This is a genomic window from Jiangella rhizosphaerae, from assembly GCF_003579925.1.
Classification (GTDB): domain Bacteria; phylum Actinomycetota; class Actinomycetes; order Jiangellales; family Jiangellaceae; genus Jiangella; species Jiangella rhizosphaerae.
Genome location: NZ_QUAL01000003.1, coordinates 1 through 48,488, shown reverse-complemented (window position 1 = coordinate 48,488; position 48,488 = coordinate 1). Strand labels below are relative to the sequence as shown.

Sequence of the window (48,488 nt, the reverse complement as noted above, 5' to 3'; positions counted from 1 at the left end):
CGACGGCCGGCCACGCCGCTGCCCACGCCGCCGAGCCACGCCGCCGCCCGCCGGCGCGGCCACGCGGTCGCGCTCGGCCACCAGCCCGCTCACAGGATCTCCTCTCTGCGGCGCAGGATCCTGATGACGGGGAACGCGAGCAGCGCGACCATCAGGAACAGCACCAGGCTCATCGTCGTGGCCTGGGCGAACAGGCCCTGGCCGAAGGTGCGGTAGATGAAGATGTTGAGGATCTCGGTGGTGCGGGCCGGGCCGCCCTCCGTCGTCGCCTGGACGATGTCGAAGCCGTTCATCGAGCCGAGCAGCGCCGTGGCGACGCTGAACGTCACCGCGGGCGCCAGCAGCGGGAAGCGGATGGTCCAGAACGCCTTCCACGCCGGCGCGCCGTCCATGCGGGCGGCCTCGAGGACGTCCTCCGGCATCGTCTTCAGCCCGGCCAGGTAGATGAGCATCGACAGCCCCATCCACTTCCACGCGTGGATCAGCGCGACGACGACGATCGTCCAGGTGGTGTCGCCCAGCCAGGGCGTCGTGACGTCGCGGCCGGCGAAGAACCCCAGCACGTCGTTGAGCGCCCCGTCCGGCTTCAGCAGCGCCTGGAAGACGTAGCCGACCGCCAGCGCGGACATCAGCACCGGGATGAAGAACGCCGCCCGGGCGAACCGGTTCAGCGCGGTGTCGCGCTCGAGCAGCACGGCCAGCGCGAGCCCGAAGACGTTCTGGAAGATCGCCACCAGCACCGCGTACACGAGCGTGATCCGCAGCGACGAGAACAGCGTGCCGTTCTCGGCGAGCGCGGTGAAGTTCGCGAACCCGACGGCGTTGATCTCGCTCTTGAAGCTGGACCAGTCCGTGAACGCGTAGACGAAGTTGAAGACCGTCGGGACGACGAAGAACACGGCCAGGACGACCAGCGCGGGGAGCAGGAACCAGCCCGGGTGGGTGGTCCGCTCCCGCCGCCGGTCAGCCGTGGGAGCGGAGGCGTGCGCCATCGGCGGTCATCCTCCGACCCCGGCCGCCTGGGCCAGCTGCTCGAACTGGTCCTGGGTGGCCGCCGCCACCTGCTCCGGCGTCATCGTCCCTGCGAGCATGTCGGCGAGGTTGAGGTAGAGGTCGGGGTTGGCGACGGCGAGCGCCTGCATCGAGCCGACGGCGTCGGCCAGCGACGCGTGCACGTCCAGCAGCGCCTGCGGGACGCCGTCGGGGCTGGGCACGTCCGGCTTCAGCGAGACGGTCTGCCGGTCCTCGACGAAGTCGGCGTAGCCGGGCCCCATCCAGTACGCGAGCAGCTGTCGCGCCGCCGCCTCGCGCTCGGCGTCCCCGGTGCGGAACGCGACCAGCGCGTTGCTCTGGTCCGGGATGAAGGTGCCGACGTTGCCCGACGGCGAGATCGGGAAGAACCCGATGGTCTCGTCGAGCGTGGCGGTGTCGGCCTTGGCCTGGAGCTGGCCGAAGAACGAGTTGACCTGCATGACCATCGCGGCCTCGCCGGCCAGCAGCGCGTCGCCCTGGTCCTCGAACGTGGCCGTGACGATGTCGTCGTTGAACAGGCCCTCCTGCACCAGGCTCTGGTAGGTGGTGATGGCGTCGAGCACGACGGGGCTCTCGAACGTCTCCTCACCGGCGTTGACGCGGTCCCAGAACCCGTCGGCGGCGGCGTCGGCCAGCTGCACCTGCACCCACCACTGGGTGGCCCAGCGGTCGCCGCCCATCTCGTAGAACGGGGTGACGCCCGCCGCGTCGAGCTGCCGGGCGATCTCGATCATCTCGGCGAAGTCCGACGGCGGCTCGGTGATGCCGTTGGCGGCGAAGACCTGCTTGTTGTAGTAGACGCCTTCGACGGCCGGGCTGGTGATCAGCGCGGCGTAGCGGGTGCCGTCGAGGATGCCGGTCATGTCCTGGAGCTCCGGCGCGAGCTCCTCGATCCACGGTGCGCCGTCCAGCGGCTGCAGGTTGGTGCGCGCGTTGATGGCGGTGAGCATCGACGCCGTCGGCTGCCAGAACGCCAGGTCCGGCATGTCCCCGGTGGCGACCCGGGTCTGGATGCCCTGCTCGTACGGGTCCGGGATCGTGACGACCTCGACCGACGCGCCGGTCTCCTCCTCGAACGCGGCCACCACCTGCTCCGGAACGGTGGTGCTGTTCTGCGCCGCCCAGATGGTCAGCTCGACGCCGTCGAGGTCACCGGCCGGATCCGGCCACGCGGCGTCGCCGCCGGCCGTCTCGCCGCCCCCGCCGTCCTCTCCCGACGGTCCGGACGCGGGGTCGCTGCAGGCCGTGGCGGTCAGGGTCACGGCGATCAGCGCCGCCACGAAGGTCAGGGATCTCTTCATCGAGCCTCTCCTCGTCCTCGGTTCGTACGGATCGGTCGGGTGTCACGCAGGCGGAACACACGAGCTGACGGAGCCGGCTCGCCCTGCAGGCGGAGGACGCCGGCGTCCGCGTCCCACGCCTGCCGCCAGGCCGGCAGCCGGCGCGGATAGAGCACGTCGATCTCGGGGGTGGTGCCCCGCAGGTGCGGCAGCGGGAGGTCGGTGACGGCGCCCGCACCCGGCCGCCGCCACACGGCCAGGAGGCTGTCCCCGCCGGCGCGCAGGCCGAGCGCGATCCAGCCGTCGGTCCAGCCGGGCAGGCCGAGCGGCCAGAACGGCACCGCCGCGGCCACGCCCGTCCGCATCTCCCGGTACGCGTCGACGCCGTCGCGGACCAGCGCGAACTGGTCCGCCGTCATCCGGTTCAGGTGGCCGGAGAGATAGAGGCGCCCGAGCAGCCCGGTCGTCATGGTGAACGCGATCTCCTCGTCGGACATCTCCGGCTGCGGATACGCCCAGTTCGCCGACTGTTCGGGCAGCACCGCCATCGGCGCCGCCGCGGCGATCGGCGGATAGCGCAGCGGGTTCTGCTGGTCGCTGGTCGACTGCAGCTGCAGCCGCGCGAGCAGCGCGTAGTCGATGCGCATGCCACCGGAGCCGCAGTTCTCCAGAACCAGGCCCGGGTGACGGTCCAGCACGCCCTCGAGCCAGCGCAGGTGGGCGCGGTTGTGCGCCAGCAGCCCGGCGCCGGGGGCGTCGGCCTTGGCGTCGGTGCCGGCGCCGGGGTTGATGTTGTAGTCGAGCTTGAAGTAGCCGATCCCGAACTCCTCGACCAGCCGGTCGACCGTGGCGTCCAGGTGGGCCACCGCGGCGGGGTGGCGCAGGTCGAGGTGGTACCGGCCGTTCTCGGCCTGGCGGCGCCCGTCGCGCTGGAAGAACGCGTCCGGCGGCAGGCTGTCGGCCAGTGGGCTGCGCACCCCGACGACCTCGGGCTCCAGCCACAGGCCGGGCCGCATGCCGGCAGCGCGGATCGCGTCGACCACCTCGCCCAGACCGTTCGGGAAGCGGGTCGCCGACGGCTCCCACGCGCCGACGCTGTCCCACCACGTGCCGTCCTCGTCGTACCAGCCGGCGTCGATGCAGAAGTACTCCGCGCCGGCGCGCGCCGCGGCGTCGACCAACGGGAGCAGCCGCTCGGTGGTGGGGTCGCCGTCGAGGGTGTTCATGTAGTCGTTGAAGACGACGGGCAGCGTCCGGCGGTCCGGGTGCGGCCGGACGATCGCCCGCCGGTACGCCGTCAGCGCCGCCACCGCCGCCTCCGGTCCGCCGTCGCCGACGGCCAGCGCGGCCGGGACGCTGCCGAACTCCTGACCCGGCTCCAGCGTGTGCCGCCACTGGTGGTCGGCGTCGCCGGGTCCGTGCAGGGCGAGGTAGACGCCGTCGAGCCGCTCCCCCACCTCCCATCGCCAGGCGCCGTTGTGCTCGATCTGGAACGCCCAGGCCCGTCCGCTCGCGGTGTCGAGCAGCGCGCCGGCCGGCAGGTACTCCCCGGACGACCACGATCCGTGGCTCGCGACCACCAGCGCGCCCCGCGGGTTCTGGCCGTGCGCGGTGAGGTCCACGTCGGGCAGGCGGCGCTCCCGCAGCGGCCGCCGCTGCCACCGTCCCTCCGCCAGCCAGTCGTTCTCCGCCCAGAGGACGTCGATGCCGTCGGCGCCGCCCCGGCCCGGACGGAACGCGCCGGTGGCCAGTGAGCTGACCGCGTGCAGGGTCACCGGCTCGGCCCCGGTGACCCGGACCGTCGTCGTCGCCTGGATCGCCGCCACCCCGAGCGGTGAGCGCAGCACCGCGGTGACCAGCAGCCCGGCGCGGTCGTCGACCTGGTCGACCTCGAGCGTCGTCCAGCCGCCCGCCCGGTGTTCGCGGTGCCCGGCATAGCGCAGCCGCGCGCCGACCGTGCTCTCGATCTGCCGCGGGCCCGACCACGTGCCGCCCTCCCCCGCGACCAGCAGCTCGACGAGCGGCTGGGTGGGTCCCGGCGCGGCCGGCTCCATCGCGGCCGGCTCCGGCGCGGCCGACTCGAGCGCGGCCGGCTCGATCCGGGTGAGCCGCACCGGCCCGCCGGGTTCGGCGGCCAGGACCACGGTCAGGGCGTCGTGTCCCCACACGACGCTCACGGGCTGCGACGTCATCGGCATCGGCCTTCCTCGGTGCTGTTAACGCTCACAGGAGCAGGCGTTCCGCCGATGATAACGTTTTCAGAATCGCAGTCAAGAGGTCCACGGCCGACCAGCGCGGCGGTGGATCAGCCGGCGACCGGCGGAGGTCCGCTGCTCTCGCGCACCACGAGCCGGGCCGCCGACGACGACGTCTTGGCGGTGTGGCCCGTGCCGAGCAGCTCGCCGAGCAGGGCGAACGAGCGCCGGCCGAGATCGGCGAAGTCCTGCTCGACCGTGGTGAGCGCCGGCGTCCAGAACCGGCCCATGGGGTGGCCGTCGAAGCCCACCACGCTGATGTCGGCGGGCACCCGGCGACCGGCCTCGTGCAGGCCGCGCATCAGGCCCATGGCCAACTCGTCGTTGCCGCACAACACGGCGGTGACGTCGTCGCGTCCGCCCAGCTCGCGGCCGATCTCGTAGGCGCGCTCCGGCTCCCAGCCCGCGTCCAGCACCGGCGGCACGTCGACGCCGGCCCGGGTCAGCGCCCGCTTCCAGCCGGTGGCCCGGCCGGCCCGGCGCCCCGACGTCGGGACCGCGACGTAGTGCACCGTCCGGTGACCGAGCCCGAGCAGGTACTCGGTCGCCGCCGTGGCGCCGGCGGTGTCGTCGAGGACCGCGTGCGGCACGCCGTCGCCGCGCCCGCCTGAGGCCGCCACCACCGGCAGAGCTTCGGGCAGGCGGTGCAGCGCGGCCGCGCCCGGCGGGTCGAACTTCAGCACGACGACGCCGGCGACGGGATGGCTCAGGGCGAGGTCGACGGCCGCCTGGACCGCCCCGGGCTCGTCGGTCTCGATGACCGTGATCATCACGATGAAGCCGGCCAGCCGGGCGGCTTCCTCGATGCCCTGCAGCGTGGTGGCGTAGCCGTAGCGGGTGGTGTTGCTGGCCAGCACCGCGATGACCGACTGCCGGCCCGTCACCAACGCCCGAGCGGCGCCGTTCGGGCGATACCCCAGCTCACGGATGGCCGCCAGGACGCGGTCGGTCCGCTCCTGGCTGACCGGGACGGAGCCGGTGATCACCCGCGACACCGTCGGCACCGACACGCCCGCGAGTCGCGCGACGTCCGTGATGGACGGTGCACGCGTCGACCTGGACATATGGCCAGAGCGTACCCTCAGCGCGCGTCCTTCGGATCGAGCGGACCACCCCGGGGTGTGCCGTCACACCCTTCGGCGGAACTCGAGGGTCGGCGGCGGCCCCGGTGGCCACCGTGCGCCTGGAGCTCGACCGCTCGGAGTATCGACCGCGCCGCATCCGTGCACGCCGTGCCGCCGGCTCAGCCCGTCCCCGCAGGCAGGTTCGGTGGGGCGAGCGGCCCAGCTCGCCGCGTCCGCGCGTTCTGCGGCGTGAGAACGCCCGTGAGCCGGGGACTAGGCAGATCGACATCGGTGCTATATCGTTCCATCACCATCGATGGAACGATATAGCACTGAGAGGAGCACCGATGTCGTTGCACTCCACGCCGGCCGCCGCCCGTACACGTGTCGAGACGCTGAGCCGGCGCGGGTTCTTGGCCGCTGCCGGGGCCGGCGCGCTCGCGCTGGCCGTAGGCGCTTCGCCCCGCGCCGCCGGAGCCGCCGAGACCTCGTATCCCGTCCGGTTCCTGTGGGACTTCCCGATGACCGGCTATGCGACGTACCCGCATCACAACGGATTTCTCGACCAGGGTCGTCATCTGGTGATCCGCAAGCGGATCACCGGTAGCACCGACACCACGAACCACCTGCATCTGTGCCACCTGGAGTCAGGCGAGACCATCCCGCTGCCGGCCGGGCCCCATGGCCGCCGCATCATCGGCGGCTACTGGGACGTCCACTACGCCTCCGGTCTGCTGATCCAGGCCGAATCACAGAACCAGGCCCAGATCGACGGGGTGGCGCCCCGCGTGTGGGCGCTGGACGTGCAGGAGTTCCTGACCACCGGCAGTGCGACATGGGAAGTCGTCTGGCAGATCCCGGCGGCACTCGGCGGGATCAAATACGCCGACGACTCGGCGTCGATCAACCGGTACGCGACGAAGCTGGCCCTGAGCGTGCTGTGTGGTCCGGCCGACGATCCCGGCATCCCCGGCGACCAGCACTCCAAGGTGGTCGAGATCGACCTCGCGACGGGTGCGTGGGACGTTCGCGCCGACCAGCAGAAGACCCTCAACCACGTGCACTTCTCGCCGCACGACCCGGAGTGGATCATCTTTACCCGCGAGGGCGACAGCACCCTGCACAAGGAGCGGGTCTGGGGCTACCACCCGGTTCACCAGCCGACCGGCGCCAACATCGTGCCGCAGATCCTCTCTGACGGCACCGTGCTCCGCCTCTCGCACGAGCGCGCCGCCTGGGACTCGAACTCGGTCGTCGTCATCAACTACGAGGGCGGCCACAGCCTGTGGCGGGGCTTCTTCGACGGGCGCGAGCCAGAACTACTCGCCACGGGGAACTTCGTCCACTGCGACATCTCGCGTGACGGCCGGTACGTGGTGGTCGACGACGGTGGGCGACCGGCGGGCAAGCTCCAGCTGGTCGACCTGGCGAAGGACAATGCATTGACCGTACTGGTCGATCCGGCGTACCAGGGCTCCGCACATCCGCGGCACGCGCATCCGATCTTCTCACCGGATGGCCGGTACGTGCTGTGGAACGAGTCGGACCCGGCCAGTCCCTACACCGGGGGCTTGACCATCGGCGTGCTCGACCTGCGGCCCGACGGTTACCGCGACGCCACGATCATCTTCGGGACGACGGACTCCGGCGTGCCGAACCGATCGACGTCCGACGGAACGACCTTCCTCGACGCGGTCGACCCCGGGCAGCCGTTCGCCAGCCGATCCGCGTTCCTGCGCAAGGTCACCACCGTGTGTCGTGAGTGGCACTCCAGCGGCCTGCTCGAACCGAGCGAGCGGTCGGCGGTCCTGCGAGCCGCGACGACCTCGCGTCTCGGCCACCGCTGACCGATCGTGCAGGGCCATGGGCGGCCTGGATCGCGCCGCCCATGGCTCGCGTTCACCGGCCGTTGACGGCCCGGGTCGACGCCCGCACGATCAGCCGCGGCGCGGGATCGGTGATCATCAGAGGTTCGACCTTCTCGCCTTGCCGGAGCCGCTCGAACATCCGGATGCCCTCGAGGCCGAGCTTGTGCATCGGCATGGCGACCGTCGTGATCGCGGGCCGCTCGACATCGGCGAACGGCACGTCGTGGAAGGCGACCAAGGACAGATCGTCGGGCACCCGCACGCCGAGGTCGCCTGCCGCCGCGACCACGCCGCGAGCGGTGACGATGTTGTTGACGAAGATCGCCGACGGCAGGCTGTCGCGAGACAGGAATTCGGCGGCCAGACGGTACCCGGCCTCCGGGTCCTGCACACAGAACATGATCCAGTCCTCCCGGACCTCGAGTCCTGCGTCCGTCATCGCCTGCCGGAACCCGGCGAGACGCCGCTTCGTTCCGCTGAACTCCGCGACGCCGCCCAGGAATGCGATGTCGCGGTGGCCGAGCTCGATGAGGTGACGGACGCCCACGGCCGCGCCCTCGGTCTCGTCGAGGGCGACCCAGTGGAATCCGGGCAGGTCGACGTGGTCGAGGACGAGCAGCGGCGCCTGGCGCCGGCTGAGCTCGGTGATGATCCGCTGGTCGAGGGTGGCCGAGTGGCGGACGATCGTGCCGTCGACCTGGCCCTGCCCGAGGATGCGCTCGACCAGCTGCGAGCCCGACACCAGCTGCGCGGCATCGCCGAGGAGCACGGCGTAACCGAACTCCTCGGCGCCGGCGTAGATGCCCCGCAAGAGCGGCTCGAAGATCGGTCTGCTGATCTCCGGAATGATCACCGCGAGGAGGTTCGTCCGCGACAGCCGCAGGCTGCGCGCGGCGTGGTTGGGGACGTAATTGGCCTTCCTGATCTCGGCGAGGACCCGCTCGCGCGTCTTCTCGCTCATTCGCACATGCTTGTTGTCGTTGAGGACGGCGGAGACGAGCGATACCGAGACCCCTGCCCGCTCCGCCAGGTCCTTCAACGTCACCATGGCTGCCACACTAACGCCGCCAGGCGGCAACCGGGATGTGCCCACTCGATACGGCTCATGACCTGGTCGCCGCGTAGACCTCGGCGAGCTCGAGGGCGATCTCCTCGCCGCCGTTGAGCTGGTAGTCGTCGACTGCCGTCCGCCAGGCGCCGGCGTCCTGACGGCCCTGGAGTATCTCGTTCGTCAGGTCGGTCATGGTGATGTCGAGGCTTCCGCCGTTCGCCACCAGGGACTCCACGTAGAGCCCGTCGGCGGGGTTCCGCTTGGCATCGGAGTTCAGGTACGTCTGGAACGCGTGCTGGACGCTCACGGCGTCCGGGAATCCGGGCGCCTCGACTTCGAACGGCGCGTTCATCAGCAGACCGAGGTTGAGCCACTCGACGTTACCGGTCTCGGTCCGGGCCGGCTCCCCGTTCTCGATCGTGAAGTGGTCGCCTTCCTTGCCATACCAGGACGCCAGCTTCTCGACCGAGCCGATGGGCGCGGCGAGGTAGTTCGCGACGGCGAGGACGGTCTCGATCCGGTCCTGCGCTCCGTTGCCGATGCCGCATTGTTCGAGGACATCGGCGCCCCGCCATGGCGCGCCGTCGTAGCCGTCGGCGAAATCGAATACTCTGGTGCCGTCGATCTTGAACGTACCGGCCACGTCGGGGAAGCTCGACGCGACGTTCTGATAGTAGGCGGCCCAGGCGGACATGCCGTCGGCGGCGAACACCGATTCGCCACTCATGAAGCGCTCCTTGTGACCGGCGCCGGTGAAGGCGTCGGGGTGCACCACGCCGGCGTCCATCAGCTTCCGGCCGGCCTCGAAGAAGTCTGCCTGCCGTTCATCGGCCCAGTAGCTGACGAAGTCCTCGCCGTCGTGGGTCCACCGGTTGTCGATGCCCAGGCATTGGCGGAGGAACTCCATCGGGAAGTTCGCGAACGCCCAGCGGTTGTGCGCGGGATCGCTGATCTCCCTGGCGACGTCGAGGAACTCGTCGAAGTCGGAGAACTCGGTGGGCAGTCCGGCGGCCTCGAGCAGATCGGTTCGCTGGAACAGCACGTTCGACGTTCGCAGCCCACGCCACAGCGGAATCGTGCGGATGCGGCCGTTGTAGACGCTGAACCGCCACGCTTCGGTGGGGATGTTGGCGAGGTTGGGGTATGCCGCGATGGCGTCGCCGGCGAGATGGTCGGTCAGGTCGACGGCCTCGGCCTCGAGCAGTTCCGGCAGCCGCGGAGCCCGGTAGAGGGTGAACAGGTCCGGCAGCTCGCCGCTGGCCACGGTCGTGGAGAACACGTTGGCGTAGTCGGCGCCTGGCACCAGCTGGACGTCGAGGTCGGAACCCAGTTGGCTGTTGAGGTACTGCCAGAAGGAGTTCTCGTTCATGGCCGGGCGCGCGGGTGCCCAGTTCGGGGTCATCGCGGTCACCGGGCGGCCGTCTCCCGGCGGCTCCGGAACCGTGCGGACGAGATTGCGCACCTCGGGGTAGCGGAGGAAGCCCGGGTTCACCCCGTCCGGGGTGCCGGGCAGGTCGGGCGCCGGCCCGTTGAATGGGCGGTGGACCGGCAAGTCGAAATCGGTGCTGCCTGCGCCGCCGGAGGTTGGCCGGGTGCTGCCGGGCGTGCCGGTCGAGCAGGCGGCGAGGACGCCGATGCCGAGGGTCAGCCCGGCGCCACCGAGGAGCAACGAGCGCCGGCTGATGGAACGAGCTGTGGACATGACTCTCCTTTGAGACGACGTGATGTGGTTCAGCCCTTGACGGCTCCGGTGAGCACGCCTTTCGCGAAGTGCTTCTGCAGGAACGGGTAGACGAGCACGATCGGGACGACGGAGATGACCAGCACGGCCATCTGGATCGAGCCTTGCGCCGGGATGACCTCGACGTTCAGGTCCGCCTGGGCGAGCGGCGTGTCGTTGACGACGTATGTCCGCAGGATGAGCTGGAGCGGCCACAGGCTGGAGTCGCGCAGGTACAACAAGGCGGTGAAGAAGGAGTTCCAGTACCCGACGGCGTAGAACAGCCCGATGACGGCGAGGATCGCCTTCGACAGCGGCAGGACGATACGCCGGAAGATCTGCCACTCCCCAGCTCCGTCGATGGTGGCGGCGTCGGTCAGCTCGGCGGGGATGGCCATGAAGAACGCCCGCATCACGATGACGTTGAAGCCGCTGACCATCGTGGGGACGATCATGGCCCAGACGGTGTCCAGCAGTCCGAAGTCCTTCACCGCCAGGTACGTCGGGATCATGCCCGGGTGGAACAGCAGGGTGAGCAGCACGAGGATGAGCGCGATCGACCGTCCCGGCATGCCTGGCCGCGCCAATGCGTAGGCGAGCAGTGCGGTCGCCGTGAGGGCGAGCGCCGTGCCGACCACGGTGACGAACACGCTGACCTGCAGGGCTCTGGTGACGACGCCGCCGGCGAAGATCGTGTCGTACGCGGAGAAGTCGACGCTGTCCGGCCAGAACACGAACCCCCCGGCCTGCGTCACCTGGTCGCTCGGGGCCACGGAGGTGGACACGATGCCGACGAACGGCAGGATGATCGCGAGGCAGACGAGCGTGAGCACCACGCCCTTGACCGCACGCATCAGCGGGTGCGGAGGAACCTGGCCGTTGCGGATGCCCGTTCCTCGCCGCGGGCCGGGCTTCCGGTGCCCGCGGCCGATGGTGATCGAGTTCATCTGCGGTACACCCCAGCCTCTCCGAGCCAGTGGGCGATCTTGTTGGCACCCAGAACGAGGACGACGCCGATGAGGCCCTTGACGAGACCGACGGCGGTGGCTTCGCCCCAGTTGCCGCCGACCACGCCCTGGTTGTAGACGTAGGTGTCGAGGACTTCCGAGGCGCGTAGCCCGACGGCCGGCTGCTGCAGGATGAGCTGCTCGAATCCCACCGTCAGGGAGCTTCCGAGCTGCAGAATGAAGAGCAGGACGATGATGCCTCGCAGCCCGGGCAGGGTGACGTGCCACATCTGCCGCCAGCGGCCGGCGCCGTCGACCGCCGAGGCCTCGTAGAGCTCGGTGTCGATCTGAGAGAGCGCGGCCAGGAACAGGATCGCCGCCCAGCCGGTGTCCTTCCACATGACCTGCGCGGTGATCAACGCGATGAACGCGTCGGCGTTGCCGATGATGTTCAGCCCGTCGTACCCGTGCTGCCGGAGGAAGGCACTGATCGACCCCGCGCCCCCGAAGACCGTCTGGAAGATGGCGACGATGATCACCCAGGAGAGGAAGTGCGGCAGGTAGGTGATCGACTGGACGATCCGCTTGAGCCGTTCCGAGAGCAATGAGTTCAGCAGAAGGGCCAGCACGATCGGCAGCGGGAAGACGAACACGGTTTGCACGGCCGTGATCACGAGCGTGTTCGAGACCGCGTTCCAGAACCGCGCGTCGCCGTCGACGATGACGCCGAAGTTGTCCCACCCCACCCACGGCGAGTCCCAGATCCCGACGAACGGCAGGTAGTCCTTGAACGCGATGACGTTGCCGACCAGGGGGTAGTAGTGGAACGCGAGGACGACCGCGAGGCCCGGCATCGCGAACACGGCGAGCGTCCAGTTCCGGCGGCGGCGCCGGCGAGTGGGCGCGCCGGCCGCGGTGGCGAGCCGCGTTCGCTCCGGCGCTACCGCCGCCACGACACGGCTCCGTCCTCCGCCGCCTTCGTGACCACGGTGGCCGCCTCACTCAGGAGCGCACGCGCGCGTTCGTTGCCCGCACGAGTGACGGCGCGCATGCCGGCGGGGTCGTCGATCACGCGCTCGACCCAGCCGACGACAGCCGCGGCGCCATCGGTGACCTCCACCTGTGCGTGCGGGAGGCCGAGGTCGGCGTACATTCGCCCCTTGACCGTGTCGCACGGTTCCCGCACGTACAGCCCCGGTGTCCCGTACGACGAGGCGATGATCGGCGAGTGGCACTCGTGGCCGAACACGGCAGCGGCCCTCGCATAGACGCCCGCCGCCTCCTCGAGTGGCCAGAATCTCGGCAGGTGGTGCACGAAGGGCTGGACGTCGTCCGGATATCCGGATGCGAGGTAGCGCAACCCCAGCTCGACCTCATGGACCATCTCCGGCACGATCAGCACCGGGCATCCTGTACGCCGGACCCAGGCCACGATGCCCTCGCGCAGCGGTGCCATGTCCGCCTCGGTGTAGAGGGCGTTGACCGCGTCGCGGCGCCAATGCTCCTGACCGGGCGCGAACCCGCGCAGCCGGTAGTACGGCGTCCATCGGACGGCCGGGATCACGCACGCGAACCGCCCCTCGGCCAGGCCGAACTCGGCCATGGTGGCGGCCGCGGCCTCGTGGTCGACGACATCGCAGGCGAATGTCGCGTCGGGCCCGAGCTCCAACACGTCTGACCGGACGCCCTGAGCGCGGAGGTACGCCAGCGACAACGAGTCGCGGCAGTACACGAACGCGGCGTGATCGAGAAGGTCGCGCAGGCCGGCGTCGAGATAGACAGGCGGCAACTGGCCGATCATCAGCTCCAGCTCAGGCAGAGTCGCCTGCTGCGGCGGGTCGAACGGGTCGAACGTGACGCCGAGGAAGCCATACGGCTTGCCGGTGACTGTGCGCCAGGCGCGAACGTCGCCGGCGCGAAGAGGGCTGGGACCGGACCCGTGGACGAGCAGGTCCGCGGCGTCGAACTCGGCCTGCAGCGCCGCGGAGTCGGGGCACCCGCCGGCGTCGATTCCGCCTTCGACGATGGTCACCTCCGGCAGGTGGGCGGCGAGCATCGCACGCTCTCGTTCGTCGAGCCAGACCGGCCAGAGGACGATCTCGGCATCCGGCGCGGCTCTTTGGATGGCCTGGATCCCGCCCGGCGCGTGTGCGACGTCGCCGATGTTCGCCGTCTGCCAGGACGCACGAAGCAGGATGCGAGGCGTCATGTGACCAGTGCCTTTCGGTGATGGAACGTTTGAGTGATGGAACGTTATACCAGACAACGTGAGACGACAAGGGCTGCCGGCGTGGCCCGCGTCAGCGCGGGCGGGCACCGACGCCTACGAGGCACCGCCCGGCGAAGGCCGCCAGATCGGCGGCGTCGAAGTGCGACGGGTCGCCGTGGCCGCCTGACACGTGCAGGGTCGAGATCTCCCGCGGAGTGATCGACGCCAGCCGATCGGCCATCGGCGCGGCGTGGGCTTCGGGCCGGATGAGGGAGTCACCCGGGGACGACACGAACCGGTAGCGCACGGCGGCGGAGAACTCGCCGGCATCGGCGTGCATCGGATCCCACGGGCGCGGATCGTCGCCGGCATAGGCGATGTCGATCTCGGCCCGGTGATCCGAATCGTTGTCCCAGCGGTCACTCAAGCTGCAACACGGCTGCACCAGGTATGCCCCGGTCACGGGGCGATCCCCGAACCGGATCCAGTTCAGCGCCGCGAGCGCGCCCATGCTGCCGCCGATGAGGAGTACCACCGGCGCCGTCGTGAATCGACCGGCGGTGGCGAGGAGCTCCGACAGCCCGGCGGCGCTCCGGGGCCCGCCCCAGTGGTTGCCGTACAGCTGGCCACCGGCAACGACCCAGCCGTCCTCGTTGAGCTCAGTCAGCCACGCAGTGTCGGCGCGGTCGTCCACCGTGCCGTTGCGGCCGTGCAGGAATATCGCCAGCGGCGCGTCGCGCGGCGTTCGCCGGCGCGCCTGGAACCGCACGAGCTGTCCGCTGGGCGCGGCGAACCGGTGCACCTCGATGGAACGGTCCATCGATGACCTCCAAGGATGCCCGCCGAGCTCGGCCGGCAGACGTTTGCGCTTGATGGAACCTTCCATCAAATGCTAGCGTCCCCCGCGCGTCGCAGATCGAGGGACCAGGAGGCTGCAGTGGCATGTCGTCGCGACCGCGGCTCGGGCGGCTCACGTCCGATCAGCCGCATGGGACTGGAGCTGTCGCTCAAGCCGTTCCCCAGCTGGAAGCAGCACGATCTGGACGAGACGTGCGCCACCGTCTTCCGGCAGTGGGAGCCGTTGATCGACGCCGCCGACTCCGTCGCCGTCCTGTTGTGGGTGGCCGACGGCAGCGAGATCCTCGAGTGGGACGGTGACCCCGGGAGGGCGATCGACTGGGCCAGCACGGTGGGCTTCAACAACACCGAGGCGAGGCCCTACGGGCACAACGTCACCGAGGACCGCGCGGCGGTCCCCTATCGGGCCGACGTCCCGGCACTGACGTATGCCGACGTCAGGCGCGTGGTCCGCACCGTCAAGGCAGTGGGCGCCCGCCTCACCGGCCGCCCGCTGACCGTCGGCGCCACCTTCGATGCCGGCCCCGAGTTCGCTCGTTCCGACTTCAAGTACCGCCGTCACCCGGAGATCCTCGGCCGGGCGAGCGACGACGGGCTCGCTCCGATGATCCAGATGGTGAACGCGGCGTCCGTCCTCGAACCGGACACACGCGGCTACGCCGGGTTCCCGCGCGGTATCGCCGCCGGGACGTCCTTCGGCACCTTTCTCGGGAGGCAGAGCAGCGCCTATCTCGAGGCCATGGGGTTCGACTACCTGTGGCTGTCCAACGGTTTCGGATTCAGTGCCTTCCCATGGACCCCGCTCGGAGCCGTCTTCGACGGACACCGGTTCCGCTCCGAACGTGCGGCCGCCGTTCGCGACGACATGCTCGGCTTCTGGCGTGACCTCACGACCGAATGCCGCCATCCGATCGAGGTCCGCGGCACGAACTTCACTGTCGGGATCGACATCGGCGGCGACGCGGTCCCGGCCGACGAGATCTACCGGATCGGGAGGTTCCGTAACCCACCGCCCAACTCGCCGTGGGGACCGCTGAACGACGACTTCGGGATCGAGATGTCGGGTTACCTCTCACGCATAGCCGAGGTCCCGACCAGTGGATTCATGTTCCGGTACTACGTCAACGACCCGTGGTTTTGGCAAAACCCCTGGCGCGACTTCTATCGGCGCGAGCCATTCGACATCCATCTGCCGCTGAGCGTGGCACGCATCGATGCCAACGGCCAGGTGAGCACGGCGGGCGACGTTCAGTTCCTCACGGTGGACACGGAGTCCGGGGAGCTCGACCCGCGCACCGGGCGGGAGGTGGCCACCCATGTCCTGGAGGCACTGGAGACACCGCCGGACGCCGCCGGGCCGTTCGTCTGGCTCTACCCCTTCACGGAGTACCACCACGATCTTCGCACGGACCCCCGCACAGTCGCGGAGCCGTTCTCCGAGGATTGGTACGTCACCGCGGCGATCAACGCCGGCCTGCCGCTGAACACAGTCGTGTCGACGTCGAATCTTGCGGCCGCCCTGCGCCATGGTGCGCTCAACGACCGCGTGCTCGTTGCGCCGACCCGTGCCCTCACCGACGAGTGCTGGGACGCCCTGGTCGCGGCTGAGGTCAGCGTCCTGGCCTATGGCCCGCTGAGGCGCGCAGGGACACGATTCGCCGCGATGCTCGGGCTCACGGAAGCCGAGGGCGTCGATGGTGATCTCAGTCTGACCACGGAACTGCCGGCCGATCACATCGACAGCGGGGGTGCCCCCGTGTCACTGCACCATGCGGCCGTAGTGTCCGGCGGACCCGTCACGACCATACTCACCGGCCGCCCGCCGGGCACCGACGTCCTGGCCTCGGTGTCCGACGGCACGACCTCGCGCGTGTACGCGGCTGCGGCGACCCTGCGCGGCACGGCCCGGGTCGCGTGGATACGCGGATCTGCGCCGTTCACAGAGGCTGCGGTCGACCACAACGGCCTCCCCAGTCCGGTCCCGCTCGACCCCGCCAATTACGTCGACCCCGGAGCACTGATACGCAGCCTGACCTCAGTCTTCGGCTACCGATTGGGCTTCTGGCGCCGCACCGCGCGGTCGCGGACCGCTGTGCAGTCGTGGCACCGGCACGCCGGCGCCTACTGGCTCAGCGGCTACTTGGCCGACACGACGACCCGCGTCCGGCTGCGCCTGCCCATGGGCGCGCCGCTGCTCACCCACCACGACGCCTGGTATGAGTCCGGCATCGCGGAGTACCAGTTCGGCCGGTCGTACCACGGCGAGGCCCGGGTTTTCGTCGACCAGGAGGCGGCAGGTGTGCTGTCATGCCGCGAGGCCGCCCCGTTCCCGTACGGGATGCGGCGGGCTCTGCAGGTGACCGGGCTGGTCGAGGCGAGGCTCGGCGTCGTGCTGCCGCGCAGTGTCGACGCCCGGTTCTCCGTCGGTGGCCGAACGGTTCAGCCCCGCGTCGACGACCGAGGCTGGCACCTACTCGAGCGGGTCACTGGGACGCTCTCGGTGGCGTGGGCGTGAGCCGGCCGCGTGTCGCCCTCGCGGGCGTCCACGGGTACGGCGCTCTCCACCTGAGGCGCCTGCTGGCCGCCCGGGACCGCGTCGACCTCGTCGCCGTCGCCGACCCCGTCCCGCCCGGCGCGGGCCTGCCACCGGGGACGGCGGTGCACGCCGACCTGGCGAGCCTGCTCGACGCCACGCCAGACATCGACGTGGTCGTGGTCGCCACCCCGATTCACACCCACGCCGCGCTGGCCGAACGGGCGCTGCTGGCCGGCGCCGACCTGCTGCTGGAGAAGCCGCCGTTCGCCCGGCTGGCCGACTTCCACCGGATTCGCGAACTCGCCCGTGCGGAGAGACGGGCCGTGCAGGTCGGCTTCCAGAGCTTGGGATCGCACGCCCTGGCGGAGTTCGACCGCGACGCGTTCGGTCTCGGCCCGGTTACGGCTGTCGGCGCGGTCGGGCTGTGGCGGCGCGACCGGTCCTATTGGCGGCGGTCGGAGTGGGCCGGCCGGCGGCGGCTGGCCGGCGTGGATGTGGTCGACGGTGTCGTGACGAACCCGCTGGCGCACGCCGTCGTGACGGCGTTGCGCATCGCCGGGGCACGCGGCGTCGACGATATCGGCACGATCGATCTCGACCAGTATCGTGCTAACGACATCGAGGCCGACGACACGTCCGTGGTACGCATCCGCACCGCGGGCGGGGCCGTGGTCACCTGCGCCCTCACGCTGTGCGCCCCCGAGCAGCGCCCACCCGTGGTGACGGTGTCAGGTCCCGGCGGCGACGCCGAGTTCGACTACACCAGCGACCGCGTCGTGACCTCGCGCGGCACGCGACTCTGCGGCCGAACCGACTTGCTCGGCAACCTGCTCGACCACCGCGAGCACGGCACCGCGCTGGTCGCCCCGCTGGAGGCCACCGGCGCGTTCATGGCCGTGATGGAGGCGGTGCGCACGGCGCCACCGCCGATCGCCGTCGACGCGGCGCGGACCAACGACGGCGTGCCCGTGCCGCCCGGCATCGTCGGCCTCGCCACCGTGGCAGCCAGGCGGCACGCGACCTTCCGGGAACTGGGCGCGCCATGGGCCGCTCCACGCGCCGACAGCCGGCTGGCCACCCTCCGGATCGCCGGACAGCACGTGGCCCACCTCCTCGACGGCATGGGAGCCGCCCCGGCATCCAGCCCGAGACCGTTCCTCGACCGTGTCCGCACCCTGGGCGGCGTGCTGCTGAGCACCGCTCATCCCGCTGACCACGACTGGCACGTCGGGGTGAGCGTGGGCATAACGGACGTCGACGGTGCGAACTTCTGGGGCGGCCGCACCTACCGGCGTCCTGCCGGCTACGTGTGGCAGAACAACCACGGCCGCGTGTTCACCGCCGGCATCGAGATCGGACCGGGCCGGCTGGCGCAGCGGCTCGAATGGCGTGCGTCGGAATCGGTGCTGCTGTATGAGAGCCGCCTCCTGTCCTGGTGTCCCGTCGAGGCATTGGGATGGCAGCTGACATTCGAGTTCACTCTGACGCCGGCGGCGCCTTCGGCCAGGCTCGCTTCGCCCGGCGCGAGCGGCAGACCCGGCGCGGGCTATGGCGGGTTCTTCTGGCGCTTCCCGGCCTGCGACGACGTCCTCATCCGGAACCGGGACGGTGCGACGGGCGAGGACGCGGTCCACGGGCGACGATCGGACTGGCTGTTGTGGTCGGGCCGATTCGCCGGCCGGCCGGCCACGGTGGTCTTTCGTGCACGTGACGCCCACGGCGATCCGTGGTTCGTGCGCCATCGCGATTATCCGGCCGTCGGCGCCGCCTTGGCCTGGGACCGGCCCCGTGTCGTCCGTCGGGCCGCCCCGTTGACGAGATCGTTCCAGCTCCTGATCGCCGACGGCCGGCTGAGCTCCGATGACGTCGAGGCCTGGGCCGCCTCGGCCGGATCCCGCAGTGACGACGAGCAATACCACGAGGAGGCATTGAGCCGATGAGGCAGACAGCGACGGAACGGACCACGGCCGACGACTACCGTGAATACGGGCTCGCCTTTCCGGCCGACTTCGTGTTCGGGTCCGCCACCGCGGCGTATCAGATCGAAGGCGCCGTCCGCGAAGACGGGCGAGGCCCGTCGATCTGGGACACGTTCTCGCACACACCGGGCGCAGTCGTCAACGGCGATACCGGCGACGTCGCGGCCGACCACTACCACCGAGTCGAGCAGGACCTGGACCTCATGACCAGCTTGGGTCTCCAGGCGTACCGCTTCTCCATCGCCTGGCCGCGGGTGCTGCCCACCGGCACCGGACGGGTCAACGGGGCGAGCCTCGCCTTCTACGACCGCCTGGTCGACGGCCTGCTCGAGCGCGGCATCCGGCCGATCGCCACCTTGTACCACTGGGACCTTCCACAGGCGCTGGAAGACGACGGCGGCTGGGCACGGCGCGACACCGCCTACGCGTTCGAGGAATACGCCGGACACGTGGGAAGCCGCCTCGGAGACCGGATCGACACGTGGACGACCCTCAACGAGCCCTGGTGCTCGGCGTTCCTCGGCTATGCCGCCGGAGCCCACGCACCCGGGCGCCGAGAGCCCGCGGCAGCACTGGCCGCGACACATCACCTGAACCTCGCCCACGGCCTGGCCGCTCGAGCGCTCCGCGATGTCGCCGGCGCCCGCACTCGCGTCTCCGTCACCCTCAACCTCCAGGTCGTCCGCGGCGACGCCGAAGCGGTCCGGCGCATCGACGGACTGGCGAACCGGATCTTCCTCGAACCGATGCTCCACGGCCGGTATCCCTCCGACGTCATGGCAGACACCGCCGGCGTGACCGACTGGGCCTTCGTCCGGGACGGCGACGAAGCACTGATCAACCAGCCGCTGGACGTGCTGGGGATCAACTACTACTCCACCAGCCGGGTTCGGCTGCGCACCGGCACCGGCCTCGGCCATCGAGCCTGGGACGGCGCGGCGGACGACACGACCGACGACGACGCCTCCCCTTGGGTGAGCGCCGACGAGGTCGAGTTCGTGCCGCAGCCGGGGCCGTACACCGCCATGGGGTGGGCCATCGACCCGTCCGGGCTCGAGGAGCTGCTCGTGTCGGTCGCGCACCGCTATCCGGGGCTGCCACTGATGATCACCGAGAACGGTGCGGCGTACGACGACGTCCTCACCGTCGACGCGGCCGGCCGATCCAGGGTCGCCGACGCCGAACGCATCGACTACCTGCGCCGGCATCTCGTAGCGGTGCACCGTGCGATGGCTCGCGGCGTCGATGTCCGTGGCTATCAGGTGTGGTCTCTCCTCGACAACTTCGAGTGGGCCCGGGGATACGCGAAACGATTCGGGATCGTCCACGTCGACTACCAGACGCTCGAGCGCACGCCGAAGGACTCCGCCGCGTGGTACCGCGAGCTCATCGCCAATCGCCGCATCCCAGGAGAAGGGTATCCGACATGACGACCGCGAACACGGTCCCTGCGACCATGCGAGCGCTGGTACTCGAGGACTACGGGCAGCTGACCGTGCAGCGGCGTCCGGCGCCGCGGCCCGGGCCGGGTGAGGCGTTGGTGGCGATCGCGGCCACCGGCATCTGCGGATCGGACCTGCACGGATACACCGGCGAGAACCAGCGCCGGCACCCCGGCCAAGTGATGGGACACGAGACGGTCGGCCATGTCGTCGAGTACGGCGGCCCGGTGCCCGACGGTGCGCCGACCCCGGGCAGCGCCGTCACGGTCAACCCGCTGCTGGCGTGCCGGGAGTGCCAGGCGTGCGCCGCCGGCGATGCCCACCTCTGCCCGCGGCGCCGCGTCATCGGTGTCGACCCCACCATCAGCAGCGCGTTCGCCGACTTCATGGTGGCGCCGGCGGACAACCTCGTGCCATGGTCCACGCAGGCGGCCGTGGAGCACGGCGCGCTGGTCGAGCCGCTGGCGGTGGGGATGCACGCCGCCAACCGCGGCGGGGTGCGCGCGGGCGATGTCGTCCTCGTCATCGGTGCCGGGCCGATCGGTCAGGCCGCCGTCCTCGCCGCCCACCGGCTCGGCGCGGACACCGTGCTGGTCAGTGAGCCGCAGGACGCCCGCCGGAAGCTCGCGGCGGATCTGGGCGCCCAGCCGCTCGATCCACGGTCGGACGACGTGGTCGCCGCGGCGCGCGATCTCACCGCGGGTGCCGGCGTTCCGGTCGTGATCGACGCCGTGGGGACCGGGCGCTCGGTCACTGGCGCCATCGACGCGTGCGCCCGGGGCGGCCGGTGTGTGCTCGTCGGGATGGGCTCGCCGCACCTCGAGGTCGCGGCATACGGGCTGTCCACCGAGGAGCGCGCGCTCGTTGGCGCCTTCTGCTACACCCACGGAGAGTTCGCGGAGACGGCAGCGTGGGCGGGCGCCCACGACGACCTCCTGGCCCGGCTCGTCTCGCGCGTCGCCCCGGTGGACGAGGCGGCCGACCAGTTCCGCGGTCTGGCCGCCGGCGACGACGACGCCTCCAAGATCATCATCGCGTTCGCCCCGCACGGGACATCGCCGACGACGGACGGCTGAGCAGTCCCGGCCGCCGGCCCCCCGAGTCGTCGAACGCTTCGAGGAGCATCATGTCCCGTCATCAGACACGCATCGGACCCTTCCTCGCCGTGTACTTCCTCTTGCGGATGCACATCATCCCGGGCTTCGCCAGCGGGGTGAGGGGCTGATGGGACTCCATCCCGGGCCGCTGGTCACCGCCGTCGAGACGCGCGTGGCGCCCTTCTCGTCGCCGGCCTGGCTGGACCGGCAGCGCATCTCCACGCCGCTGGGCTGGTTCCCTGAGCACGCCGAGCAGCGGTCGACGTGGCGCGGCCCCGGCGCGGATCTCGTGTGGGTCCTGATCCGCACCGACGACCCCGCCCTGTACGGCATCGGACAGACCCGCGGCGGCATGGTGGCCGAGGCGCTCATAGCCCGCCACCTCGCCGGCCTGCTCGTCGGGACTCCGGCCCTCGAGCCGTCCCGCACAGTCGCCATCCTGCGCCGTGCTGCGGCACCGTACGCCGCGGGCGGTACCACCGAGATGGCAGTGGGAGCCTGTGAGCTCGCGCTGTGGGATCTCGCCGCCCGCGCGGCCGGCCTCCCGCTGTTCCGCTTGCTCGGCGGCCGCGACGGCCCGCTGCCGTACTACGTGACCTGTGCCGACCCCGCTGCCGCCGCCGGACTGGAACCGGAGTTGCTCGACGGCGCTCACACGGTCAAGGTGCCGATGGCCTACGGCCCGGCCGACGGCGCTGCGGGGTTCGGCCGCAACGTCGAGCGCGTGGCCGAGGTCCGGTCCGCACTGCCCGCCGGCGTCGGTGTGTCGGTCGACTGCTTCATGTCCTGGGACGTGCCGTATGCCACCCGGTTCGCGGCCGCGGCCGCGCCGCACGGGCTGGACTGGATCGAGGAGCCGCTCGCGCCCGACGACGTCGCCGGCCACGCCGAGCTGCGGGCCCGGTGCGGGCCCGTGCGCATCGCGGGCGGCGAGCACACCTTCGGCCTGCGTGCCGGCGCCGCCCTCATCACCGCGCGCGCCGTCGACGTCCTGCAGTGCGACGTCACCTGGTGCGGCGGGCTCACGGTCGCGCGCACCCTCGCCGAGTTGGCCGCCGAGCACGGAGTCGTCTTCGCTCCGCACGCCTCCGGCACCCAGCCGTGGGCCCTGCACCTGCTCGCCGCGGCGCCGCCAGGCGCCCTGGCCGAGGTCATGGCGGGTGTCGCCCGACAGCCCACGGTGCCCCGGCCGTCATCCGATCCCGGCGTGGGTGTCGACCCCGCGGCGATCGGCTTCGCCATGGGAACGTCGTGAGCCCGGCGCCGGTTCGGGTCGGTGTCGTCGGCGCCGGTTGGTGGGCGACGTCGCACCACCTGCCCGCCCTGGCCGGGCATCCGGGCGCCCGGCTCACCGGCGTCGTCGATCGGGACCCGGACCGCGCCGCCGAGGCCGCGGCCGCATTCGGCACGACGTCGTACCCGGACCTCGCGGTGCTGCTCGCCGATGTCGACGCCGTGGTCGTCGCGACGCCCCACGACACCCATCATTCAGTGGTCATGGCCTGCCTCGCCCGCGGTCTCCACGTGCTGGTGGAGAAGCCACTGGCGCTGTCATTCGCCGACGCCGCCGCCATGGCGCGGGCCGCCGACGACGCCGGCGTGCACCTCGTCGTCGGGTACACGCACCAGTTCGAGGACGTGGCCGCGTTCGTCCGCGACGCCGTCCGGCACCGCATCGGCCCGCTGCTGCAGGTGACCGTCGAGTACTCGTCCCGGGCCGCACGGTTGTACAGCGGCGGAACCTACGGCGCCGAGCACGGCGGCGGTCAGGCCCGCACGCAGCTCACCCACGCCCTCGGCATGCTCTGCTGGGTGACGGGCGAGGAGATCACCACCGTCGCCGCCTTCACCGAGGGCCACGGCCACGGGGTCGACGTCGACGACGCCGCGATCCTGCGCCTGTCCGGCGGCGCGACAGCGACGGCCTGCTCCAGCGGACGCACACCCGACGGCGTCCCAGTGCGCCAGCACATCCGCTACCTGGGCGCCGACGGCGCGATCGACCACGACCTGTTCCGGGGCGAGGCCGTCCTCTTCCGGGCCGACGGCACGCGCGTCGCACGCGAGCACAGCCAGCACGAGCCGCCATACCGGGCCGGCGAACCGGCCCGCCGCTTCGTCGACCTCATCGCCGGCCAGGGCGAGAACCCCGCACCACCCGGCCCGGCCGTCGCCGCGGTAGCCGCCGTCGAAGCCATCCTCGAATCCGCGCGCCGCGGTGCTTACGTCAGGCCATCGCAGATGCGCTGCGACCACACACGGTGACAGCCGGCGACGACCGACCCATCCGCAACGAGCGCCTTCGTCGTCTGATCGCCAGATCGCCTCTCGTCGCATCGTCCATAACGCCCTGGAAATGGAACGCCACCGCCGCGCATCCACGTGCTGATGGCGACGGCCGGATCAGTAGCGCAGCGCCTTGCCGCCGTCGACGAGGATCTCCTCCCCCGTGACGAAGGGCAGGTCGAGCGCGACGGTCGCGATGGCCTCGCCGATGTCCGCGGCATCGGCGAGCCGCCCCAGGGGTACCTGGCCGGCCTCGGCCTCGAAGTTCCTCCGGGCGTTCTCGGCGCCGATGAGCCGCTCGTGCCAACCCGAGATCACGGTTCCGGGTGCGACGGCGTTGACACGTACGGTGGGAGCGAGGGCGACGGCCAGTGCTCGGGTCAGCTGCGCCAGCGCCGCCTTGCTCACGCTGTACGGCAACGAGCTGCCGACGACGCGGGTCGCCGAGATCGAGGTGACGTTGACGATCGAGCCGCCACGCTCTTTGAGCGACTCCGCGAACGCCTGGCAGACCCAGAACGCGCCCAGCAGATTGACGCCGAGCAACTCGTCCCAGAGCTCCGGCGTCACCGCGTCGAGGTCGGCGAAGTCGATCTTCGTGGTCGTGCCCGCGCTGTTCACCAGCACATCGAGGCCGCCGCTGGTCTCCAACAGGTGCGCCGCGGCGCGGTCGACGGCGTCCCGGTCGGACACCTCGACGTGAAGCGGGTACCCGGCGGCACCCAGGGCGCGCAGCTCGATGGCGAGATCCTCGGCCGCTTGGCGCGATCGTGAGTACCCGATATGGATCTCCGCGATGCCGCGCCGCGCGAGCTCCAGGCACGTCGCGCGGCCGATCCCCGTGGCGCCGCCGGTGACGAGGGCGACCCGGGCGCCGGCGCTCACGCGACGCCTTCGGTCAGCGCGTCGGCGGCGCGGCGGTCGTCATCGGACATCGGCAGCAGCACGGGGGCCCGACGTGCCTGCGCCAGGTAGACGCCCTTGACCACCTCGAGCGCCGCGAGTCCGTCCTGACCGGTGACGGCCGGGGATCGGCGCTCACGCACGGCGTCCAGGAACTCGGCGATCTGGCGACCATGGAACTCGGGCACGCTGGGGCGTCCGCCTTCCTCCTCACGCCAACCCTTCACGTGCTGTTCCTCTCCGTCGAACGTCCACAGGCCGGTGACGGCCTGCGCGAGCTCGGGATTCTCCTCGACGCCCACGCTGTGGCCTGTCGTGCCGTGTACCGCCAGCCGGAAGCCGGGCGCGCGGTAGCCGACCGTGGGGCTGGGCCGGGAGGCGAACCCGTTCTCGAACGTCGTCATCGCCTGGACCGTCGCGATCGCGCCGCTCTCGTAGGTGACGACCGCGCCCGCGACGTCCTCGACGTCGATGTAGTCGGTGTGCTTCAGCGTCGCCCAGCGTCCGTAGACCGACGTCGGGGTGCCGAGCATCCAGTTCATCATGTCGATGTAGTGGACGGCCATGGTGAGCAGCACACCGCCGCCCTCTCCGGCCCACGAGCCTCGCCAGTCGTCCTGCTCGTAGTAGCCGCGGTCGCGCCCGAGGTGCGCCAGGCACTCGGCCGCGACGACACGACCGAGGCGTCCTTCGGCGATCGCGCGATGCATGCGCTCCACGGCCGGGACGAACCGGCGCTGGAAGACCGTCCCGAGTGCCACCCCGGCCTCGTCGGCCGCCACGACGAGTTCATGGGCCTCGGTGAGCGATGTCGTCAGCGGCTTCTCGACCAGCGCGGCGACGCCGGCGCCGATGGCCCGCATCGCGGGCTCGAAGTGCTGCTTGTGCGGGGTGGCGATGAGGACGGCGTCCAGGTCGGCCTCGGCGAGCATGCGCTCGGCGGAGTCGTACGCCGTCGCGTCGGGAAACCGCCGGGCCAGTTCCTCCGCTCGCGCCAAGGTCCGGGAGCACAGTCCGGCCACCTGGACGCCGGGCAGGGCTGCGGCGGCCTCGGCGTGAAAGGTGCCGAACCTGCCGAGGCCGATGACCCCGACACGCACGTCGTCGCTCATGAGCGCCCTCCGCGTGGATCCCGGACGATCCCGGCCCGCTGTGCGGCGGCCGCCAAGGTCCGGTACGACGACTCGGCCGCCTTCACCTCGTCGAAGTCCGGCAGCGCCTGACGGCGGACGCTGATCTCGACCGAGACCGTTCCGCGGTAGCCGCCCCGGTGGAGCAGCCCCAGGAAGGCGGGGTAGTCGAACTCACCCTCCCCCGGGATGAGGAAGTCGAACCCGTCGTCGGTGTGCCGGTGGTCCTTGACCTCGACCACGACGGCGTGCGGCAGCAGTGACGCCACGACGTCGGCCACGTCGAAGTGGCGCACCGCGAAGTGGGAGATGTCGAGGTTGAGCCCGAGCGCCGGCGAACCGACGTCGGACAGAACCGCGATCGCCTGCTCCGGCGTCGATACGACGGCGCCCGCATGGGGTTCGAGCGCCACGGTGCAGCCGGCGGCGACGGCCTGTTCGACGAGGTCTCCGAAGCGGTCGACGATGAGCGGCCGGTCCGCCTCCCAGGTGTTCTGGGCGATGATCGGCGGCGGGTTGCCGCCCAACAACGGCGCCTTGGGCTTGTGCGCGCCCAGGCTGACCGGCAGCGCCCCGCCCCCGCCGAGGACGGCGGCCACCTCGAACGAGCGGATGAGCCGGCGGCGGCTGCCGGCCCACGTGTCCTCATCGCAGACCAGCGGTGCGTTCGCGGTGACACTGGAGATCTCGAGGCCGGCGGCGTCAGCGGCCGCCCGCCAGCGTCCGGCGTCGTCGTCGGTGGCGGTGAGCGCGTCGGTGGGCCACCCTTCGCAGACCGTGACCTCCACGCTGTCGTACCCGATGCGCGACAGAATCCGCACGACCTGGTCGAACGGCAGGTTCGGCGTCGACCAGGTGTTGTAGCCGAGCTTCATGGCGTCCCCTCGGGGCAGAGAAGCTGCTTGACGCCCGCGCTCGTCCGCACCGCGTCGAACGCCGCCTGCCAGTCGCGCAGGGGGTACCTGCGGCTGACCAGCGGCTCGAGGTCGACGAGCTGCTGGTCGAGTAGCCGCATCGCGCGATCCCAGGAGTCGGCCGTGCTGGCGAATCCGCCGGTGATGACGAGCTCGTGGAAGGAGACCAGGGCGAGGTCGACGGGAACCGCGTCGCCCCGCTGGCCGATCTGGACGTACCGGCCGCCTCTGCGGACACGCTCGATCCCCAAGGCCATACCGGCGGCCGAGCCGGAGCACTCCAGGACGACGTCGACGTCGTCAGGCGCGTCCGCCGGGTCGGCGGCGATCGTGAACCCCAGCGCCCTGGAGACCTCCAGTCGTTCGGCGTCGGCCGGTGTCCCGAGCACGGTCGGCTCGCCGCCGGAGACCCGGGCGACCTGCGCCGCGAGCAGCCCGATCGCTCCCGGCCCGATGACGAGGACACGATCGCCCGCCCGCACGGCCGGCGTCGGATGGAACAGCGACCGGCACACGCACGCCAGCGGCTCGCTGAGCGCACCCGCCGCCGACGACACGTGCGCCGGCAGCCGGCGGGCGTTGCGGGCGGGCACGACGACCTGCTCCGCGAACCCGCCATCGGCGCCGGAACCGATCGACACGCGCGAGCGGCAGCGGTTCGGCGCACCGCTGCGGCAGTCGCGGCACTCGCCGCAGGTCGAGAAGAAGGTCTCGAGAGCGACTCGCTCACCGATCCGGGCCGGGTCGACTCCGGCACCGACGGCGGCGATCTCGCCGCTGACCTCGTGCCCCAGCGTGACCGGGGGCCGCGAACCGTAGCTGCCGTCGAGGATGTGCAGGTCGGTCCCGCACAGTCCCGCCGCGGCGACGTCGACCACGACCTGACCGGGCTCCGCCGTGGGTCGCGGGACGTCCTGCAGCTCGATGTCGCCGGGGCCGGGCCCGGTCTTGCGCAACGCTTGCATCACCCGACTCGTGCTCCCATGTATCGCAGCGTGCACGACCTGTACGTCGACGCGATCTGCTCGATCGCCTGCTCACGCGCAAGCCTGCCATCCAGCCAGGACGCGACGGGCTCGCCCCAGATGCTCCTCCCGATCGCGAACCCGCCGAAGCCGGGGGTGGCGGCCGCGACGTCGAGCCAATGGCCGACGACGTCGTTGGGTGCGCCGGCTCCCAGGACCACGCACGTGGCCCGTGGATTCGCCACGACGGCCTGCGCGGCGACCCGTGCCGCCTCGTCGTGCGAGGAGATGCCCTCGACCTTCCACAGGTCCACCCGCACGCCCGCGTTCTGCAGCTCGGCCATCGATCCACACAGCTCTTCGACGTCGACGGAGGGAATCTCCCCCGCGCCGCCGTCGCTCTGACCGACGATCAGCTCGAGCATGAAGTCGATCGACTGCTCGGCCAGGAACTCGGAGAGCTCGCGCAGCCTCGTGAGCTGTGTCTGCTTGGTCTCGGGAGAGTCTGTCGTGCGGTAGTGCACGAGTGCCTTGGCACAGGCGGGCCGGAACTCCAGCAGATGCCGCCGAAAGTCGCCGCCGTACTCGAAGGTGAACACCGACTCGAAGGCCCGTTCCACCGGCATCGAGACCGGAATACCGAGCGCGGCCGCGCGCCGCGCGATGGGTGCGCCGAACTCCTCGTCGATCAGGATGCCCGGGCGAGTCCCGGCGAGCCCGGCCTTCACGGCGGTTTCGAACGCCTCGAAGATCAGCTCCTTCGACCGGCCGATCTCCTCGCGCGTCATCCCCGTGGGGCGCACTGAGGCGAACGCACGTTCTCGGTGATCGAACGCCAGCACTGCCATGGGCGATCCGTCGGCGACCGCCTCGCTCTCATCCGCCACGTTCATGAGGTGATGCTATCAGATTGTTAATATGTTTCTATGTCTGAACAGTTGGCCGACGAGTTCGACGTCGTCACGGTCGGGAGGGCGGTCGTCGATCTCTACCCGGCGGAGGACGGCCGGGCGCCGAGGAACGTGGAGTCCTACCGCCAGTACCTCGGCGGATCGCCGACGAACGTCGCGGTCGCGGCGGCTCGTGCCGGCCTGCGCAGCGCGGTGGTGACCCGCACCGGCGACGACCTCTTTCACGGCTTCGTGGTCGACCAGCTCGAGACCTTCGGCGTCGACACCCGGTGGGTCCGGGCCGTTCCCGGCCGCCGGACCACGCTGGCGGTGTGCGATCTCGAGAACCCCCACAGCCCCGGACTGACCTTCTACCGCGACACGCCGCCGCCGGAGGACGCCCTCGACGTCGCCGAGCTCGTGGCCGCCGCGGCCGCGTCGCGCGTCCTGTGGATCACAGCCTCCGGGTTCGCGACACCCCAGTCGGCCGCCGCGCAGTCCGCTGCGATCGCAACGGCACACCAGGTCTTCCTGGACCTCGACTACCGGCCGGACTTCTGGCCGAGCGAGCACGCCCTGCACGATCGCCTGCTGCCGGTGTTGTCCCAGGTCGATGCCGTGATCGGGAACCTGCGCGAGGTGGCGATCGCGCTCGGCGAGACAGGGACGCCGGAGGACCTCGCACGCCGGCTGCTGAGCAGGGGTGCGCGACTGGCCGTTGTCAAACAGGGTGCGGCCGGGGCGCTCGCCGCCACCCGCGAACTCCTCGTCGAGCAGCCCGCGTTCCCGGTGCGGCCGGTCAACGGACTGGGAGCCGGTGACGCGTTCGGCGGACTGCTCGTCAAGGGCGCCGTGGCAGGTTGGCCGCTCAGCGAGACGATGCGTCATGCCGCGGCGGCGGGAGCGATCGTGACCTCGAGGCGAGCATGCTCGGCCGCCATGCCCACGATGGCCGAGGTGGCCGAGCTTCTCCAGTCCCACCAGCAGTGCCGGTGACCCGGCCTGCCGAGCCCGGCTACCGGCGCGCCGAGGCGAGCTCCTTGTCTCAGCATGTGGCTCGCCGCTATTGTCACATTGAGTTGACATGTTGAACGTCAGGACAGGGTGAAGATGCCAGCAGGAGAAGCGGTTGTCCCAGTGGCACTCGACCGCGCCTCGCCCATTCCGCTGTACTTCCAGCTCGCCGAACAGTTGGCGGCGGCGATCGCAGGTGGCCAGGCGCAGCCTGGCGACCCGTTCGAGAACGAGGTCGCCATGAGTGAACGACTGGGCTTGTCTCGCCCGACGGTTCGGCGTGCGATCCACCACCTCGTCGACCAAGGTCTGCTCGTGCGCAGGCAAGGGCGCGGCACGTTCGTCACCAGTCGTCGAGTACACCGGCGCGTGAGCAAGGGAAGCTTGTACGAGGACCTGTCGATTCAGGGCCGCAGTCCCAGCACCAAGGTGCTCACTCGGGCGAACGAGCGCTACCCGAAGGCGGCGGCAGCTCTCGACCTCGATCCGGACGCGGAGTTGCTGGCCCTGCGACGGCTGCGGTTCGCCGATGGCGAGCCACTGGCCATCATGCAGAACTGGCTTCCGCCGCGCTTCAACTCGATCACGCGCGAACAACTCGAGCAACGCGGCCTCTACTCGATGCTGCGCGATCACGGCGTCGGCTCCGTGGTCGCCCACCAGTCCATCTCGGCACGACTGCCGACGGCGGAGGAAAGCGAGTTGCTCGAGATCTCCGGCCGGCTCCCCGTCATCGCCTTGAGCCGCACGGCGTTCGAGCCGGGCGGCGCGCCGGTCGAGCATGCCGAGCACGTCTACCGGTCCGACGGCTACGCGATCGATCTCGTCCTCGAGGAGAACTGACCCGTCACTCGGTAATATGTATTGACATATTAAGCTGTTGCCAACTAGCCTCTGAGGCCGACCGGTTCGCGCGGCATCGCGCGGAGGTTGATCGAGAACTCAGGAGAGGTGCGGCAGCATGGAACGGATTCCCGTCGCGATCGTCGGCTGCGGCGGCATGGGGACGCGGCACCTGTTCGGCTTGTCCGAACTCGAGCGGGCCGGCCTGAATCCGTTCGACCTCGTTGCCGTCTGCGACGTCGACCCCGCTCGCGCCGACCACCTGGCCGATGAGGCGCAGGCGCGGCTCGGGCGCCGCCCCGCCCCGTGCGCCGACCTCGACGCGACGCAGCGCCTCGGCGCGGTGGCGGTGGACATCACCACCGTGCCCCGGTTCCATCACAGCCTCGCCGCCGACGCGATCGCCCTCGGCCTCGATGTGATGGTGGAGAAGCCGGTCGGGCTCACGGTCGCGGCCGCCCGGCAGCTGAAGGACGCCATCGCCGGATCGGATCGGATCCTCAGCGTGGCCGAGAACTTCCGCCGGGACCCGACGAATCGACTCGTCAAGGCCCTCATCGAGGGCGGCGTCCTCGGCGAGCCGCGCTACTTCCACCAGAGCTCAGGTGGCGGCGGCAACCTGATGGCGATCTCGATGTGGCGTCACCTGAAGGACGAGAGCGGCATCCTCTTCGACGCGGGCACGCACTACACGGACATGATGGAGTACTACCTCGGCCCCGTCGTCAGCGTCTACGCGCAGATGCGGCTGTTCGAGAAGGTCCGCTACAACCCGGCGGCGTCCGGCGGCGCCCCGGCCTCGAACCCCGGAGGCGTGTACGGCGAGTCCCAGGCAGCGATGCCCGCCGAGTTCGAGGCGACGGCCGACGACGCGCTGTTCGCCATGGTCAACTTCGCCTCGGGCGCCGTCGGGCAGTACGCCGAGAACCGCGCCGAGCACGGCCGTGAGAGCTGGGCCCGCAGCGTCCACGGCTCGGCGGGCGCGGTGGAGATTCCCAAGGACCGCAGCGGCCGGCCGCTCGTGCTGACCCTGGACCGCACCAGGACCTATACGGGCGCGGAGATCCTCCCGCTCGTGCCGCGGTTCCGGCTCGACGACGTGACCGCCGCGCTGTTCGGCGGCCCGCGGGCGACCGCGTACGGCCTCGACTTCGAGACCGTCGACCGACTCCTGCTGGCCGTGGAGTATGCCGAGTTCGGGAACGCCATCGCGACCCGCACCCCGCCGGAGGTCGGCCTCGAGGAGGGCCTCCGGGCGATCGCGGTCTGCTACGCCATGATGGAATCCGGCGCCGCCGGGGGCCGGATCGTCACGGTCGACGACGTCCTCGACGGCTCCGTCGGCGACTACCAGGCCGGCATCGACGACGCGATCGGCGTCGGGGTGTAGCCCGTGGAGCGCTTCACCCGCATCGCCGACGGCGTGTTCCTGCTCAAGGTCCCCTTCACCGGCGTGTGGACCGGCGTCACGCTGGTGCTCAGCGACGATCCGCCGGTCCTCGTCGACAGCGGCGGATCCGCCGAGACGGTGGACTCGACGATCGTGCCGGCACTGGCCGAACTGGGGATCAGGCTCTCGGACGTCGGCCGCGTCCTCGCCACCCACATCCACGGTGACCACGTCGGCGGCATCGCGCGTATGCGCGAGATCGCACCGTCGCTCGAGGTGGGCGTGTTCTCCGAGTCGGCCGCACGCATGCGCGACCCGCTCGCGTACAGCCGTGAGATCCGCGCGAAGTTCCCCGAGCACAGCCCGGCGCCGCCGCCCGTGCTCGACGGCGTCGTGCCCGACCTCCTGTTCGACGACGGTGACATGGTCGGCCCGCTGCGGGTGATCCACACCCCGGGCCACGACACCGATGCGTGCTGCTTCTTCGACGTTCGGTCCGGCACGCTGATCACGGGCGACTCGCTGCAGCTCAACGGGACGACCTCCCAGGGCTGCGCGTTGTTGTTCGACCCGGCCCGGTACCTGGACTCGCTGCACCGCCTGCTGGCGCTGCCGGTGCGGAACATCGTCTGCGGGCATCCCTACCTGCCATGGGGTGAGACCGCCGTCGGCGAGGAGGCGGCCCGCCGCTTCCTCGCCAGCTGCATCGGCTGTTACGAGCACGATCGCGGGTTCGTGGCCGGGATGGCGGCGGCCGGCGTCACCGACCCGCACACGGTGGCGCGGGCACTGGTCGGCAGTGTCGGCGGTGTCGAGCCGGAGAAGTTGTTCCTACCGATGCACACGGTGGCCGCCTATCAGGAGGCCTCCGAGGGAGGGCACACATGAAGGCCGCACTGATCACCGGGGCCTCGCGCGGGATCGGCGCCGGCTGCGCGCTGGCGTTCGCCCGCGAGGGTTACCACGTCGGCGTCAACCACAGGTCCTCGGCAACGGACGCGGAGCAGATCGCGCAGCAGTGCCGGGAGCTCGGCGTCGAGGCGGAGACCTTCGCCGCCGACGTCGCCGATGCGGACGAGGCCCACGCGATGGTCGAACGCTTCGTCGAACGCTTCGGGCGCGTCGACGTACTCGTCAACAACGCCGGTGGAGCGCTGCGGATGCCGCCCGGTGGCTTCATCGACATGCCGACCGAGTACTGGGACAGCCAGATCGCGCTCAACCTGAGCGCGGCGTCCTACTGCGCGCGTGCCGCGGCGAAGTCGATGGTCGCTCAGCAGGTGCATGGCGCCATCATCAACATCTCGTCGATCCACGGCGACGTCACCTGGGTCCGCCGCAAGGCGCTGCCGTACTCGGCCGCCAAGGCGGGCCTGAACATGATGACCAAGTCGCTCGGGGTGGAGCTGATCAAGTACGGGATCAACGTCAACTGCATCGCCCCGGGCCTGATCCACACCAAGGCCCTCGACCGCTACTCCGAGCGCGACCTCAACGGCTTCAACCGCAAGATCCCCTTCGGGGGCGGCGGGACGCCCGCCGACATCGCGGAGCTCGCCGTGTTCCTGGCCGACAAGTCCAAGAGTCGCTTCATCGTCGGTCAGACGATCACCGTCGACGGCGGCCAGTCCATCGACGGTGCGATCGACTCCATGCTGGACGACCCCTTCTGACGCGTCCCGTCACGCACGTGTCGATCGGCCGCCCGTGGTCCTGTCCGTGGTGCCGTCCCCCGCTGCTCGATCGTCTTGGCCGCGCACGCGCGCGGCTTGGTTGTGAGGTGCGTCCTGGGTGTGAGGCGCGTTTTCGGGTCCGAAATGGGTGTTCGGCGCGCGTGAGACCCAGGACGTGGGCGCGACTTCGATACGCACGGTCGTCTTCGATGTCGCGAGTCGTGTTCTGCGCGCCGTCGGGGCCGCAGAGGGCGGCCAGCGTCACGACCGGCGGCGCACGCCACACCACGCCGACCGAGCCCACAGGCGCGTCACACGAGCCCGACTCGTGGAACACCTCAGCGTAGGCCCCGCGAGCCTGCGGTCGACGACCTCGGTGTTGGCCGACGCCGAGATTGCCGACGCTGCGGCCTGGATGGGTGAGGGATCCGCGTCGTCCTGGCTACCCGGATCCCTCACCCATCAGCGGCCTGCAGCTCGTCGTCATCGGCACCGGCGGTCGACGACGACAAGACCGGTGCGCCCGGCCTGGCTGCCACCACACGACTGGGTTCGTCGGCACGCTGAGGCGGCCACGGCCGCGCGCGTGGCCGTCGGCACGATGCCGGCTCCATCGCGAACGCCAGCGACCTTCCCACCGGCCCGACCAACGTCGGCTGACAACCTCGGTGCCGCAGATCTTCCGGTCGGCGCGTCGCCGGACATGCCCGACAGCCTGCAGGGCGGCCCAAAGGTGGATGATCATGAGGAATGCTCGACAGTCGGTGACTCACTCCCCGCGTACGACCGTCATCGCCACCGACTTGGTCACGGTCTCGCCGGGGTGGATGGTCAGCTCGGTGCCGGTGAGCCGGCGCGCCCGGTGCACCCCGCTGGGATAGCCCGAGGCCGGTTCCAGCGCCAGCGAGTGCGCGGTCCCGTACCAGGGGTAGTCCTGTCGTCCGCCGGACTCGTACCAGTACCAGGCGAAGGGGAAGTCCTGCCTGTTCCAGGCCAGCTCCACCCCGAGCCCGAGCTCAGGGTTGTGGATGCGCGCGCGCACCTGCTCGTCCTCGAACGAGCCGAGGAACGCCAGCCGCGCCCCACCGCTTCCGGCGGCGTCGAGCCGGGAGAGATCGATCGACGAGCCGTCGACCTCGGTGTGCTCGGGCCAGCGTGGCGGTGCGGCGGTGGCCGGGACGTCGTCGGGCAGGTCCGGGTGCACTACGCAGCCGGTGATCGCGACCGTGGTCGCCGGCCCGATCAGCGGTGCGCCGAATGCCGGGTGCTGGCACCAGAGCACGTCGATGGGCCGCGCCCCCACGTGCGTCACGGACTCGGTGACCACGACCTGGTTGCCGGTGACGCTCACGACCTTGCTGACCGTGAACGGGCTACGAGCCAGGGCCGTCGTCATGCGAACCCCGCCGGGCAGTGTTTCCCGGTCGAACGGAGCGAGCCAGGTCTCGCCGTGGAAGCCCCAGTCGACGCCGTGCTCGACGCAGGCGCGGCCGGCGTTCGGGAACATCGTGTTCCAGCCACCACCGGAGCGGTCGAGGGCGAGCGCCTCGGGTGCCCCGGGCAACGGCAGCGCCCACGGGGGTCGCAGTCCCCAGCGGGGGGTCCACAGCAGCTCCACGTCGGCGGCGCGATCCCGGATCGAGGTGATGTCCGCGCCCTTGCCCGGGACGACGGTGACCTCGAGATCGCTCGTCGACAGCCGTAGCGCCTCCCATCCGGAGACCGATGTGACCTGGTGCTCGGCGGCCGCAGCCGTCATGGTTCCTCCGTACCGTTCGTCAGCGCAGGCCGGCTCGCGCCATCGACTTCATGAAATGCCGCTGGAAGATCAGGAAGATGATCAGCACCGGGATGATCGAGGAGACCGAGCCGGCCAGCGCCGGCCCCAGCGACACCGTGCCGTCGTCGGACATGAAGCGGGTCAGTCCTAGAGGCACCGTGTACTTCGACTCGTCCGTGATCATGATCAGTGCGCTCTCGTAGTCGTTCCACGTCGAGTCGAAGATCAGGATCGCCAGGGCGGCGAGCATCGGCCGCGCCAGCGGCAGGTAGACGCGGAAGAAGATCCGCCACTCGCTCGCGCCGTCGATACGTGCGGCCTCACCGAGCTCGCGCGGCGCCGCGGCGAAGTGCTGCCGCAGGAGGAACGTCGCGAAGACCGAGGCCAGGCCCGGAACGATCAGGGCCATGAGGGTGTCGTAGAGACCGATCTGGCTGAAGAACATGAAGCGTGGCACCAGCAGCAACTGGGCCGGCACCATCGACGTGGCCAGGAAGGCGATGAACAACACGTTCTGGCCCTTGAACTTCAGCTGCCCGAAGGCGTAACCGGCGAGCGTGACCACGAAGAGCTGGCCGAGAATGGTCGCCACCACGACGATGGTGGAGTTGCTGAAGTAGCGCAGCATCGACCGTTCGCCGGTCCAGACCTCGATGAAGTTGTCCCACACCAGCGGGTCCGGGATCCACTGCGTCGGCACCGAGAAGATGTCCCCGTTCCGCTTCAGCGCCGAGGACAGCATCCACAGGAAGGGTGCCAGGAACAGCAGCGCGAGCAGCGACATGATCAGCCCGCGGGTCCAGTATGCGATACGTGCCCTGCGCCGGCGCCGGCTGCGGCCCGGGTGGGGCGCGCGCTGCGCCGCCTCGACGGACGCCGTGCTCATTCGTGGCTCCTCATGTGTACAGCCCCCGGCCCCGCTGCAGACGGAACAGTCCCACCGACAACACCAGCACGCCCAGCATGCTCATCACACCGATCGCCGCCGCGTAACCGAACCGGTACGAGTGGAAGCCGGCCTCGTACATGTAGTACGAGAGCACCGTGGTCGAATCGCCCGGGCCGCCGCCGGTCATGAACTGGATCAGTCCGAACGTCTGCGACCGCCCGATGAACGAGGTGATGAGCAGGAAGGTGAGGATCGGGACCAGCCCCGGGAACGTGACGGTGGTGAACTGCCGGAACACCCCCGCTCCATCGATCTCGGCGGCCTCGTACAGCTCGGGCGGCATGTCCTGCAGGGCGGCGATGACCAGGATCGCCACGTATCCGGCGCTGATCCACACCGACATGATCACGATCGCCGGCAGCGCCCAGTCCTGGGAGACGAACCACGTGGGCGGGTCCTCGATCCCGAGGGCGGTCAGCGCCTGATTCACGGGTCCCGACGTCGGGTGGAGCAACGAGAGCCACACGGTCCCCGCCGCGATCGTGTTGACGAGCGCGGGAAGGAAGAAGATCGCCCGGATCAGGCCGCGCGCGGGCATCGGCTGGTTCAGCGCCAGACCGAGCAACATCCCGACGGCGACCGTGAGCGGTGTCCCGACGCCGGCGTAGAACAACGTCCTGCCGATGGACGACCAGAACATGTCGTCCTGGAAGAGCTCCTGGAAGTTGGCCAGGCCGATCCACCGGATGCCCTCGATCCCGGAGACGACATTCCAGTCGGTGAAGGCGATGAACAGGCCCGAGAACAGCGGCACCACCAGGAACGCCAGCACCAGGACGACGATCGGCACCAGGAACACCCACGGCACCCACCAGCGGTAGCCGTTGACGAGCCGGCGGGGCTTCCGCCGGGAGGACGAACCCGAAGTCCGTCCTTCCGACGTGGACACCTCTTCGGTGACAGTCACAAGCGTGGTTCCTTCAGGACAGCGCGGCGGCGATGGCCTCGTCGGCCTGCTGCTTCATCTCGGCGAGACCGTCGTCGATCGACTTGGTCCGCAGCCGGATCTCGCCCTCGATCTGCTCCTTGATCTTGGAGATCTCGGTGTAGGCGGTCGTGATGCTGCGCACGGACAGTGGCGGCTCCGGGGCGAAGAACGTCTTCTCGAACGCCTCGACGTCGAAGAGGGTGTCCGCATCGGGTCCGAACAGGCCTTCGTACAGCTCCTCCGTCGGGTTCTCGTACTGGGCCGGCGACACCTTCCCGGAGGGCGTCATGAAGTGCGCTCCCTCGCCCATCCAGAACTTGACGAACGTCCACGCCGCGGACTGGTACTGGCTCTTCGAGGAGATCTGGACGTCGTCTCCGCGCACGCCGGGATTGAAGTACGGCTCGCCGGCCACGACAGCCGGGTACGGCCGGAAGGTGGTACGGAAGTCGTGCGGGTATTCCTCGAGGTTCTTGATGTACCGGATCGCGATCGTTCCGTCGAGCATCATGGCGAACGTTCCGTCGAGGAAGTAGTTCTGCGCATAGCCGCCGATGCCCTCGGCCGAGATTCGCTCCTGGGTGAAGATCGAGCCGTCGTCCTCCATCGCCAGGGTGTCCTCGAGCCGCTGCCGGAAGAGCGGGTGGTCGAAGTTGGACTCGGTGCCACCCTCCTTGTAGAGGTAGTCACCGCCGAGGCCGGCGGCCGCGTGCCGAGGCACGTTGTAGGCGCCGACATCGAAGCCGGCGGCCTTGAACTCCTGCGCGACCCGGTGATAGTCGTCCACGGTCCAGTCGTACGGGATCTCGATCCCGGCGGCGTCCATGGCGTCCTGGTTGATGACGACGAAGTTCGGAAAGTGGGTCGTCGGGATCGAGTACAGCTTGCCGTCGACCAGGGTGCTGATCGGCTCGTCCTGGACGAACGCCTTCGCCAGCTCGTCCTCGCGAGCGAGCTCGGTGAGGTCCATCGCGAGACCCGCCTGCGAGCGCCGGACCACGTCGACGGTTCCGTACGAGAAGAACACGTCGATCGGGACACCACCCTGCAACGCGGTGTCGAGCTTGAGGATGCCCTGTTCGTCGTTGACGTACCGGACGTACTCCACCTTGATGCCGGGGTACTTCGCCATGAACGCGTCGACCAGTTCCTGCGGACCGCTCTCGGGCGCCACGCCACCCCAGACGACCAGCTCACCCTCGTCCGCGGCCCCCCGGTCGGAGGGCGGGCTGGCGTTCCCGCCACCACCACTGCCGGAACCGCAGGCCGCGAGCAGGCTCGATCCCGCCATGAGTCCGAGGGTCCCACCCAGCAGACTGCGCCGGCTGAGCTGTCGATTGTTGCTGACCACCGTCAGACCTCCTTGTCCGGACAGCACCGACGTGCGGGACGCACACCTGACGCTGCTGCTGATTGAGGCAGCATATGAACACGTTGTTATTGTGTCAATGTCTAGAGGTGCTTACATTCTCTCACCTCCCGATCAACGCCGACGGCCTGCGATCCGTTCGGGAACGGGTCGCAGGCCGTCGGACGATGACCGCGCTCAATCCGCGGGAGTGAACCCGCCGATCTTCTCCTTCAGCGGGATCGGGTTCACACTGATCGTGTACTCGGTCCCCAAGGGTGCCGGGTGTCCCGAACCGTCACCGATGGTCAGTCCGTCCGCATCCGCGACGTACGGTTCGATGAACGCGTACCTGGCGGTCTGAGTGTTCGGACCCGGGCGAGCCTGGAAGAGGAACCAGTCGGTGCCCTCGTGGTCGACGAAGTTCGGGCCGGTGCCCGTCCCCGTGACCTCGGTGTTCTTGCTCATGATCGGGGTCGGGTTCTTGACCCAGTTCGACGCGTCCATCGGATCACCACCGACGTACCTCAAGTACCCGATCGCGTAGTAGATGGTCCAGTAGCCGCTGGCGGAGTACGCCATGTACACCTCGCCGTCGTCCCCGTAGACGGCGGTCGCGCCCTCCACGACCTTCGGCCACCATCGATTCGGGTCGCTGGTGTCCTGGGCGTACCCGTGCATCTCCCAGTCGTACTCGGACCTGGTGATGACGGTGGGTTCACCGGTGAGCGTCCACGGGTTGACGATGTGGCTCATGTTGATGGTCTGGTGGAAGTCGGCCGTCCCGCGACCCACTTCGGCCACGTAGGTGATGTAGGTTTCGTCCGCCACTCGCATGAGCGAGATGCCCGCGACGAAGCTGTCCACGTTGAAATCGGGGTCGTCGACGTTGGTGATCCGGCGTGCCACGTTGACCTCGCCCGTCACCGGGTCGCCCCAGCGGCCGAACAGGTCGTCCCCGTCGAGCGCCTTCAGCACGTACTGCCGCTGCCCCTCGGCGGCCGCGTCACCGGTCTGCGCGGCCGACAGGTACAGGTACCAGCCCGCGTTCTCCTCGCCGACCTCATCCGCCGACAGGTGGTGGATCTCCGGGGACCACAGATTCGCCATCTCGTCGGGGGCGAAGATCACCGAGCCCACGGAATCGCCGAGGTCGGAGGGGTTGGCGACCTTGTGCAACGACAGTGTCTCGCCGCCGGTCGCGATGAAGTAGTACTGCCCGTCGTGGGTGAACATGTACGGGTCCGCGGCGCGGACGAGCGGGTTGGTGAACGTCAGTTCCCCCTCGGGCACGGCCTCCGCGATCCCGGGGTCGACGTGCAGCGTGCTGACCATGGACCCGGCGAAGCCCTCCGCGCCCAGCAGGTCGGTGAGGTGACCGAACCCGCCACCGGTCACGGTGAGGTCGTAGGTGCCGGCCAGCACGGTCGAGCGGGACTTCGCCGGTGCGATCGTCGCCCAGAACTCGCCGCCGTTGACGGTGATGTCCGCGTCGTAGTCGGCCGCGTAGTCGCTGCCGTCCTCCTCGTAGACGACGTAGACACCCTGGGGGAACGCCCCGCCGTTGATGGTGGCGGTCACCGATCCCGAGCTCTCGCCGCGGTGGGCGAGGACGACCGGCCCGTAGAACGTGCCGCCGTCGATCCGGACGGCGACCTCGGCGCCGGTCGTCACCGCCGCGGTGTTGTCGGTCCCGCCGCGCACGCCGGCCCACTGCCCGCCTTCCACCGTCACCGAGGTGGCCGGTGCCGGCACGGTGTCGTCGCGCCCGCCGACGATGGTGAGGTAGGTCTCGCCGCGGCGGGTGAACTCGGTGTCGACGCCGGCGCCGATGGTCAGGGGGTGACCCATCCCGTAGATGGTGCCGTCGACGGTCGGGGACTGCAGCTGCAGGCTCTCGATCGTGGTCGGGCCGCCCAGACGCATGGCGCCCTCGATCTGCAGCGCCGCACCATCGGCACCGAAGTCGATGTCACCGTCGTCAGAGGTGAGCACGACGTTCGCGTCGTAGTCGCCGAGGTCGTACCCGCCCTCGATCGTGTAGCGGTCCGTCAGCACCACGCGACCGTCGCCGGACAACGCGGCGATCGCCGCGCTCAGATCGCCGATGGCGTGGGTCGGGCTGCTTCCGTCGCCCTCACCGCCCGCGGCCAGGTACACCACCTCGTCCTCGGTGATGCCGTCGAAGGCCCCGGCGATCTCGTCGATCACGTCCTGATCGGCGCCCGGAAGCCGCACCAGCGCGCGCTCCGCGTCAGCAGCGGCTGCCCAGTCCGCTACCGAGATCTCGTCGATCTCGGCCTCGCCGATCCGCACCCCGACCTCGGCATCGGCGCGCTCGAGCCGCGCGTCCTTCACGCTCCCGGCGAGGAACCTGACCGTCAGGTTCTCGGTGACCCGGCCGGCGGAGGAGTGGAGCGTCCCGACCTCGCCACCGGCGACCGTCACCCGCACTCCGGCGACGTCGTGGGACACGTCGGTGCCGGCCCAGACCTGCGCGACCTCACCTCCGGCGACCGTCACGTCGGTGGTGCCACCGAAGTCCTCGGTCAGGCCGGTGATGCCGACGACGCGGGCGAACTCGCCGGAGCCGATCGTCATCGAGGCTCCGTCGCTGACCCCGGCGACGCTCACCTGACTTCCCTGCTCGGTGGTGACGCCGTCGCCGATCACCAGATCCGCGCCGTCGACCTGCAGTTCCAAGGCGCCGGCGTTGGCCAGCTCCACCGAGGCGAAGGTGACGTCACGTGCGATCGCGACCTCGGAATCGGCCGCGAAGGCGATCGACGCCGGACCGTCACCGGCGAACGTGACCCGCCCCGCTCCTGCGGCGAGCGTGGCCGGATCGACGTCCCAGGTGACGTCACCAGTGATCGTGATGGCGCCGCCGTCCGCGGCGAGCAGGCCCAGAGCGGTCTCGAGGCTGCCGCACGGGTGCTCCGCGGTGCACTCGCTGCCGCTGCCGCCGGCACTGACGTGGACGTCCGCGGTGTTGATCAGGACGTCGAAGATCTCCCTGAGCGCCGCGACCTGGTCGGCCGTGTAGTGCTGCCCCGCGAAGCGCACGGTCCGCACCGCCGCGAACTCGAGGATCTGCTGGTGGCGGCCTTCCCCGCCCCAGGCGTTCTGGGCTTGGATGGCACCCCAGTCCACGCCGTCGAGCGTGAGGTCGACGTCCTCGACGACGTTGTTGATGTCGATGGTGTTGATGTGGCCGCCGCTGAGCTCGACATCGGCGCTGCCCACGATGTAGCGGGTCACGTCGCCGGCTGTGTGCAGGGCACCGACGCGGCCGCCGGTCATCGTGATCTCCGTGCTGCCGGAGTAGTGGTTCTCGAGCGAGGCTCCGAAGACCTCCTGGATGACGCCGCCGTTGATCGTGATGTGCGAGGTGCCGGTGTAGGTCTGCGTCCCGGCGCCCCTGCCCCGGCTGAAGCCGGCCACCTTGTAGAACGTCCCCGAGTCGATCGTGATGTGCGAGTCGGCATCGAGGACGGTGTCCTGCTCGGACGGCCCGTGATAGCCACCCACCACGAAGACCTGCCGGACCCCCGCCGTGGGCACGCTCTGCATCGTGACGCCCTCGCCGAAGGTGATCGGATTCCAGTTCGCGGCGAAGACCGCCCACTGCGAGGTGACGACGCCCAGGTCCGCGAAGGTCGTGGGTCCCGCGAGGTTGTACTCGATGAACGGCGTGTCTCCGAAGATCAGTCGTCCCGGGTAGTCCGTCTCGCCGTCGGAGCTGGTCACCAGGATGTCGCCGGTGTGTGCGGGCTCGGTGATCGAGAGTTCGAGCCGGTAATCGCTCATGATGACGATGCGGCCACCGTCAGGAGTGACTTTCCGCAGCGCCTGGGTGAGCGTGCGCAGAGGTTGGTCCGGGTCGGTTCCGGGTGAGGTGTCGTCGCCGCGAGCCTGGTCGAGGTAGACGACGGTTTCGTCGGCGGCGGAGGCCGACGACGCAACGAGGACGGAGAAGAGCAGGGCAACGGCAGCGACCATCGCGGCCAGAGTGGTGGACACACGCGTCATCGGGGCTCCACGGGGGGTGAGTTGGTGCTCGGTCTCCACGACGAGAGTGGATGTCGCCTGCGGTACAAATGTAAGAACAATTGGATTGTTCTAATGTCACCGTAGCGGTCCTCGCACAAGAGGTCAAAGGTTCGCATGGGGGTGACCCCCGGGAGCGCGACTGAGGGCCGCGGCTGGTCAGCCACGGCCCTCAGTCGCTGTGTGCCCCGGCGGCGGGGCGCTCGGATCGGTCTAGCTCACGCCCAGGGGCGCGGCCGGCTCCGGCAGCGGCGGGACGTCGATCTGCCCGTCGATCGAGGTGAGACCCTTCTCGAGCGCGTCCCAGCTCTCGAGCGTGCGGAGCACCTCCAGGCGGAATGCCGTCGGCCAGGCGGGCAGCCATTCGCACGGCTTGAACTCGGTGACGACCGGCCGGCCCCAGCGGGTGTGGAAGATGGCCTCGTCCTGGGAGCCCGCCGGCCGGACCCGGCCACGGACCGTCAGGGTGCCGTCGGAGACCAGCTGGTTGGCCCCGACCCACAGCGCCAATGCCCGCTCGCGCCATTGGGCGTTCCCCGTGAGCTCGGCGAGCTCCAGGAACGACAGCACGTCGTGCAGCGAGTACTGGTCGACCGCGGTGTGGGCCGTGGACACCGACGTCATGCCGAAGGTGTCGATGCCGATCTGACGGAGAAGGCTGCCCTCGGGGTACTGCACCGTGAAGTGCATCATCCACGTGCTCAGGTACCACGCCGTGGTCTCGGCCGCCTCGAGGTAGCGATGCTCACCAGTGAGCCGGTGGAGGCGGAGCGCCGAGATCAGCAGCGGGCTGGAGGACTCCTTGTCGATGCAGTAGGTGTCGAGCGCTCCGGCGGTGGTGTACCCGTCGCGCAGGAGTTCGTCGTAGTAGAAGTCGAACGCGCGCTTCGCGCTCTCCAGGTAACGCTCCTCGTGCGTGACCTCGTACGCCTTCAGCAAGGCGGGAACGAGGAAGCAGCCGACGGTGCCGCCCTCGCGGAACACGGTCCCATCCGGATTCCAGGCCTTGGCGAACTGCCCGTTCGCCTTCTGCTCGCGCAGTGCGAAGTCACAGATCCCCAGTGCGACGCTCTTGTACACCTCGCGCGGCGTTCCAGCCCGTTCCGCCAGCAGATGGGCCTCCAGCAGGTACTCCGCGGCACCACCGAGGTTGCAGGCGTCGATCGGGAAGATGCGCTTGCCGTCGGGGCCGGCGACGAACTCCGGGTGATACTCGTCGTACGGGAGTTCCTTCCCGGGCTCCTTGCTCTGCACGAGCTTCTCGACAGGCGTCTCCATCACGCCGTCCACCTCGGGAGAGATGTTGAACTTGATGCGGATCATGCCGTTCGGCAGCGCGAATCTGCACCAGTGGTCGAGCACGCTCAGCCCCTTGTCGCGGGCATCCTCGTCGCCGCTTCGCAGAAACTCCTCCAGGAGCGCCACCGACAGCGACGCGCTCTGACCGACCCAGCCGATCTCGTATTTGGAGATCCTCGTCTTGCCGAATGCGGTGACGTCCTCGTGCCAGCCGCAGCCTCGGTTGATGCTGATGAAACCGTCCGGCTCCTGAGTCCAGAGGAACTTGGTGTACGCGATGCTCAGGTCGTAGAGCCGCTGCGGTCCGAGCGGTTCCTGGACGGGGTGGCCGTAGTACCGCAGGGCGAAGTCGAGCAGCGGCTGGTAGTCCAGGTGCGCCCGTGGTGCCGCGAATCCGCCGATCACGGCCCGGAAGGTGCGCCTCGGCGTCATCGTGCCCTGGTAGGAGTCCTTCCAGAAGTGCCGATGGAGCACCTGTGGGCCCTCGACCTCGGGCCACAACAGCGTGTGGCGCTCGACGTCACCCTCGCGCGTGAGCGAGCAGCTGACGGCGTCATCGAGCGCTCCGGACAACACGACCGCCTGCCCACCTGCGGCCGAGTAGGTACAGGCCGGGATCGTGCATCGGTGCCACGCCCAGGTCCAGGGTGTGCCATCGGAGGCCCTGTCACCCACGTACTCGGGCGTGTCTCCCCACCCGTTGCCGTTGTAACTGATGCCCGGCACCATCGTGAACTCCGGCGTGAACGCCGTCTCGAGCTCCATCCGCATCGAGTCGGTCGGCTCGTCGCACACCCGCTCCCACAGCCAGAACCCGTTCTCGATCGGCGTGAAACTGTCGCTTGCCCCCGCGCGCCCCAGGATTCGCAGGACGGGGGCACCGTCGCGCCTCAGCGTCCACTCGCCGGCCTCACGGACGAACTCGTACTGGTCGTTGGTCACCGTTCACCCTCAGATCTTGTCGGACACGACAAGGCGCCACGTCGGCGGACGACCACGGACGCAGCGCCGTCACGGAAGCGGCCCTCGCCAGGGAACGCTATGTTAATAAGATATAGATGTCAATACATTTACTGCGCAGTGACGGGCCCCCACGACGGAGCCGGCCACCTCGTGTCCTCGGGCATGATGAGCCGATGCGCGACGAGGTGGGATGGGCGACGGTCGGCTATCCGCGGCCGTTCCGGCGCCACCAGCGGCTCGCCCTCGACGCGCTCGCCGAGGCGTTCGCGGCGGGGCGGCAGCGGGCGTGGGTGGTGCTGCCGCCCGGCGCCGGCAAGACGCTCGTCGGGCTGGAGGCGGCCCGCCGTCTCCAGCAGCCGATCGTCGTGTTCGGGCCGAACACGGCCATCCAGGGACAGTGGGTCGCGGCCTGGCGCGAGTTCACCCCGGCGCACATCCCGGCCGGGACCGGCCGCGACCTGGCCCAGCCCGTCACGGCGCTGACGTACCAGGCGCTGGCCACCTTCGACCCGGACGCGGAAGTCGACGAGGAGGGGCACGGGCGCACGGGCGGCCTGCGCGGGCGCCTGCACGAGAACGGCCGCGCGCTGGTCGAGGCGCTGGAGACCGCCGGACCGATCACCCTCCTCCTCGACGAGTGCCACCACCTGCTCGAGGTGTGGGGCCGGCTGCTGGCCGAGCTCCTCGACGACCTGCCCAAGGCGCACGTCATCGGGCTGACGGGGACGCCACCGAGCACGCTGACCGCCGGGCAGGCGGAGCTGGTCGACCGGCTGTTCGGGGCGCCGCTCTACAGCACGTCGATCCCCGCCGTCGTGCGAGAGGGGCACCTTGCGCCCTTCGCCGAGCTGGCCTGGTTCACGTCGCCGTCGCCGACGGAGTCGCAGTGGCTGGCCGCCGAGGCCGAGCGGTTCACGGAGCTCCAGAACGACCTGCTCGCACCGGACTTCGCCAGCGACAGCCTCCTGAGCTGGCTGGACGAGCGATTCGTGACGCGGCGGACGGGCACCGGCCCGGCGCCACCGCTCGCGTGGTCCCGGCTCGAGGGCGACGCGCCGGAGCTGGCGGCCGCCGCGCTCCGCCTCCACCACGCCGGGCTGCTCGCCCTCCCCGACGGCGCCGTCATGCGCGAGGAACACCGGCACGACCCGACCGCACACGACTGGGTGACGCTCCTGCACGACTGGGTGACGGCGAGCCTGCTGCCCTCGGACGACCCACGCGACCGCGCCGCCGTCGACGCGATCAAGAGCGCCCTTCCGGGCATCGGGTACCAGCTCACGAAGCGCGGCATCCGCCGCGGCCGGTCCCCCGTCGACCGCGTCCTGGCCCGCAGCGAGGCGACCACCGACGCCACCGTGGAGATCCTGGCCGCCGAGACGGCGAACCTCGGCGACCGGCTGCGCGCACTCGTGCTGTGCGACCACGAGCGGGCTGCGGCCACGCTGCCGGCCCGCCTGCGCGGCGTCCTCGACGCCGACGCGGGGTCGGCGCGGCTGGTGCTCGCCCGTCTCCTGTCCGACCCACGCACCGCCGCACTACGCCCGGTCCTGGTCACCGGCCGCGCCGTGGCGGCCGACGCGGCCACGGCGCGCGAGCTGGTGTCGTTCGTCCGCGAGCACGCGCCCGGCCTCGACCTGGACGACGTCCCTGACGATGAAGCGGGGACGGTCGACGTCACCGGCCGCTGGCGGTCGCGGCACTGGGTACCGCTGGTCACCCGCTTCTACGAGGCCGGCGCGACGCAGGCGCTGGTCGGCACGCGGGCCCTGCTCGGCGAGGGCTGGGACGCCAGGGGCGTCAACACGCTCGTCGACCTGACGACCGCTACCACCCCGACCGCGGTGGTGCAGACCCGCGGCAGGGCGCTGCGCGTCGACCCGGACTGGCCCGAGAAGGTCGCGCACACCTGGACCGTCGTGTGCGTCTCCGAGGAGCATCCCGGCGGCACGAGCAGCTGGGACCGGTTCGTCCGCAAGCACGACGGCTACTTCGCCGTCACCGACTCCGGCGAGATCGCCGCCGGAGTCGGCCACGTCGACCCCCGGCTCTCGCCGTTCGCGCCGCCGCCGGTCGCGGAGTTCGCCGCCGAGAACGCCCTGATGCTGACCCGGGCCGAGGACCGCGAGCGGGTGCGGGCGCTGTGGCAGGTCGGCACGCCGTACCGCGACGAGCTGATGCACACCATCCGGGTGACGCCGCAGCGTGGCGAGTCGGCCCGACCCGGGCCGGTGCCCGAGACCGGCCACCGGCCGCCCGCCCTGGTCCCGGCCCCGCACGGCGCCGGCCGGGACGGTCACCCGCCGGCTCAGCCGTACGGGCGAGCGAACCCCTGGTGGGCGGCGGCCGCGCTGACAGCACTGCTGGCGGCCGTGCTGGCGGTGGCGGCGCTGTGGTGGCCCGCTGCCGTGACGCTCATGCTGGGGGCAGCCGCCGGCGGCGTGCGCGTGCGCCGCGTCCGTGCCGCCCAGCTGCGCGCCGGACGCGACCTCGCCGACCTGGCGACCGGGCCCGACCCGCTCGCCTTCGCCTGCGCCGTCGCCGACGCCCTCCACGAGGCAGGGCTGTCCGAGGCCGGCGCCGCCGCGGTGACCGCCGCCGTCGAGCGTGACGGCACGTACCGTCTCGTCCTCACCGGGACGAGTGCCGAGACGTCCGCCGTGTTCGTCGCCGCGCTCGACGAGCTGCTCGCGCCGCTGCTCTCACCCCGGTATGTGGTGCCCCGCTACATCGTCGAGACGATCCCGGACCGTCCAGAGGCGTTGCGCCGGGCCGGCCGCGCCTGGCTCGCGGGAGACGCACCGCCGAACGCGGCGGTCTATCACGCGGTGCCGTCGGTCCTGGGTGCGAACCTGCGCCGGGTGCGCGCCTTCGCCGCGGCCTGGAACCGCTGGGTGAGCGGCGGCGACCCCGTGCGCACCGCCACGCCCGAGGGCGAGGGGATCCTCCTCACCCACCGTGGCCAGGACCCCTTCGCGGCGACGACGGCGCTGCGCGTGGCGTGGCGGTGACGGCCGGGCACCTCCTCGACGTGAAGCACTTCTGAAAGCGCGCGTCGTTAGCGTCCGGTTCACCGTGGCCACGTGACGTGGCGTTGGGTTCACAGTGAGGAGAAGTCATGAAGACGATGACCCGCTTGGCGGTGACGGCGGCCGTGACGCTCGGCGCTCTCGCCGCGCCGATGACCACCGCGGCGTCCGCAGGGCCGGCAGCCACGGCAGTGGCCTCTGCGCACGCGCTGGATCGCGATGCCACGATCACGCCGAAGGGCCAGACGTGTTGGTCGACACCTGGCGGCATCTGGCGCGTGACGTGCATCAAAGGACCCCACAGATACAAGACGCAGTGCAACATGATGCGCACGCAGATGATCAACGCCGGCTACGAGACGCTGGCCTGCCGATGGATGACGTGGGGAAGCTGGGGCACCGGCTGGTACTTCTACTACGGCTGAGCACCGCGCGATGCCCGGGACGACCCGGCCGGCGACAGCGCCCCTCACCTGACGTCTCCGCAGGTGAGAGGCGCTTCTCCGTAACCCTCCCACAACCGCCTCGAGAGGGCATGTCGCCACGGATGGCCGGCNTGAGAGGCGCTTCTCCGTAACCCTCCCACAACCGCCTCGAGAGGGCATGTCGCCACGGATGGCCGGCGAGCCGACGTTGGTCGTGCCGGTGGGAAGGTCGCTGGCGTTCGCGATGGAGCCGGCATCGTGCCGACGGCCACGCGCGCGGCCGTCGGCCCCCTCACCGTGCCGACGAACCCAGTCGTGTGGTGCCAGCCAGGCCGGGCGCACCGGTCTTGTCGCCGTCGACCCCCGGTGCC

At 70.4% G+C, this 48,488-nt stretch carries 35 protein-coding genes; 14 read left to right on the top strand and 21 right to left on the bottom strand.

Translation table 11 applies throughout. The features are described 5' to 3' along the window. Nucleotides 1-89: 89 nt before the first annotated feature. From DY240_RS00325 to DY240_RS00310, 4 genes are all read right to left on the bottom strand, one after another. Complete coding sequence (locus DY240_RS00325; protein WP_119657983.1) at nt 90-992, bottom strand: carbohydrate ABC transporter permease; 903 nt, start codon at nt 990-992, stop codon at nt 90-92. 6 nt (nt 993-998) lie between these two features. Then, the gene (locus tag DY240_RS00320) at nt 999-2,333 is read right to left on the bottom strand and encodes an ABC transporter substrate-binding protein (protein WP_119657982.1); all 1,335 of its coding nucleotides are present in this window, start codon (nt 2,331-2,333) and stop codon (nt 999-1,001) included. Beyond that, on the bottom strand, nt 2,330-4,504 hold the full coding sequence (locus tag DY240_RS00315) for a glycoside hydrolase family 36 protein (RefSeq protein WP_119657988.1): 2,175 nt from the start codon (nt 4,502-4,504) through the stop codon (nt 2,330-2,332). Before DY240_RS00315 ends, DY240_RS00320 begins: the two co-directional genes overlap by 4 nt. Before the next feature lie 113 nt (nt 4,505-4,617). Further along, the gene (locus DY240_RS00310) at nt 4,618-5,631 is read right to left on the bottom strand and encodes a LacI family DNA-binding transcriptional regulator (protein WP_119657981.1); all 1,014 of its coding nucleotides are present in this window, start codon (nt 5,629-5,631) and stop codon (nt 4,618-4,620) included. A gap of 347 nt (nt 5,632-5,978) precedes the next feature. Between DY240_RS00310 and DY240_RS00305 the strand changes: the two genes are divergently transcribed. Further along, complete coding sequence (locus tag DY240_RS00305; protein ID WP_119657980.1) at nt 5,979-7,478, top strand: twin-arginine translocation signal domain-containing protein; 1,500 nt, start codon at nt 5,979-5,981, stop codon at nt 7,476-7,478. Nucleotides 7,479-7,530: 52 nt separating this feature from the next. Here the strand turns inward: DY240_RS00305 and DY240_RS00300 are convergent, their stop codons facing one another. The 6 genes from DY240_RS00300 to DY240_RS00275 form a co-directional block, all read right to left on the bottom strand. Continuing rightward, a complete protein-coding gene (locus DY240_RS00300) occupies nt 7,531-8,547 on the bottom strand; it encodes a LacI family DNA-binding transcriptional regulator (RefSeq protein ID WP_119657979.1) in 1,017 nt (338 codons plus the stop codon). Between the two features lie 55 nt (nt 8,548-8,602). After that, a complete protein-coding gene (locus tag DY240_RS00295) occupies nt 8,603-10,252 on the bottom strand; it encodes a type 2 periplasmic-binding domain-containing protein (protein ID WP_119657978.1) in 1,650 nt (549 codons plus the stop codon). Between the two features lie 29 nt (nt 10,253-10,281). Then, nucleotides 10,282-11,217 (bottom strand): carbohydrate ABC transporter permease, encoded by a 936-nt coding sequence (locus tag DY240_RS00290; RefSeq protein ID WP_199700539.1) that lies wholly within the window; start codon nt 11,215-11,217, stop codon nt 10,282-10,284. Next, the gene (locus DY240_RS00285; protein WP_119657986.1) at nt 11,214-12,071 is read right to left on the bottom strand and encodes an ABC transporter permease; all 858 of its coding nucleotides are present in this window, start codon (nt 12,069-12,071) and stop codon (nt 11,214-11,216) included. Before DY240_RS00285 ends, DY240_RS00290 begins: the two co-directional genes overlap by 4 nt. 86 nt (nt 12,072-12,157) lie before the next feature. Next, nucleotides 12,158-13,534, bottom strand: coding sequence for a polysaccharide pyruvyl transferase family protein (locus DY240_RS00280; protein WP_147375144.1), 1,377 nt, complete (start codon nt 13,532-13,534; stop codon nt 12,158-12,160). After that, nucleotides 13,518-14,312, bottom strand: coding sequence for an alpha/beta fold hydrolase (locus DY240_RS00275; RefSeq protein WP_147375143.1), 795 nt, complete (start codon nt 14,310-14,312; stop codon nt 13,518-13,520). The genes DY240_RS00280 and DY240_RS00275 overlap by 17 nt, the downstream gene beginning before the upstream one ends. On the opposite strand from DY240_RS00275, the gene DY240_RS33130 reads away from it, so the two are divergent. The 6 genes from DY240_RS33130 to DY240_RS00250 all read left to right on the top strand — a co-directional run bounded on the left by DY240_RS33130 (nt 14,262) and on the right by DY240_RS00250 (nt 23,603). Beyond that, nucleotides 14,262-16,799 carry a hypothetical protein gene (locus DY240_RS33130; protein ID WP_233552551.1) on the top strand — a complete coding sequence of 846 codons (2,538 nt, stop codon included), beginning with the start codon at nt 14,262-14,264 and terminating at the stop codon, nt 16,797-16,799. The two genes, DY240_RS00275 and DY240_RS33130, sit on opposite strands and share 51 nt — an antisense overlap. Then, complete coding sequence (locus tag DY240_RS00270; protein ID WP_233552552.1) at nt 16,790-18,760, top strand: DUF6807 family protein; 1,971 nt, start codon at nt 16,790-16,792, stop codon at nt 18,758-18,760. The genes DY240_RS33130 and DY240_RS00270 overlap by 10 nt, the downstream gene beginning before the upstream one ends. After that, nucleotides 18,757-20,229: a GH1 family beta-glucosidase gene (locus DY240_RS00265; RefSeq protein ID WP_119657974.1), complete on the top strand. Its 1,473-nt coding sequence runs from the start codon at nt 18,757-18,759 to the stop codon at nt 20,227-20,229. The genes DY240_RS00270 and DY240_RS00265 overlap by 4 nt, the downstream gene beginning before the upstream one ends. Continuing rightward, complete coding sequence (locus tag DY240_RS00260; RefSeq protein WP_199700537.1) at nt 20,226-21,317, top strand: zinc-dependent alcohol dehydrogenase; 1,092 nt, start codon at nt 20,226-20,228, stop codon at nt 21,315-21,317. Before DY240_RS00265 ends, DY240_RS00260 begins: the two co-directional genes overlap by 4 nt. A 148-nt stretch (nt 21,318-21,465) precedes the next feature. Continuing rightward, a complete protein-coding gene (locus tag DY240_RS00255; RefSeq protein WP_119657973.1) occupies nt 21,466-22,593 on the top strand; it encodes an enolase C-terminal domain-like protein in 1,128 nt (375 codons plus the stop codon). After that, complete coding sequence (locus DY240_RS00250) at nt 22,590-23,603, top strand: Gfo/Idh/MocA family protein (protein ID WP_158602677.1); 1,014 nt, start codon at nt 22,590-22,592, stop codon at nt 23,601-23,603. Before DY240_RS00255 ends, DY240_RS00250 begins: the two co-directional genes overlap by 4 nt. Nucleotides 23,604-23,741: 138 nt before the next feature. Here the strand turns inward: DY240_RS00250 and DY240_RS00245 are convergent, their stop codons facing one another. From DY240_RS00245 to DY240_RS00225, 5 genes are read right to left on the bottom strand one after another with little or no spacing between them, the layout of a single operon-like run. Beyond that, the gene (locus DY240_RS00245) at nt 23,742-24,509 is read right to left on the bottom strand and encodes an SDR family NAD(P)-dependent oxidoreductase (protein ID WP_119657971.1); all 768 of its coding nucleotides are present in this window, start codon (nt 24,507-24,509) and stop codon (nt 23,742-23,744) included. Further along, nucleotides 24,506-25,639, bottom strand: a complete 1,134-nt coding sequence (locus tag DY240_RS00240; protein WP_119657970.1) for a Gfo/Idh/MocA family protein — start codon at nt 25,637-25,639, stop codon at nt 24,506-24,508. Before DY240_RS00240 ends, DY240_RS00245 begins: the two co-directional genes overlap by 4 nt. After that, nucleotides 25,636-26,532 (bottom strand): sugar phosphate isomerase/epimerase family protein, encoded by an 897-nt coding sequence (locus DY240_RS00235; RefSeq protein ID WP_119657969.1) that lies wholly within the window; start codon nt 26,530-26,532, stop codon nt 25,636-25,638. The genes DY240_RS00240 and DY240_RS00235 overlap by 4 nt, the downstream gene beginning before the upstream one ends. Further along, nucleotides 26,529-27,536: a zinc-binding dehydrogenase gene (locus tag DY240_RS00230; protein ID WP_119657968.1), complete on the bottom strand. Its 1,008-nt coding sequence runs from the start codon at nt 27,534-27,536 to the stop codon at nt 26,529-26,531. The genes DY240_RS00235 and DY240_RS00230 overlap by 4 nt, the downstream gene beginning before the upstream one ends. Next, nucleotides 27,536-28,429 (bottom strand): 2-deoxy-5-keto-D-gluconate 6-phosphate aldolase domain-containing protein, encoded by an 894-nt coding sequence (locus DY240_RS00225; RefSeq protein WP_119657967.1) that lies wholly within the window; start codon nt 28,427-28,429, stop codon nt 27,536-27,538. Before DY240_RS00225 ends, DY240_RS00230 begins: the two co-directional genes overlap by 1 nt. 33 nt (nt 28,430-28,462) lie before the next feature. Between DY240_RS00225 and DY240_RS00220 the strand changes: the two genes are divergently transcribed. From DY240_RS00220 to DY240_RS00200, 5 genes are all read left to right on the top strand, one after another. Continuing rightward, the gene (locus DY240_RS00220; protein ID WP_119657966.1) at nt 28,463-29,422 is read left to right on the top strand and encodes a PfkB family carbohydrate kinase; all 960 of its coding nucleotides are present in this window, start codon (nt 28,463-28,465) and stop codon (nt 29,420-29,422) included. A 141-nt stretch (nt 29,423-29,563) separates the two neighbouring features. Further along, on the top strand, nt 29,564-30,283 hold the full coding sequence (locus tag DY240_RS00215) for a GntR family transcriptional regulator (RefSeq protein WP_199700536.1): 720 nt from the start codon (nt 29,564-29,566) through the stop codon (nt 30,281-30,283). Nucleotides 30,284-30,401: 118 nt separating this feature from the next. Continuing rightward, nucleotides 30,402-31,673 carry a Gfo/Idh/MocA family protein gene (locus DY240_RS00210; protein WP_119657965.1) on the top strand — a complete coding sequence of 424 codons (1,272 nt, stop codon included), beginning with the start codon at nt 30,402-30,404 and terminating at the stop codon, nt 31,671-31,673. A gap of 3 nt (nt 31,674-31,676) precedes the next feature. Then, nucleotides 31,677-32,561: an MBL fold metallo-hydrolase gene (locus DY240_RS00205; protein WP_119657964.1), complete on the top strand. Its 885-nt coding sequence runs from the start codon at nt 31,677-31,679 to the stop codon at nt 32,559-32,561. Further along, nucleotides 32,558-33,346 (top strand): SDR family NAD(P)-dependent oxidoreductase, encoded by a 789-nt coding sequence (locus DY240_RS00200; protein WP_119657963.1) that lies wholly within the window; start codon nt 32,558-32,560, stop codon nt 33,344-33,346. The genes DY240_RS00205 and DY240_RS00200 overlap by 4 nt, the downstream gene beginning before the upstream one ends. Nucleotides 33,347-34,115: 769 nt before the next feature. Here DY240_RS00200 and DY240_RS00195 read toward each other — a convergent pair. From DY240_RS00195 to DY240_RS00170, 6 genes are all read right to left on the bottom strand, one after another. Further along, a complete protein-coding gene (locus DY240_RS00195; RefSeq protein WP_119657962.1) occupies nt 34,116-35,105 on the bottom strand; it encodes an aldose 1-epimerase in 990 nt (329 codons plus the stop codon). A 19-nt stretch (nt 35,106-35,124) separates the two neighbouring features. Next, nucleotides 35,125-36,012, bottom strand: a complete 888-nt coding sequence (locus tag DY240_RS00190) for a carbohydrate ABC transporter permease (protein ID WP_119657961.1) — start codon at nt 36,010-36,012, stop codon at nt 35,125-35,127. A gap of 10 nt (nt 36,013-36,022) precedes the next feature. Continuing rightward, the gene (locus DY240_RS00185; RefSeq protein WP_119657960.1) at nt 36,023-36,982 is read right to left on the bottom strand and encodes a carbohydrate ABC transporter permease; all 960 of its coding nucleotides are present in this window, start codon (nt 36,980-36,982) and stop codon (nt 36,023-36,025) included. Between the two features lie 13 nt (nt 36,983-36,995). Continuing rightward, nucleotides 36,996-38,294: an ABC transporter substrate-binding protein gene (locus DY240_RS00180; protein ID WP_119657959.1), complete on the bottom strand. Its 1,299-nt coding sequence runs from the start codon at nt 38,292-38,294 to the stop codon at nt 36,996-36,998. A 255-nt stretch (nt 38,295-38,549) separates the two neighbouring features. Next, nucleotides 38,550-42,383, bottom strand: coding sequence for a family 43 glycosylhydrolase (locus DY240_RS00175; protein ID WP_119657958.1), 3,834 nt, complete (start codon nt 42,381-42,383; stop codon nt 38,550-38,552). Nucleotides 42,384-42,614: 231 nt separating this feature from the next. Continuing rightward, on the bottom strand, nt 42,615-44,642 hold the full coding sequence (locus DY240_RS00170; protein WP_119657957.1) for a hypothetical protein: 2,028 nt from the start codon (nt 44,640-44,642) through the stop codon (nt 42,615-42,617). A 194-nt stretch (nt 44,643-44,836) separates the two neighbouring features. On the opposite strand from DY240_RS00170, the gene DY240_RS00165 reads away from it, so the two are divergent. Both DY240_RS00165 and DY240_RS00160 read left to right on the top strand, forming a co-directional pair. Further along, nucleotides 44,837-47,674 carry a DEAD/DEAH box helicase family protein gene (locus DY240_RS00165; protein ID WP_119657956.1) on the top strand — a complete coding sequence of 946 codons (2,838 nt, stop codon included), beginning with the start codon at nt 44,837-44,839 and terminating at the stop codon, nt 47,672-47,674. 107 nt (nt 47,675-47,781) lie between these two features. Beyond that, on the top strand, nt 47,782-48,117 hold the full coding sequence (locus DY240_RS00160) for a hypothetical protein (RefSeq protein WP_119657955.1): 336 nt from the start codon (nt 47,782-47,784) through the stop codon (nt 48,115-48,117). Nucleotides 48,118-48,488 lie beyond the last annotated feature (371 nt).

Bases quoted from the DNA above. Each gene is read 5' to 3' on its own strand.
- DY240_RS00325 (WP_119657983.1), bottom strand. From the start codon at position 992: ATGGCGCACGCCTCCGCTCCCACGGCTGACCGGCGGCGGGAGCGGACC.
- DY240_RS00320 (WP_119657982.1), bottom strand. From the start codon at position 2,333: ATGAAGAGATCCCTGACCTTCGTGGCGGCGCTGATCGCCGTGACCCTG.
- DY240_RS00315 (WP_119657988.1), bottom strand. From the start codon at position 4,504: ATGACGTCGCAGCCCGTGAGCGTCGTGTGGGGACACGACGCCCTGACC.
- DY240_RS00310 (WP_119657981.1), bottom strand. From the start codon at position 5,631: ATGTCCAGGTCGACGCGTGCACCGTCCATCACGGACGTCGCGCGACTC.
- DY240_RS00305 (WP_119657980.1), top strand. From the start codon at position 5,979: ATGTCGTTGCACTCCACGCCGGCCGCCGCCCGTACACGTGTCGAGACG.
- DY240_RS00300 (WP_119657979.1), bottom strand. From the start codon at position 8,547: ATGGTGACGTTGAAGGACCTGGCGGAGCGGGCAGGGGTCTCGGTATCG.
- DY240_RS00295 (WP_119657978.1), bottom strand. From the start codon at position 10,252: ATGTCCACAGCTCGTTCCATCAGCCGGCGCTCGTTGCTCCTCGGTGGC.
- DY240_RS00290 (WP_199700539.1), bottom strand. From the start codon at position 11,217: ATGAACTCGATCACCATCGGCCGCGGGCACCGGAAGCCCGGCCCGCGG.
- DY240_RS00285 (WP_119657986.1), bottom strand. From the start codon at position 12,071: ATGCCGGGCCTCGCGGTCGTCCTCGCGTTCCACTACTACCCCCTGGTC.
- DY240_RS33130 (WP_233552551.1), top strand. From the start codon at position 14,262: ATGCCCGCCGAGCTCGGCCGGCAGACGTTTGCGCTTGATGGAACCTTC.
- DY240_RS00275 (WP_147375143.1), bottom strand. From the start codon at position 14,312: ATGGAAGGTTCCATCAAGCGCAAACGTCTGCCGGCCGAGCTCGGCGGG.
- DY240_RS00265 (WP_119657974.1), top strand. From the start codon at position 18,757: ATGAGGCAGACAGCGACGGAACGGACCACGGCCGACGACTACCGTGAA.
- DY240_RS00260 (WP_199700537.1), top strand. From the start codon at position 20,226: ATGACGACCGCGAACACGGTCCCTGCGACCATGCGAGCGCTGGTACTC.
- DY240_RS00255 (WP_119657973.1), top strand. From the start codon at position 21,466: ATGGGACTCCATCCCGGGCCGCTGGTCACCGCCGTCGAGACGCGCGTG.
- DY240_RS00240 (WP_119657970.1), bottom strand. From the start codon at position 25,639: ATGAGCGACGACGTGCGTGTCGGGGTCATCGGCCTCGGCAGGTTCGGC.
- DY240_RS00235 (WP_119657969.1), bottom strand. From the start codon at position 26,532: ATGAAGCTCGGCTACAACACCTGGTCGACGCCGAACCTGCCGTTCGAC.
- DY240_RS00230 (WP_119657968.1), bottom strand. From the start codon at position 27,536: ATGCAAGCGTTGCGCAAGACCGGGCCCGGCCCCGGCGACATCGAGCTG.
- DY240_RS00225 (WP_119657967.1), bottom strand. From the start codon at position 28,429: ATGAACGTGGCGGATGAGAGCGAGGCGGTCGCCGACGGATCGCCCATG.
- DY240_RS00220 (WP_119657966.1), top strand. From the start codon at position 28,463: ATGTCTGAACAGTTGGCCGACGAGTTCGACGTCGTCACGGTCGGGAGG.
- DY240_RS00210 (WP_119657965.1), top strand. From the start codon at position 30,402: ATGGAACGGATTCCCGTCGCGATCGTCGGCTGCGGCGGCATGGGGACG.
- DY240_RS00200 (WP_119657963.1), top strand. From the start codon at position 32,558: ATGAAGGCCGCACTGATCACCGGGGCCTCGCGCGGGATCGGCGCCGGC.
- DY240_RS00195 (WP_119657962.1), bottom strand. From the start codon at position 35,105: ATGACGGCTGCGGCCGCCGAGCACCAGGTCACATCGGTCTCCGGATGG.
- DY240_RS00190 (WP_119657961.1), bottom strand. From the start codon at position 36,012: ATGAGCACGGCGTCCGTCGAGGCGGCGCAGCGCGCGCCCCACCCGGGC.
- DY240_RS00180 (WP_119657959.1), bottom strand. From the start codon at position 38,294: ATGGCGGGATCGAGCCTGCTCGCGGCCTGCGGTTCCGGCAGTGGTGGT.
- DY240_RS00175 (WP_119657958.1), bottom strand. From the start codon at position 42,383: ATGACGCGTGTGTCCACCACTCTGGCCGCGATGGTCGCTGCCGTTGCC.
- DY240_RS00165 (WP_119657956.1), top strand. From the start codon at position 44,837: ATGCGCGACGAGGTGGGATGGGCGACGGTCGGCTATCCGCGGCCGTTC.
- DY240_RS00160 (WP_119657955.1), top strand. From the start codon at position 47,782: ATGAAGACGATGACCCGCTTGGCGGTGACGGCGGCCGTGACGCTCGGC.